General features: G+C 68.4%; 60 protein-coding genes and 1 tRNA gene (2 of these 61 running past the window's edge). 42 read left to right on the forward strand and 19 right to left on the reverse strand.

Translation table 11 applies throughout. From position 1 onward, the window contains the following. From BLW83_RS06560 to sciP, 3 genes are all read right to left on the reverse strand, one after another. Positions 1–275, reverse strand: partial view of a nucleoside hydrolase gene (locus BLW83_RS06560; protein ID WP_090846809.1) — the 5' portion only. Its footprint begins 676 nt before the window's first position; 275 of the gene's 951 nt are visible here — the first part of the coding sequence; it begins with the start codon at positions 273–275; its stop codon lies off the left edge, out of view. A 172-nt stretch (positions 276–447) separates the two neighbouring features. After that, positions 448–1,161 (reverse strand): response regulator transcription factor CtrA, encoded by a 714-nt coding sequence (gene ctrA / locus BLW83_RS06565; RefSeq protein ID WP_090846811.1) that lies wholly within the window; start codon positions 1,159–1,161, stop codon positions 448–450. Positions 1,162–1,231: 70 nt separating this feature from the next. After that, positions 1,232–1,531, reverse strand: coding sequence for a CtrA inhibitor SciP (gene sciP / locus BLW83_RS06570; RefSeq protein ID WP_090846814.1), 300 nt, complete (start codon positions 1,529–1,531; stop codon positions 1,232–1,234). 136 nt (positions 1,532–1,667) lie between these two features. Between sciP and mnmA the strand changes: the two genes are divergently transcribed. Continuing rightward, the gene (gene mnmA, locus BLW83_RS06575) at positions 1,668–2,828 is read left to right on the forward strand and encodes a tRNA 2-thiouridine(34) synthase MnmA (RefSeq protein ID WP_090846816.1); all 1,161 of its coding nucleotides are present in this window, start codon (positions 1,668–1,670) and stop codon (positions 2,826–2,828) included. After that, entirely contained in the window at positions 2,825–3,364 is a 540-nt protein-coding gene (locus BLW83_RS06580; protein ID WP_090846818.1) for a glutathione peroxidase, read from the forward strand. The genes mnmA and BLW83_RS06580 overlap by 4 nt, the downstream gene beginning before the upstream one ends. Positions 3,365–3,466: 102 nt before the next feature. On the opposite strand, the gene BLW83_RS06585 is transcribed toward BLW83_RS06580, so the two are convergent. Continuing rightward, positions 3,467–3,874: a SufE family protein gene (locus BLW83_RS06585; protein ID WP_090846820.1), complete on the reverse strand. Its 408-nt coding sequence runs from the start codon at positions 3,872–3,874 to the stop codon at positions 3,467–3,469. A 147-nt stretch (positions 3,875–4,021) separates the two neighbouring features. Here BLW83_RS06585 and BLW83_RS06590 point away from each other — a divergent pair, with 147 nt between their 5' ends. Then, complete coding sequence (locus BLW83_RS06590) at positions 4,022–4,528, forward strand: hypothetical protein (protein WP_090846822.1); 507 nt, start codon at positions 4,022–4,024, stop codon at positions 4,526–4,528. A 19-nt stretch (positions 4,529–4,547) separates the two neighbouring features. Here BLW83_RS06590 and BLW83_RS06595 read toward each other — a convergent pair whose 3' ends face one another. From BLW83_RS06595 to BLW83_RS06610, 4 genes are all read right to left on the reverse strand, one after another. Beyond that, positions 4,548–5,147, reverse strand: a complete 600-nt coding sequence (locus tag BLW83_RS06595) for a GNAT family N-acetyltransferase (RefSeq protein WP_090846824.1) — start codon at positions 5,145–5,147, stop codon at positions 4,548–4,550. A gap of 108 nt (positions 5,148–5,255) precedes the next feature. Next, entirely contained in the window at positions 5,256–5,525 is a 270-nt protein-coding gene (gene rpmA / locus BLW83_RS06600) for a 50S ribosomal protein L27 (protein ID WP_090846826.1), read from the reverse strand. Between the two features lie 12 nt (positions 5,526–5,537). After that, positions 5,538–5,927, reverse strand: coding sequence for a 50S ribosomal protein L21 (rplU, locus tag BLW83_RS06605; protein WP_090846828.1), 390 nt, complete (start codon positions 5,925–5,927; stop codon positions 5,538–5,540). Positions 5,928–6,198: 271 nt separating this feature from the next. Continuing rightward, on the reverse strand, positions 6,199–8,010 hold the full coding sequence (locus BLW83_RS06610; protein ID WP_090846830.1) for an ABC-F family ATP-binding cassette domain-containing protein: 1,812 nt from the start codon (positions 8,008–8,010) through the stop codon (positions 6,199–6,201). 159 nt (positions 8,011–8,169) lie between these two features. On the opposite strand from BLW83_RS06610, the gene ligA reads away from it, so the two are divergent. Together ligA and recG are read left to right on the forward strand one after the other, a co-directional pair. Then, positions 8,170–10,368, forward strand: a complete 2,199-nt coding sequence (gene ligA, locus BLW83_RS06615; protein ID WP_090846832.1) for an NAD-dependent DNA ligase LigA — start codon at positions 8,170–8,172, stop codon at positions 10,366–10,368. Next, complete coding sequence (gene recG / locus BLW83_RS06620) at positions 10,344–12,581, forward strand: ATP-dependent DNA helicase RecG (protein WP_090846834.1); 2,238 nt, start codon at positions 10,344–10,346, stop codon at positions 12,579–12,581. The genes ligA and recG overlap by 25 nt, the downstream gene beginning before the upstream one ends. Positions 12,582–12,706: 125 nt before the next feature. Here recG and trpE read toward each other — a convergent pair whose 3' ends face one another. From trpE to BLW83_RS06640, 4 genes are all read right to left on the reverse strand, one after another. Further along, positions 12,707–14,209 (reverse strand): anthranilate synthase component I, encoded by a 1,503-nt coding sequence (gene trpE / locus BLW83_RS06625; protein ID WP_090846837.1) that lies wholly within the window; start codon positions 14,207–14,209, stop codon positions 12,707–12,709. Next, positions 14,209–16,122 carry a peptidylprolyl isomerase gene (locus BLW83_RS06630; protein WP_245728661.1) on the reverse strand — a complete coding sequence of 638 codons (1,914 nt, stop codon included), beginning with the start codon at positions 16,120–16,122 and terminating at the stop codon, positions 14,209–14,211. Before BLW83_RS06630 ends, trpE begins: the two co-directional genes overlap by 1 nt. 103 nt (positions 16,123–16,225) lie before the next feature. Beyond that, positions 16,226–17,404 carry an aminotransferase gene (locus BLW83_RS06635; RefSeq protein ID WP_177172527.1) on the reverse strand — a complete coding sequence of 393 codons (1,179 nt, stop codon included), beginning with the start codon at positions 17,402–17,404 and terminating at the stop codon, positions 16,226–16,228. Then, positions 17,401–18,813 carry a hypothetical protein gene (locus BLW83_RS06640; RefSeq protein ID WP_143042760.1) on the reverse strand — a complete coding sequence of 471 codons (1,413 nt, stop codon included), beginning with the start codon at positions 18,811–18,813 and terminating at the stop codon, positions 17,401–17,403. The genes BLW83_RS06635 and BLW83_RS06640 overlap by 4 nt, the downstream gene beginning before the upstream one ends. A 301-nt stretch (positions 18,814–19,114) precedes the next feature. On the opposite strand from BLW83_RS06640, the gene BLW83_RS06645 reads away from it, so the two are divergent. The 7 genes from BLW83_RS06645 (at position 19,115) to lexA (ending at position 24,884) form a co-directional block, all read left to right on the forward strand. After that, entirely contained in the window at positions 19,115–19,696 is a 582-nt protein-coding gene (locus BLW83_RS06645; RefSeq protein WP_245728707.1) for an anthranilate synthase component II, read from the forward strand. After that, the gene (gene trpD / locus BLW83_RS06650; protein ID WP_090846845.1) at positions 19,693–20,754 is read left to right on the forward strand and encodes an anthranilate phosphoribosyltransferase; all 1,062 of its coding nucleotides are present in this window, start codon (positions 19,693–19,695) and stop codon (positions 20,752–20,754) included. The genes BLW83_RS06645 and trpD overlap by 4 nt, the downstream gene beginning before the upstream one ends. A 63-nt stretch (positions 20,755–20,817) precedes the next feature. Continuing rightward, positions 20,818–21,462, forward strand: coding sequence for a uracil-DNA glycosylase (locus tag BLW83_RS06655; RefSeq protein ID WP_090846847.1), 645 nt, complete (start codon positions 20,818–20,820; stop codon positions 21,460–21,462). Positions 21,463–21,601: 139 nt separating this feature from the next. Continuing rightward, the gene (gene trpC, locus BLW83_RS06660) at positions 21,602–22,390 is read left to right on the forward strand and encodes an indole-3-glycerol phosphate synthase TrpC (protein ID WP_090846848.1); all 789 of its coding nucleotides are present in this window, start codon (positions 21,602–21,604) and stop codon (positions 22,388–22,390) included. Further along, positions 22,387–22,860: a cyclic pyranopterin monophosphate synthase MoaC gene (gene moaC, locus BLW83_RS06665; protein ID WP_090846850.1), complete on the forward strand. Its 474-nt coding sequence runs from the start codon at positions 22,387–22,389 to the stop codon at positions 22,858–22,860. The genes trpC and moaC overlap by 4 nt, the downstream gene beginning before the upstream one ends. After that, entirely contained in the window at positions 22,857–24,044 is a 1,188-nt protein-coding gene (locus BLW83_RS06670) for a molybdopterin molybdotransferase MoeA (RefSeq protein WP_090846852.1), read from the forward strand. The genes moaC and BLW83_RS06670 overlap by 4 nt, the downstream gene beginning before the upstream one ends. Positions 24,045–24,155: 111 nt before the next feature. After that, complete coding sequence (lexA, locus tag BLW83_RS06675) at positions 24,156–24,884, forward strand: transcriptional repressor LexA (protein WP_090846855.1); 729 nt, start codon at positions 24,156–24,158, stop codon at positions 24,882–24,884. 445 nt (positions 24,885–25,329) lie between these two features. Here the strand turns inward: lexA and BLW83_RS16005 are convergent, their stop codons facing one another. Beyond that, the gene (locus BLW83_RS16005) at positions 25,330–25,461 is read right to left on the reverse strand and encodes a hypothetical protein (RefSeq protein ID WP_281245530.1); all 132 of its coding nucleotides are present in this window, start codon (positions 25,459–25,461) and stop codon (positions 25,330–25,332) included. Positions 25,462–25,470: 9 nt separating this feature from the next. On the opposite strand from BLW83_RS16005, the gene BLW83_RS15420 reads away from it, so the two are divergent. Next, the gene (locus BLW83_RS15420; protein WP_143042762.1) at positions 25,471–25,920 is read left to right on the forward strand and encodes a hypothetical protein; all 450 of its coding nucleotides are present in this window, start codon (positions 25,471–25,473) and stop codon (positions 25,918–25,920) included. Between the two features lie 764 nt (positions 25,921–26,684). Here BLW83_RS15420 and gpt read toward each other — a convergent pair. From gpt to fabI, 3 genes are read right to left on the reverse strand one after another with little or no spacing between them, the layout of a single operon-like run. After that, positions 26,685–27,206, reverse strand: coding sequence for a xanthine phosphoribosyltransferase (gene gpt, locus BLW83_RS06685; protein ID WP_090846859.1), 522 nt, complete (start codon positions 27,204–27,206; stop codon positions 26,685–26,687). A 23-nt stretch (positions 27,207–27,229) separates the two neighbouring features. Continuing rightward, positions 27,230–27,841 (reverse strand): LysE family translocator, encoded by a 612-nt coding sequence (locus BLW83_RS06690; protein WP_090846860.1) that lies wholly within the window; start codon positions 27,839–27,841, stop codon positions 27,230–27,232. Between the two features lie 25 nt (positions 27,842–27,866). After that, positions 27,867–28,709, reverse strand: a complete 843-nt coding sequence (gene fabI, locus BLW83_RS06695; RefSeq protein ID WP_090846862.1) for an enoyl-ACP reductase FabI — start codon at positions 28,707–28,709, stop codon at positions 27,867–27,869. A 63-nt stretch (positions 28,710–28,772) separates the two neighbouring features. On the opposite strand from fabI, the gene pdxH reads away from it, so the two are divergent. The 4 genes from pdxH (at position 28,773) to BLW83_RS06715 (ending at position 31,133) form a co-directional block, all read left to right on the forward strand. Then, a complete protein-coding gene (pdxH, locus tag BLW83_RS06700) occupies positions 28,773–29,390 on the forward strand; it encodes a pyridoxamine 5'-phosphate oxidase (RefSeq protein WP_090846864.1) in 618 nt (205 codons plus the stop codon). A gap of 256 nt (positions 29,391–29,646) precedes the next feature. Beyond that, positions 29,647–30,396: a cold-shock protein gene (locus tag BLW83_RS06705; protein WP_090846865.1), complete on the forward strand. Its 750-nt coding sequence runs from the start codon at positions 29,647–29,649 to the stop codon at positions 30,394–30,396. Next, positions 30,396–30,899: a DUF192 domain-containing protein gene (locus BLW83_RS06710; protein WP_090846867.1), complete on the forward strand. Its 504-nt coding sequence runs from the start codon at positions 30,396–30,398 to the stop codon at positions 30,897–30,899. Before BLW83_RS06705 ends, BLW83_RS06710 begins: the two co-directional genes overlap by 1 nt. Before the next feature lie 157 nt (positions 30,900–31,056). After that, positions 31,057–31,133, forward strand: a tRNA-Pro gene (locus BLW83_RS06715). 98 nt (positions 31,134–31,231) lie between these two features. On the opposite strand, the gene BLW83_RS06720 is transcribed toward BLW83_RS06715, so the two are convergent. Next, a complete protein-coding gene (locus tag BLW83_RS06720) occupies positions 31,232–32,161 on the reverse strand; it encodes a dihydrodipicolinate synthase family protein (RefSeq protein WP_090846869.1) in 930 nt (309 codons plus the stop codon). 144 nt (positions 32,162–32,305) lie between these two features. Here BLW83_RS06720 and aroQ point away from each other — a divergent pair, with 144 nt between their 5' ends. The 6 genes from aroQ to BLW83_RS06750 all read left to right on the forward strand — a co-directional run bounded on the left by aroQ (position 32,306) and on the right by BLW83_RS06750 (position 36,634). Then, positions 32,306–32,746, forward strand: coding sequence for a type II 3-dehydroquinate dehydratase (gene aroQ, locus BLW83_RS06725; protein WP_090846871.1), 441 nt, complete (start codon positions 32,306–32,308; stop codon positions 32,744–32,746). 64 nt (positions 32,747–32,810) lie between these two features. Beyond that, on the forward strand, positions 32,811–34,103 hold the full coding sequence (locus tag BLW83_RS06730; protein WP_090846873.1) for an adenylosuccinate synthase: 1,293 nt from the start codon (positions 32,811–32,813) through the stop codon (positions 34,101–34,103). Next, a complete protein-coding gene (locus BLW83_RS06735) occupies positions 34,084–34,368 on the forward strand; it encodes a DUF2842 domain-containing protein (RefSeq protein WP_342707505.1) in 285 nt (94 codons plus the stop codon). Before BLW83_RS06730 ends, BLW83_RS06735 begins: the two co-directional genes overlap by 20 nt. Beyond that, positions 34,365–35,027 (forward strand): thiamine diphosphokinase, encoded by a 663-nt coding sequence (locus BLW83_RS06740; RefSeq protein WP_090846878.1) that lies wholly within the window; start codon positions 34,365–34,367, stop codon positions 35,025–35,027. The genes BLW83_RS06735 and BLW83_RS06740 overlap by 4 nt, the downstream gene beginning before the upstream one ends. Positions 35,028–35,094: 67 nt before the next feature. Then, positions 35,095–36,261: a M20 aminoacylase family protein gene (locus BLW83_RS06745; RefSeq protein ID WP_090847534.1), complete on the forward strand. Its 1,167-nt coding sequence runs from the start codon at positions 35,095–35,097 to the stop codon at positions 36,259–36,261. A 7-nt stretch (positions 36,262–36,268) separates the two neighbouring features. After that, a complete protein-coding gene (locus BLW83_RS06750) occupies positions 36,269–36,634 on the forward strand; it encodes a hypothetical protein (protein WP_218139086.1) in 366 nt (121 codons plus the stop codon). Positions 36,635–36,656: 22 nt separating this feature from the next. Here BLW83_RS06750 and BLW83_RS06755 read toward each other — a convergent pair whose 3' ends face one another. Beyond that, entirely contained in the window at positions 36,657–37,148 is a 492-nt protein-coding gene (locus BLW83_RS06755; protein ID WP_177172505.1) for a hypothetical protein, read from the reverse strand. A 156-nt stretch (positions 37,149–37,304) separates the two neighbouring features. Between BLW83_RS06755 and moaA the strand changes: the two genes are divergently transcribed. Together moaA and uvrA are read left to right on the forward strand one after the other, a co-directional pair. After that, on the forward strand, positions 37,305–38,306 hold the full coding sequence (gene moaA, locus BLW83_RS06760; protein ID WP_090846880.1) for a GTP 3',8-cyclase MoaA: 1,002 nt from the start codon (positions 37,305–37,307) through the stop codon (positions 38,304–38,306). 134 nt (positions 38,307–38,440) lie between these two features. Then, positions 38,441–41,362, forward strand: a complete 2,922-nt coding sequence (uvrA, locus tag BLW83_RS06765) for an excinuclease ABC subunit UvrA (protein ID WP_090846882.1) — start codon at positions 38,441–38,443, stop codon at positions 41,360–41,362. Between the two features lie 28 nt (positions 41,363–41,390). On the opposite strand, the gene BLW83_RS06770 is transcribed toward uvrA, so the two are convergent. Next, positions 41,391–42,377: a Kelch repeat-containing protein gene (locus BLW83_RS06770; protein WP_177172506.1), complete on the reverse strand. Its 987-nt coding sequence runs from the start codon at positions 42,375–42,377 to the stop codon at positions 41,391–41,393. Positions 42,378–42,631: 254 nt separating this feature from the next. Between BLW83_RS06770 and BLW83_RS06775 the strand changes: the two genes are divergently transcribed. The 17 genes from BLW83_RS06775 to BLW83_RS06855 all read left to right on the forward strand — a co-directional run. After that, complete coding sequence (locus BLW83_RS06775; RefSeq protein WP_090846886.1) at positions 42,632–42,997, forward strand: NADH-quinone oxidoreductase subunit A; 366 nt, start codon at positions 42,632–42,634, stop codon at positions 42,995–42,997. Further along, positions 42,988–43,521 carry a NuoB/complex I 20 kDa subunit family protein gene (locus BLW83_RS06780; protein ID WP_177172507.1) on the forward strand — a complete coding sequence of 178 codons (534 nt, stop codon included), beginning with the start codon at positions 42,988–42,990 and terminating at the stop codon, positions 43,519–43,521. The genes BLW83_RS06775 and BLW83_RS06780 overlap by 10 nt, the downstream gene beginning before the upstream one ends. A 3-nt stretch (positions 43,522–43,524) precedes the next feature. Continuing rightward, positions 43,525–44,172, forward strand: a complete 648-nt coding sequence (locus BLW83_RS06785; protein WP_090846888.1) for an NADH-quinone oxidoreductase subunit C — start codon at positions 43,525–43,527, stop codon at positions 44,170–44,172. Then, on the forward strand, positions 44,172–45,410 hold the full coding sequence (locus BLW83_RS06790) for an NADH-quinone oxidoreductase subunit D (protein ID WP_090846890.1): 1,239 nt from the start codon (positions 44,172–44,174) through the stop codon (positions 45,408–45,410). Before BLW83_RS06785 ends, BLW83_RS06790 begins: the two co-directional genes overlap by 1 nt. A 64-nt stretch (positions 45,411–45,474) precedes the next feature. Then, positions 45,475–46,344, forward strand: a complete 870-nt coding sequence (nuoE, locus tag BLW83_RS06795; RefSeq protein WP_090846892.1) for an NADH-quinone oxidoreductase subunit NuoE — start codon at positions 45,475–45,477, stop codon at positions 46,342–46,344. A gap of 30 nt (positions 46,345–46,374) precedes the next feature. After that, on the forward strand, positions 46,375–46,827 hold the full coding sequence (locus BLW83_RS06800) for a hypothetical protein (RefSeq protein ID WP_090846894.1): 453 nt from the start codon (positions 46,375–46,377) through the stop codon (positions 46,825–46,827). Further along, positions 46,824–47,060: a DUF5337 domain-containing protein gene (locus tag BLW83_RS06805; protein WP_090846897.1), complete on the forward strand. Its 237-nt coding sequence runs from the start codon at positions 46,824–46,826 to the stop codon at positions 47,058–47,060. The genes BLW83_RS06800 and BLW83_RS06805 overlap by 4 nt, the downstream gene beginning before the upstream one ends. A gap of 12 nt (positions 47,061–47,072) precedes the next feature. Continuing rightward, on the forward strand, positions 47,073–48,368 hold the full coding sequence (gene nuoF, locus BLW83_RS06810) for an NADH-quinone oxidoreductase subunit NuoF (RefSeq protein WP_090846899.1): 1,296 nt from the start codon (positions 47,073–47,075) through the stop codon (positions 48,366–48,368). A gap of 97 nt (positions 48,369–48,465) precedes the next feature. Beyond that, on the forward strand, positions 48,466–48,927 hold the full coding sequence (locus BLW83_RS06815) for a TM2 domain-containing protein (RefSeq protein WP_090846901.1): 462 nt from the start codon (positions 48,466–48,468) through the stop codon (positions 48,925–48,927). Positions 48,928–49,049: 122 nt separating this feature from the next. Then, positions 49,050–49,475 (forward strand): DUF5333 domain-containing protein, encoded by a 426-nt coding sequence (locus BLW83_RS06820; protein WP_245728662.1) that lies wholly within the window; start codon positions 49,050–49,052, stop codon positions 49,473–49,475. A gap of 8 nt (positions 49,476–49,483) precedes the next feature. After that, positions 49,484–49,702, forward strand: a complete 219-nt coding sequence (locus BLW83_RS06825) for a hypothetical protein (RefSeq protein ID WP_143042763.1) — start codon at positions 49,484–49,486, stop codon at positions 49,700–49,702. Continuing rightward, positions 49,699–51,732 carry an NADH-quinone oxidoreductase subunit NuoG gene (nuoG, locus tag BLW83_RS06830; protein ID WP_090846905.1) on the forward strand — a complete coding sequence of 678 codons (2,034 nt, stop codon included), beginning with the start codon at positions 49,699–49,701 and terminating at the stop codon, positions 51,730–51,732. The genes BLW83_RS06825 and nuoG overlap by 4 nt, the downstream gene beginning before the upstream one ends. A gap of 4 nt (positions 51,733–51,736) precedes the next feature. Further along, complete coding sequence (locus BLW83_RS06835) at positions 51,737–52,543, forward strand: hypothetical protein (protein ID WP_090846907.1); 807 nt, start codon at positions 51,737–51,739, stop codon at positions 52,541–52,543. A gap of 18 nt (positions 52,544–52,561) precedes the next feature. Further along, a complete protein-coding gene (nuoH, locus tag BLW83_RS06840) occupies positions 52,562–53,593 on the forward strand; it encodes an NADH-quinone oxidoreductase subunit NuoH (RefSeq protein WP_090846909.1) in 1,032 nt (343 codons plus the stop codon). 21 nt (positions 53,594–53,614) lie between these two features. After that, positions 53,615–53,926: a TM2 domain-containing protein gene (locus BLW83_RS06845; protein ID WP_245728663.1), complete on the forward strand. Its 312-nt coding sequence runs from the start codon at positions 53,615–53,617 to the stop codon at positions 53,924–53,926. A gap of 2 nt (positions 53,927–53,928) precedes the next feature. Further along, a complete protein-coding gene (gene nuoI / locus BLW83_RS06850) occupies positions 53,929–54,420 on the forward strand; it encodes an NADH-quinone oxidoreductase subunit NuoI (RefSeq protein WP_090846911.1) in 492 nt (163 codons plus the stop codon). Further along, positions 54,417–54,663, forward strand: partial view of a carboxymuconolactone decarboxylase family protein gene (locus BLW83_RS06855; RefSeq protein ID WP_090846913.1) — the 5' portion only. It continues 161 nt past the right edge of the window; 247 of the gene's 408 nt are visible here — the first part of the coding sequence; it begins with the start codon at positions 54,417–54,419; its stop codon lies off the right edge, out of view. The genes nuoI and BLW83_RS06855 overlap by 4 nt, the downstream gene beginning before the upstream one ends.

Below are 54,663 nucleotides of genomic sequence, written 5' to 3' on the forward strand. Positions count from 1 at the left end.
AGTTCGATCCCGTCAAGCCCCGAGGCGCCATGCACATGTTCGGCGGTGACCAGCGCGCCCTCAAGCGGCCGATCGCAGCCGGCATGGACAGGCAGCTCCGGCCGGCCGGCAAGCTCGCAAATCGTCAGCGCGTTCCGCAACGTCCGCTCGAGCGCCACATTACCGGCGACGATCGTCAGCCCCAGCAGCTCGAGTTCGGGCGAGGCGAGCGCAAGCAGGATCGCCACGGCGTCATCCTGGCCGGGGTCGGTGTCGATGATGATCTTTTGCGCCATGGCTGCCCCCTGTTGCGCCGGCTTTGCCCGTCGCCGGGAAGGCGGCGCATTCCGGCACGCAGCCTAGCGGCCGGGCGGCGGCGCCAAAAGGGGTTGCAGCCCGAAAGACCCTGCGAGATTTCTTTCTGGCCCAAATACCCCTGCGGCAACGTAACCAGCAGCGGCGTTGCGATTACAGCCCCACCGCCATCCGCTCGGCCAGCGCCGTTTCCTGCGGGTCGCGCAGCACATAGCCGCGCCCCCAGACCGTCTCGATGTGATTTTCGCCCCCTAGTGCCTCGGACAGTTTCTTGCGCAGCTTGCAGATGAACACGTCGATGATCTTGAGCTCGGGCTCGTCCATGCCGCCGTAGAGGTGGTTCAGGAACATCTCTTTCGTCAGCGTCGTGCCCTTGCGCAGGCTGAGCAGTTCCAGAATCTGGTATTCCTTGCCGGTCAGGTTCACTGGCCGCCCGTCCACCTCGACCGAGCGCGCGTCGATGTTGACCACCATGCGGCCGGTGCGGATCACCGCCTGGGCATGGCCCTTGGAGCGCCGGATGATCGCCTGGATGCGGGCCACCAGCTCTTCGCGGTGAAAGGGCTTGGTCATGTAGTCGTCCGCCCCGAAGCCAAAGCCGCGCAGCTTGATTTCGGTGTCGTCGGCGCCGGTTAGGATCAGGATCGGCGTGTCGATCCGGGACATGCGGATCTGGCGCAGCACCTCCATCCCGTTCATGTCTGGCAGGTCGAGATCCAGCAGGATCAGGTCATAGTCATAGAGCTTGGCAAGATCGATTCCCTCCTCGCCCATGTCGGTCAGATAGACATTGAAACTGGCGTGGTTGAGCATCAGTTCGATGCTTCGCGCCGTGGTGGGGTCGTCCTCGACCAGCAGGATCCGCATGAAGTGGTCTCCGTCCTTTCGCCTCGATACCCCCATGATTTGTCCAATAGGTTAATATCTGGTTACCAGGTCAAGGATTGTTCGTCGCGATTCCGCGTGTGACACGGTTTTTCGGGATCGATTTGATTTTTAAAGCAGACGGTCCCAATTCCGCAACAGTTTCGATCCACATGTCCAGCTCTTCCTCGGTCAGGCCGTAACGCTCGATCGCCTCGTCGCGGGCCAGCAGACCGTGGGTGACCGCCTCGACGACGACGGCTTTGCGCCGCGCGACCCAGCGTTCCTGTCCGCTGGGCAGGTCGGCCATGGTCAGGATGCGACCGTCGCCCAGGGTGACGGTGCGCGGTCGGGTGGTTTTTCGGACAAACATGGATGCCCCCTGAAGTTTCTCTTGGGACCATCTGCCACGTGGGGTCTTAAGCCGGGGTGAACGGCTCGGGTTGTAAAGAACGGCATTTTTCCTATATTTCGCGCAAAGCCCCATCCGATGGACCGTTTCCGTGACAATGCACGACCCGCGCGGCGCGACGCGTCCGCTCAACAGCCTTGGTTTTGCGCGCCCGCCGGCCGAAACGCGGGTGGTCGTCGCCATGTCGGGCGGCGTCGACAGCTCGGTCGTGGCCGCCCAGTTGAAAGGCGAGGGGTATGACGTGATCGGCGTCACCTTGCAGCTTTACGACCACGGCGCGGCGCTCAAGAAAAAAGGCGCCTGCTGCGCGGGGCAGGACATCCACGACGCGCGCCGGGTGGCCGAACGCATCGGCATCCCGCATTACGTGCTGGACTATGAAAACCGGTTCCGCGAATCGGTGATCGAGGAATTTGCCGACGCCTATCTGGCCGGCGCGACGCCGGTGCCCTGTATCCGTTGCAACGAACGGGTGAAATTCCGCGACCTGCTGCAAACCGCGCGTGAACTTGACGCCGACTGCATGGCGACCGGCCATTACATCCGCCGCTTCGACGGACCCGAGGGCGCCGAGCTGCACATGGCCGCCGACCAGGACCGCGACCAAAGCTATTTCCTGTTCTCGACCACGCAGGAACAGCTTGATTTCCTGCGCTTTCCCTTGGGCGGGCTGGCCAGCAAGGCGCAGACCCGCGCGCTGGCCGCCGAACACGGGCTGGTCGTCGCCGACAAGCCCGACAGCCAGGACATCTGCTTTGTCCCCGAGGGCAACTATGCCGCGGTGATCGAAAAGCTGCGCCCGGGCGCCGCCGAGCCGGGCGATATCGTCGATCTGGACGGCAATGTGCTGGGAAGCCACCGCGGCGTGATCCACTATACCATCGGCCAGCGCCGGGGTCTGGGCATCGGGGGCCTGGGCGATCCGCTGTATGTGGTGCGGCTGGACGCCGATTCGCGGCAGGTGATCGTGGGGCCACGGACCGCGCTCGCGACCCGCATCGTGCCGGTGGCCGAGGTCAACTGGCTGGGCGGCGGCGATTTCGCCCAGGCGGGCGAACGCGAGATCATGGTCCGCATCCGCTCGACCCGCCCGCCGGCGCCCGCAATCCTGCGCCCCACCGGCCCCACCACCGCCGAGATCGAGCTTGCCGCCGCCGAAGAGGGTGTCAGTCCCGGCCAGGCCTGCGTATTCTACGAATCCGGCTCGACCCGCGTCCTTGGCGGCGGCTGGATCACCATCAGGGAGACGCGTCGATGACCACACAGCTTGGCGACATTGCCATCACCATGAACGACGGCAGCAATGCCAGCCTGAACGAGTGGCGGGGCCAGGTGCTTCTGGTCGTCAATGTCGCCTCGCAATGCGGGCTGACCCCGCAGTATGAGGGGCTGGAATCGCTGTATCGCGCCAAAAAGGACCAGGGGCTGGTGGTGCTGGGCGTGCCGGCCAACGACTTCAAGCAGCAGGAACCCGGCACCGACGCGGAAATCTGCGAATTCGCGCGCTCGCGTTTCGACGTGACCTTTCCGCTGGCCGCCAAGACCGCGGTGACGGGGGCGCAAAAACATCCGCTTTACGCAAGCCTGACCGCCGCCGCCCCCGATGCGGTGGCCGAGGCCGAATGGCGCGAGCGCATCGGCGCCGCGGTCAACCCCAACCCCGAGGTGATGTGGAATTTCGAGAAATTCCTGATCGCCCGCGACGGCAGCGTGGCGGGACGCTTTGCGCCCGGGGTCAAGCCCGACGACCCGCGGCTGGTGGCGGCGATTGATCGCGCGCTGGCGCAGGACTGACCGCGCATCCCCAGCCTCCGGGGCTTCTTTCTGGTCCAAATACCCATGCAACGGCGCCGCGGAACCCGCCCGCGACGCGCCGTTGCGCCCAAGTCGCCGCCCTCAGCCCGCCGCCGCCTGTTCGCGGATCCGCTGCACCATCGCCCGCAGCCCGTTCGAGCGCTGCGAGGACAGATGCGCATCCAGCCCCAGCCGGGCCAGCTCGGCCGCGGCATCCACCCGGTCCACCTGCTCGACCGGCAACCCGGAATACAGCGCGTGCAGCACGGCAATCAGCCCGCGCACGATCAGCGCATCGCTGTCGCCCTGGAAATCGAAACGCCCGTCCTCGATGCGAGGCAGGATCCAGACCTGGCTGGCGCAGCCCTCGACCTTGGTGGCGGGAACCTGCAACGCCGGGTCCATCGGCGGCATCGCCCGGCCCAGCTCGATCACGTGGCGGTAACGCTCTTCCCAGTCGTCCAGAAAGGCGAAAGTATCGGCGATGTCTTCAAAGGCGGGCGTGGCCATGGTGGTCCTCGCGTCTGGTCAGGGGGTCTCGATACCGCGTCAAGGCGGCAAGGTCAAAGCGGCGGGTCGGGGTTCCCACGCCACCCCTTCCGGGCGGGGAAGCGATGTCCTATCAAGGCGCAGACGCAGCTTGGGGAAGGGCAAACGATGAACCGCGTAATCTGGCCGCTTGCCGCCTGCCTGATGCTTGCCGGCTGTGGCAAGGGTGACAGCAGCCTCAATCCGATGCGCTGGTTCGGGGGCGGCAAGGCCGCACCGCGCGCGACCGATACGCTGGCACCCAGGGGCGGATATGAAAGCACGGGGGCCGACCGGCTGCCCGTCGCGCAGGTGCTGACCGCCCGGTGGGAGCCGATGGTCGAGGGCCGGCTGCTGGTCGTGACCGCCATGGCACCGACCAAGGGCTGGTGGAATGTCGAGCTGGTGACCGCGACGCCCATGCCCGAAGGGCGGGTGCGCCCCGATGCCGACGGGGTGCTGCGGCTGCAACTGGTGGGCGCCCCGCCCGCACCCGGCAGCGCCGCGGCGGCGATGCCGGCGCAGGTCCACGCCGATACACTGACCGTTGCCTTTCCGATCAGCAATGCGGCGCTGGAGCGGATCGATTCGGTGCTGGTGCAGGCGGGACAGAACGCGGTGACGCTGCGCCGCTAAGGGCGCAGCGCGGGGGGCCTCAGCCCATCCGCCGCAGATAGGTCCAGGTCGGCACCCGCGCCTCGCGCGCGACCGACCAGCTTTCCGCATCGCCAAGATAGGAAAACCCGGCGTTGGTCAGCACCTTGGCCGAGCCGGGGTTGTCCTGGAACGCCTCGGCAAACAGCGTGCGCGAGCCGTGGGGGTTGGCCGCGACCAGCGCCTGCACCGCCTCGGTGGCAAAGCCGGTGTTCCAGAACCCCGAGCCGATCCAGAACCCCAGCTCGGACTGCTCTGGCTCGATCCGGGTCAGCGAGACCACGCCCAGCAGCTCGCCCAGCTCCGATTCGCTGGCGTCGATGGCCCAGACATCCTCGTTGCGCTCGGGCGACATGGCGCGGGCGACATATTGCTCGGCCGCGCCGGGGGGCAGGGGGTGGGGGATGGCGCGGGTGCCCTCGGCCACGCGGCGGTCGGCGGTGTAAAGCTGGATCAGCCCCGCATCGGCTGCCCGCAGCGGTCGCAGCAGGAAACGCCCGGCGGCGATGACCTGCTGGTCGTCGGCGCGGGTGCTGTCGGTGGTCCGGTCGAAAACCTGCACATCCGGCGCGGATTTCGTCACGAGTCTGGTCTGGTTCATCCTGCTCCCCATCGGCGGCCCGTCCTCCTCCTCAAGGCAGGGCGACCCTGAAACGACAACGGGGACCGGCAGTGCCGATCCCCGTTGCAATGATCTGCTGCGATCGGCTTATTCGGCCGCGGTGGCCACGGGCTGGATCGAAATATAGGTTCGGCCTTTCAGCCCCTTGCGGAACGCAACGGTGCCTTCGGTCAGGGCGAACAGGGTGTGGTCGCGGCCCATGCCGACGTTTTCGCCCGGCCACCAGGTGGTGCCGCGCTGACGCACGATGATGTTGCCGGGAACGGCCAGCTGGCCACCGAACAGCTTGACGCCAAGGCGGCGCCCCGCGGAATCGCGGCCGTTACGGGACGAGCCGCCTGCTTTTTTATGTGCCATGGATCAGTCTCCTCAGCGGCTGGAGGCGGCTTCGGCCGCATAGGCGCGACGGGCCGCACGGGCACCGGTCGCAGCCTTGATGTCGGATTTGTCGGCGCCGTTTTCAAGGATGTCGGTCACGCGCAGCAGGGTCAGCTGCTGGCGATGGCCGCGGGTGCGCTTGGACGAGTGCTTGCGGCGGCGCTTGACAAAGGTGATCACCTTGTCGGCCTTGATGTTGTCGATGACCTCGGCCACGACGCCGGCACCCTCGACCAGGGGCGCGCCGACGGTGGCGCCGACCATCAGGATCTCGTTGAACTGGACCTTGTCGCCGGCGGCGGCGTCCAGTTTCTCGACGCGCAGCACGTCGCCGGGCTGGACCCGGTACTGCTTGCCGCCGGTCTTGAGGACTGCGAACATCTGTCGTCTTTCTCTTCTGCCGCGCCCTGTGGCCCCGGTTTCCCGGCGTTCGGCGGGCTTTCGCCCCTGCCTCGGACAGCGCATCCTTTGGGGGATGGTGTTGAAATCATCTGTGCCGGCAGCGGGCAGAACCCGGCCGGTGCGCGGGTGTATGGCGGATCGCCCGCCCCGAGTCAACGCGCAACCGCGCCGCAGGCTGCTTCTTCATCACGGAAATATCCCGGGGTTCGGGGCAGCGCCCCGATTGCGGCGGCACCGCGGGATCGGCGGCTCAGCCCTCGTCCCGCCCGGCCAGCTCCAGCCATTCCTCTTCGGCCGCGGCCAGCGCCGCCTGCCGCTCGGCCAAGCCCTCGCTGGCCTTGGCGAATCTGGCGGGGGCGGTCTGGAACAGGTCGGGCTGCGACAGGAACTCGGACAGCTTGGCGATCTCGGCTTCCAGCCGTTCCATGATCGCGGGCAGGGCCTCCAGCCGGTGTTTTTCCGTGAAGCTCAGCCCCGAGGGGCGCGAGGCCGCCGCGGCCGGGCGGGCGGGGGCAGGGGCCACCGCCACTGCCGCCGCCGCGGCAGGTGCATCCTCGCCCCGTTGCGCACGGTAATCGCTCCAGCCGCCGGCATAGATCACCGCGCGGCCGTCGCCCTCCATCGCCACGGTCGAGGTCGCCACGCGGTCGATGAAGTCGCGGTCGTGGCTGACCAGCAGCACGGTGCCGTCGTAATCGCCCAGAATATCCTGCAACAGGTCCAGCGTCTCGATGTCCAGATCGTTGGTCGGCTCGTCCAGCACCAGCAGGTTCGAGGGTTTCGCCATGATCTTCGCCAGCAGCAGCCGGGCCTTTTCCCCGCCCGACAGGCTGCCCACGGGGGCGCGGGCCTGCGCCTCGTCGAACAGGAAATCCTTGAGATAGCCGACCACGTGTTTGGGCTGACCGCGCACCATCACCTGATCGGCGCGCCCCGACACCCGCATGTCGGGATCGCCCGCCAGCGCGTCCCAGAGGGTCACGCTATCGTCGATGGCGGCGCGGGCCTGGTCGAACACGGCGATTTCAAGGTTGGTGCCGTGGGTCACGCTGCCGCTGTCGGGGGCGATTTCGCCGGTCAGCATCCTGATCAGCGTGGTCTTGCCGGCGCCGTTGGGGCCGACAAAGGCCACCCGGTCGCCGCGCAGCACCCGCAGGTCAAAGGGGCGCAGGATCACCCGCTCGCCGAAACTCTTGGAAATGCCGCGCGCCTCGATCACCCGCTTGCCGGTCTGCGGGCCGGCGTCCAGCGCCATCGCCGCTGTCCCCTGCCGGCGGAACTGGGCCGCGCGTTCCTCGCGCATCGCTTGCAGGGCGCGCACGCGGCCCATGTTGCGCTTGCGCCGCGCGCTGATCCCTTCGACCGCCCAGCGGGCCTCGGCCTTGATCTTGCGGTCGAGCTTGTGGCGGGCCTCGTCCTCGGCGGCCCAGACCGTCTCGCGCCATTCCTCGAAGGCGTCAAAACCGCGGTCCTGCCGGCGCACCTCGCCGCGGTCGATCCACAGCGTGGCGCGGGTCAGGCGGCGCAGAAAGGCGCGGTCGTGGGAAATCAGCACGAATGCGGCGCGGGTCTCGGACAGCTGTTCCTCGAGCCAGCCGATCGCCTGAATGTCCAGGTGGTTGGTCGGCTCGTCCAGCAGCATCAGCTCGGGCGCCTCGGCCAGCAGCCGCGCCAGCGCCGCGCGCCTGCGTTCCCCGCCCGAGGCGGTGGAGACAGGCCGCTCGGGGTCGAACTTCAGCCCCTCGGCGGCCATGGCGACGCGGTATTCCTCGCCCGCATCCAGCCCGGCGGCGGCGAAATCGCCCAGCGTGGCAAAGCCGGACAGGTCGGGGTCTTGCTCCATATAGCCGACGGTGGTCCCGGCCGAGGCCACGACCTCGCCCCGGTCGGGTTCGACCAGCCCGGCCATCACCTTCATCAGCGTGGATTTGCCAGAACCGTTGCGCCCGACCAGCGCCACCCGGTCGCCGGGTTGCACGGCCAGCGACAGCCCGTCGAACACGGGGTTGCCGCCGAAGGTCAGGGAAATACCGGAGAGTTGCAAAAGCGGAGCGCGCGCCATGCCCCGGCTGCTATCCGGGTGCCGCCACCGCGTCAACCGCCCCGCCCGCCGGCGGATGCTGGACAAGCGCGGGCGGGGCTGGCTAGACCGGACGCAAAGGGCAGGGATGGGCGGCAAGTGACAGCAGGGCAGGACCGGGACGACACCACAGCGGCGGACATGGCCGCCCGCATCGCCTCGCTGCGCGAACGCGTGGCCGAGGCCGATCTTGCCTATCACCGCGACGACGCGCCGGTGATGTCGGATGCCGATTACGACGCGCTGAAACGCGAACTGGCCGCGCTGGAATCGGCGCATCCCGATCTGGCCGCCCCCGACAGCCCCACCCAAAGCGTCGGCGCCGCCCCGTCCGAGCGTTTCGCCAAAATCCGCCATGCCCAGCGGATGATGTCGCTGGAAAACGCCTTTACCCCCGAGGATGTGGCGGATTTCGCCGCCCGGGTGCGCAGCTTTCTGGGGCTGGCCCCGGACGCACCCCTTGCGATGACGGCCGAGCCCAAGATCGACGGGCTGTCGCTGTCCTTGCGCTATGAACAGGGGCGGCTGGTGCAGGCGGCGACGCGGGGCGACGGCACCACCGGCGAAAATGTCACCGCCAACGCCCGCACCATCGCCGACATCCCGGCCGTGATCCCCGCCGCGCCCGATGTGCTTGAGGTGCGCGGCGAGGTCTACATGACCCACGAAGATTTCGCCGCGCTGAACGAATCCGGCGCCGACCGGGTGTTCGCCAACCCCCGCAACGCCGCCGCCGGCTCGCTGCGCCAGCTGGACCCGGGCATCACCGCGCGCCGGCCGCTGCGGTTTTTTGCCTATGGCTGGGGGCAGATCAGCGCGCCGCTGGCGGACACTCAGTCCGGCGCCATCGCGCGGCTGGCGGCGATGGGGTTTGCGACCACCTCGCCGCGGCTTTGCAGTTCGCTGGCCGATCTGCTGGCGGTCTGGGCCGATCTGGAACAGCGCCGCGCCACGCTGGGGTTCGACATCGACGGGGTGGTCTACAAGGTCGATGACCTGTCCTTGCAGGACCGGCTGGGGTTCCGCTCGACCACGCCGCGCTGGGCCCTGGCGCATAAGTTTCCCGCCGAGATCGCCTGGACCCGGCTGGAACGGATCGAAATTCAGGTCGGCCGCACCGGGGCGCTGTCGCCGGTGGCGCGACTGGCGCCGGTCACCGTGGGGGGCGTGGTGGTCTCGAACGCCACCCTGCACAACGAGGATTACATCGCCGGCCACGATTCCCGCGGCCAGAAGATCCGCGAGGGCCGCGACATCCGCGAAGGCGACTGGGTGCAGGTTTACCGCGCCGGCGACGTGATCCCCAAGGTCGCCGATGTGGATCTGTCGCGCCGGACCAACGCCGCGCCCTATGTCTTTCCCACCACCTGCCCCGAATGCGGCAGCGAGGCGATCCGCGAGCCGGGCGATTCTGTGCGCCGCTGCTCGGGGGGCTTGGGCTGCCCCGCGCAAGCCATTGAGCGGCTGCGCCATTTCGTCAGCCGCGCCGCCTTTGACATCGAGGGGCTGGGCGCAAAACAGGTCGAGGCGTTCCATGCCGACCCGACCCTGCCGATCCGCGAGCCCGCCGACATCTTCACCCTTGCCGCCCGCGATGCCGCCGGACTGGCGCGGCTGAAAAACCGCGACGGCTGGGGCGAGCGTTCGGCGGAAAACCTGTTCCGTTCGATCGAGGAACGCCGCTCTATCCCCTTGGCGCGGCTGATCTTTGCGCTGGGCATCCGCCATGTGGGCGAGGTCGCCTCGGCCACGCTTGCCCGCCATTATGGCACTTGGGACGCGCTGGTGGCCGCGCTGGACGCCGCCGCCCCCGCCGCCGCCCGCCACCGCGCCGCCGATGAGGCCGCAGCCGCCGAGCGCGCCGCCGCCGCGGCCGAGGGGCGCCGCGCCGCCATCGCCGCCGCCCGCGCCGCCGTCTGGGACGCCGACCCGCCCCTGCCCGCCGGCGCCCGCGCCGCGTGGGACGACCTGACCGGCATCGAGGGCATCGGCGCGGTGCTGGGCGAATCGATCACCGCCAGCTTTGCGCAGCCGGCCGAGCGCGGGGTGATCGACCGGCTGCTGGAACAGCTGACCGTGGAACCCGCGGCGCCACTCGCCGCCGCCGACAGCCCCATCGCCGGGCTGACCGTGGTGTTCACCGGCACGCTGGAACACATGACCCGCGCCGAGGCCAAGGCCCGGGCCGAGGCGCTGGGCGCCAAGGTCGCAGGCTCGGTCTCGGCCCGCACCGATCTGCTGGTGGCGGGGCCGGGCGCGGGGTCCAAGGCCGCCCGCGCCGCCGATCTGGGCGTCAAGGTGATCGACGAGGACGCATGGCTGGCGATCGCCCGAAGCTGACGGGGCAGGGGGCAAAGGGGCCGAACGTGGCGGGACCAGCGACAGGGGCGGACGGACGAAAACCCGAAGCGGCGGAACCCACGGGCACCGGGCTGCACGATCCTGCCCTCGCCAGCCCGCGCCCGCCGCCCAAGGGTCGGCCTCCGATCCTGTTTCCGCTGTTTGCGGGCGCCGACACGCTGCCCGGCATCGGTCCCAAAGCGGCCGAGGCGCTGGAATTGCTGGCCGTCACCCGCCCCCGCGACCTGCTGTTCCACCTGCCCGCCGCCGGTATCGCGCGCCGCCTCGTCGCGCAGCTTTCCGACCTGCGCCCGCCGGAAATCGCCACCGTCACCGTGCGGGTGGTGCGCCATCAGCCCCCTTCGGCCAGGGGGCGGCCGTGGTGGGTGCAGTGCAGCGACGATTCGGGCGACCTGACGCTGGTGTTCTTTCACGCCCGCCAGCAATGGATCGAATCGCAGCTGCCGGTGGGGGCGACCCGCGTGGTTTCCGGCAAGGCCGAGCTGTTCGACGGGCTGGCGCAGATGGTCCACCCCGACCATATCCTGCCGCCCTCGGACCCGCTTCCGCCGGGGTTCGAGCCGGTCTATCCGCTGGCCGGCAGCCTGACCCAGCGCACCATCTCTCGCGCCGTCGCAGTGGCGATCGAGCGCGCGCCGCCCCTGCCGGAATGGATCGAGCCGTCGCTGCTGGCAGAGCGGCGCTGGCCCGGCTGGCTCGACGCGATCAACGCGGCCCATGCGCCGACCGGGATGGACCAGCTGTCCGCCCGCGCCCCCGCCCGCGAACGCCTGGCCTATGACGAGCTGCTGGCCCATCAGATGACGCTGGCGCTGGTCCGCCGCGACCGCCGCCGCAGTGCCGGGCGGGTGACGCAGGGCGACGGGCGGCTGCGCGAACGGATGCTGGCGGCGCTGCCCTGGCCGCCGACCGGGGCGCAGACCCGCGCGGTCGCGGAAATCACCGCCGACATGGCCAGCCCCCAGCGGATGAACCGGCTGCTGCAAGGCGACGTGGGCTCGGGCAAGACGCTGGTCGCGGCGCTGGCCTTGGCGGCGGCGGCCGAGGCGGGCGGGCAGGGGGTGCTGATGGCGCCCACCGAAATCCTTGCCCGCCAGCACCTGTCCGCTTTGGCGCCGCTGGCGGATGCCGCGGGGCTGCGCATCGCCGTGCTGACCGGCCGCGACAAGGGCGAGGCCCGCGAAACCCTGCTGGCCGATCTTGCCGTGGGCCGCATCGACCTGCTGATCGGAACCCATGCGGTGTTCCAGCCCGGAGTCGAGTTCGCCGACCTGCGGCTGGCGGTGATCGACGAACAGCATCGTTTCGGCGTGGCGCAGCGGCTTGAGCTGGCGCAGAAAGGACTGCGTCCCGATATGCTGGTGATGACTGCGACGCCCATTCCGCGCAGCCTCGCCTTGGCGCAGTTCGGCGACATGGATCTGTCGGTGCTGGACGAAAAGCCGCCGGGCCGCCAGCCGATCACCACCACCGCACTGCCCGACAGCCGCATGGAACAGGTGGTGGCGCGGCTGGACGCAGCACTGGCGCAGGGGGCGCGCGCCTATTGGGTCTGCCCGCTGGTCGAGGAAAGCGAATCCGTTGACCTCACCGCCGCCGAGGAACGTTTCCGCCAGCTGCGCGCCCGTTTTGGGGATCGGGTGCGGCTGGTCCACGGCCAGATGCCGCCCGACGCCCGCGACGCGGCGATGGCGGATTTTGCCCAGGGCCGCGCGCAGCTGCTGGTCGCCACCACGGTGATCGAGGTCGGCGTCAATGTCCCCGAGGCCACGATCATGGTGATCGAGCGCGCCGAAAGCTTCGGCCTTGCACAACTGCACCAGCTGCGTGGCCGGGTCGGGCGCGGCAGCGGCGCCTCAAGCTGCCTGCTGCTTTACCACGAACCTCTGTCCGAATCCGGCCGCCGCCGCCTTCAGATCCTGCGCGAGACCGAGGACGGGTTCCGCATCGCCGAAGAGGATCTGATGATGCGCGGCGCCGGCGACGTGATCGGCACCGCGCAATCCGGCCTGCCCCGGTTCCGCGTCGCCGATCTGGAACGCCAGTCCGAACTGCTGGCAATCGCCCGGCAGGACGCGCGGCTGCTGCTGGAACAGGATCCCGAACTCGCCTCAAGGCGCGGCCTCGCGATCCGCAACCTGATGTGGCTGATGGAACAGGACCGCGCCATCGCGCTGATGGCGGCCGGCTGAGGCCGCTGCCGCTGCCGTTCCGCGCTGCCCAGCGTCGCGCGCTCTTTCATCTTGCCGCAAATATCCCGGGGGCGCGGGGGCAGAGCCCCCGCTTTCGCCTGCGCCCCCGCCTTGCCCGAGCCGCGCTATCCGTTCCCGCGCAGGAACTGCGCCGCGCCCTCGGCCGCGCGCACCATGGCGCGGGATTTATGCACGCATTCCATGTATTCGCTGGCCGGGTCGCTGTCATAGACCACGCCGCCGCCGGCCTGCACGTAAAGCTTGCCGTCCTTGACCACGCCGGTGCGCAGGGCGATGCACATGTCCATCTCGCCATTCGCCGCGAAATAGCCGATGGCACCGCCGTAGATGCCGCGTTTTTCCGGCTCCAGCTCGTCGATGATCTCCATCGCGCGGACCTTGGGGGCGCCGCTGACGGTGCCTGCGGGCAGGCCGGCCAGCAGCGCCGACAGCGCGTCCTGATCCTCGCGCAGCTCGCCCACCACGTTCGAGACGATATGCATGACGTGGGAATAGCGCTCGATGATGAATTCCTCGGTCGGGCGCACGGTGCCGGGTTTTGCCACCCGGCCGACGTCGTTGCGGCCAAGGTCCAGCAGCATCAGATGCTCGGCCAGTTCCTTTTCGTCGGCCAGCAGGTCGGCCTCGTTGGCGCGGTCCTCGTCGGGGGTGGCGCCGCGGGGGCGGGTGCCGGCGATGGGGCGGATCGTCACCTCGCCGTCACGCAGCCGCACCAGGATTTCCGGCGAGGCGCCGACGATCTGGAACCCGCCCATGTTGAGAAAGAACATGAAAGGCGAGGGATTCGTCCGCCGCAGCGAGCGATACAGCGCAAAGGGCGGCAGCGGGAACTCGATGGTCCAGCGCTGCGCCGGCACCACCTGAAAGATGTCCCCGGCGCGGATCTGGTCGCGGGCCTTTTCGACGGCAGCCATATAGGCGTCGCGGGTGAAATTCGACTGCGGCTCGCCGATGGTGCGGTTCTCGCCAAGCGCGCGCGGCTCGGCCGGCTGGCGGTCCAGCGCGCGCAGCGCCTCCATCACCCGCTCGGCCGCCTGCGCATAGGCGGCGCGGGCGGGCACCGCGGGGTCGTGCCAGGCGGGGGCGCACAGCAAGACCTCGCCCTTGACCCCGTCCAGCACCGCCACGACCGAAGGCCGCAGCAGCATCGCGTCGGGCACCCCGATCGGGTCGGGGTTCACGTTCGGCAGGTGCTCGACCAGCCGGATCATGTCATAGCCCAGATAGCCGAACAGCCCGGCGCCGCTGGCCGGCACGCCCTCGGGCATGTCGATCCGGCTTTCGGCGATCAGCGCGCGCAAGCTGTCCAGCGGCGGGCGCGGATCGTCCTCAAAGGCGTCGGAATAGCGCGCCTGCCGGTTGATGCGGGCCTGCGTGCCGCGGCATTCCCAGATCAGGTCGGGCTTCATGCCGACGATGGAATAGCGGCCGCGGACCTCGCCGCCGGTCACGCTTTCCAGCATGAAGGACAGGGGCGCGGCCTCGGCCAGTTTCAGCATCAGGCTGACCGGCGTATCAAGGTCCGCGGCCAGCCGGATCATCACAAGCTGGTTGCGGCCCTCGGCCCAGCCACGCTCGAACGCGGGGAAATCGGGGGTAAGTTCCATCACTGGATCATCGCATTCGCAGCGTTCAGCGCGCTGTCGTTGATGGTGGCGCCGTGGCTGGCTTGCAGGGCGCGGACATAGGCGTCGAACAGGTCCGAGCGCACGGATTCGGTCAGTCTCGCCTCGACCCCGTTCAGCACCGGCTGCGATTCGGGCGCCGAGAGGTCCGAGGATCTGATGGCGTCCAGGCGGATCAGGAACACCCGGCCCTCGGCCTCGACGGCAGCGGCGTCGCCGATGTTTTCAAGCATGAAGCCCCGGGTGACGACCGCGGCCGGCACGCCCTCGATCCCGAAATCGCGCTCGACATCGGTGGCGGTCTGGAACGTCGGCGGCGCGGGCTGGGGTGCGGCATCGGATCCCGCCCCCGCATCGGTTTCGGCCGGCTCCGCGGGCAGGTCGCCGTTGGCCACGGATTCCAGCACCAGCTCGCGTTCCTCGGCGCGGATCTTCAGCTCGCGCCGGGTCTCGGCGGCGGTCCAGTCGGCCAGCACCAGCTCGCGCACCTCGTCAAACGGGATCAGCTCGGGCGCGATCAGCTGATCGAGCCGCAGCGCGAACAGCCCGCCGTCGTCCAGTTGGTGAAGCTGTAGGAACTCGCCCTCGGTCAGCGAAGGCGCAAGCTGGCGGAACGCCTCATAGGCGGCGATCCCCTGCGAGGGGGTGTCGGCCGAGAATTCGATCTCGCCCAGCTGCATGTCGGTATCCGCGGCCAGATCCTCGACCGAGGCGCCGCCTGCGACCAGATCCTCAAGATCATGGGCCTGTTCCTCGATCACCCGGCGGGCGCGGTCGGCCGCGGCCTCGCCGCGCAGCTCGGGCATTGCCTGCTCAAACGACACGTCCACCGGGTCGAGAATCGCATTCATCGAAAACAGGGCCGGGCCGAGGTCCGAGGGCAGCGGCCCCACCACGCCGGGCTGGTCCAGCGCGAACAGCGCGGCCCCGGCGGCGCCCAGTTCGGATTCGGCGCGCTCGCCCAGGTCGATGTCAGTCAGGGTCAGTCCGCGCTCGGCCGCCAGCTGTTCGAAACTGGCCTCGCCCGCGTCCAGCCTTGCCTTGGCGGCCTCGGCCTCGGCTTGCGAGGAATAGACCAGACGCTCGACCATGCGGCGCTCGGGCTGCTGGAATTCGTCGATGCGGGATTGGTAAAGATCGCGCAGCGCAGAATCGTCCAGCTGCACGGTGGATTCCAGCATTTCAGGCGTCAGCCAGGCATAGGTGATATGGCGGCGCTCGGGGCGGGTGAACTGCGCCGCATTGGCCTGATGCCAGGCGATCAGGGTTTCTTCGTCCGGAGGGTTGATCGGCGCGGCCAGATCCTCGGCCGTCAGCTCGTCCCAGGAAAAATCGCGCCGTTCAAGGATCCAGCGGGCGGTGGTGTCGCGCAGCGTCGCGGGCGCCTTGACCCCGCCCACCACCGCGTCCTGCAACAGCACCCGCGCGGCATCCATGCGCACGTCTTCCTCGAACCGGGCGGGGGTCAGCCCCTCGCGCCGCAGCACGTCCTGATACAGCGCGGCATCGAACTGCCCGCCCGCCGTCTGGAACGCGGGGGCCGAGGTCACGTCGCGCAGCACCACGTCGTCGCCCACCGACAGGCCGATGCGCCGGGCCTCGGCCTCAAGCGCGGCCGCGGCGAACAGCCGCGACTGGACCTGCTGGGGAATGCCGATGGCGCGGGCCTGCTCGGCGGTCAGGGATTGCCCGGTCTGCATCGCAAACCCCTGCATGTCGGACCGCACGCCGCGCACATAATCGCGGCTGTCGATCTCGGCGCTGCCCACGGCGCCGATCGCGCCCGAGCTGACGCCCGAGAAATTGGTGATGCCGAACCCGCCCAGCCCCAGAAGCAGCAGCCCCATCAGCAACCAGACCACCGTCGATTTGCCCTTGGTGCGCAAGCTGCTCATGGGTTCGTCCCTTCTTGTGGTTTCAGCCGGCTTCTTAGGCAAGGCCCCGCGGGCGGGCAAGGCAAAGAAGCCGCGAGAATTGCCCGGACCCCGCGCGCAACGCTCAGCCGGCCAGTGCCCGCAGCCTGTCGGCCAGCGCCGAAATCCCGGTCTCGTCGATATTGGCAAAGGCGATGCGCAGGTGGCGGGCGCCGTCGGGGTCGTCCTTGGGCATGAACATGGTGCCGGGCAGCAGCAGCACGCCGGCCTCGCGCACCAGCCGCTGCGCCAGCGTGGCGGAATCCTCGGCAAAGGGATGCTCGACCCAGGCGAAATACGCCCCGCACCCTTTCAGCCGCCAGCCGTCCAGCCCGGCCACCGCCCGTTCCATGGCGGCACGGCGGCGCAGGATTTCCTGCCGTTCCCCCGCCAGCCAGCCGCCCAGGTTCCGCATCCCCCACAGCGCGCCGATCTGGCCCAGCTGGGCGGTGCAGATCGACAGCGTGTCCAGCAGTTTTTCCACCTGCACCTGCCGCGCGCCGCTGGCGACCAGCGCGCCGACGCGGTGGCCGGTCAGCCGGTAAGCCTTGGAAAAGGAATACAGCTGGATCAGCACCTCGCCCCAGTCGGGGTCCGAAAACAGCCCATGCGGCGCCGAGTCGCGCGAATCGAAATCGCGATAGGTCTCGTCCACGATCAGCGCGAGGCCGCGGGCGCGCGCAAGATCGTAGAAACCGCGCAGCACCTCGGCCGGGTATTCCGCGCCCGAGGGGTTGTTGGGCGTGACCAGCAGGATGGCGCGGGTGCGCGGCGTGATCAGCGCCGCCGCCGCCTGCGGGTCGGGCACCATGCCGGGGCCGCATTTCAGCGGCACGGCCTCGATCCCCTGCATGTCCAGCCACATCTTGTGGTTGAAATACCAAGGCACCGGCACGATCACCTGGTCGCCCCGCTGCGCGACCGAGGCCGCCGCGATGCAGAACGCCTGATTGCAGCCGGGGGTGATCGCGACATTTTCGGCCCGCAGCGTGGCGCCGTAAGCGTCCGAGAACGTCCGGGCCACCGTTTCGCGCAGGTCGGGGTTGCCCAGCACCGGGCCATACAGATGTGCCTCGGCCCTTGTCACCGAGGCGTCGGCAATCGCGCGGCGCAGCCCTTCGGGGGGCGGATCGACGGGGGCGGCCTGGCTGACGTTGATCAGCGGCCGGTCGGGGGGAAAGCTGACGCCGTTCAGCCAGCGCCGCGCCTCCATCACCGGGGGGCGGAAGGTGGCGGCGAGATCGGGGTTCAGGGGCAGCATCAGCGGCGCTCCCCGGGGTCCGGGGCAGTCACGGCCGCACCCGGCGCGGCAAGCGGATCGGGCAGCGACAGGTCGGGCGCGGGCCGCGGCGCACGGCTGGCCGCAGGCGGGTTGCCGGCGGCGGGCAGGGCCGGGGGTGGTGCAAGCGCCGGCGTCGGGGCCGAGGGCGAGACGGCGATGCTCTCGGCAACGGCTGCGTCGCGGGATGCCGGGGCGGTTGCGGCCGGGGTTTTGCCCTGGGCAGCGGGGCTTGCCGCGGTTTCCTGCGCCGGGGCTGCTGCTTCGGCCGGCGTTGTGCCCGGCCGGGCGGGGCCATCGGTGTCGGATGCGGCCGCGTCGGGGTCGCCGGCGTCGGGGCGGGCCGTGGCCTCGGGGTCCGGTTCGACTGCAAAGCCGCCGTCGGTGATGTCGCTTGCGGTGTCGGCGGTGTCCGGCGATTGCGTCGGTTCCACCGCAGCAGCGCTTGCCGCGGCCTCGGCGGCCTCGGCGTCTTGGGCGGCGGCGATGCTGCGGTCGGGCAGATGGTCGGGGTCCGGTGCGACCAGCCGTCCCGGCACCGGCGCGGCAGTCCCGGCGCGCGGCGGCGCCGCAACCGGTGCGGGATGGGCCGGGTCCGCGCTCAGCACGGCGGGGCTGTGCGGAGCGGCGGTCTCGGCCGGGCGTTCACCGGGGGGCGCTGTGGGCGCGGGCAGCGGCTCGATTGCGCCGGCGTTCTCGCCGCTGCGGGGCAGGGGCGACGGCGTGGGCGCGGCAGAACCGGCCGGCGCGACCGGCGGCAGATCCACCCCGCGCAGAAACTCCGAGCCGACCGGATCAGGCAGGGCCGCAATCGGGGCCTGAGCGGCGGAATCAGGGGCCCGAGCGTGCGCCGCCGCGTCGGCGCTGTCCGTTGCCAGCAGATCGTCATCTGCCGCGGCGACGTCGTCGGGCACAGTGCCATCTGCCGAAACCGTGTCGGCAGCCGCTGCGGCATCACTGTCCGCCCCCGCGTCGCCGCCTGCCGCACCGCCCTTATCGGCCGCGGGGCCAGTGCCGTCATCCGCAGCCTCGTCATCCGCAGTGCCGTCATCCGCTGACCCGCCAGGGGCGGCCTCGGTTTCGCCGTCAGTCGGGCGCGGGCCGTCCGCAACAGGCCCGCCGTCCGGCGTGGCATCGCCGTCCGATGCGACCGGGCCGTCCGCGACGGCTTCAAGACCCGCCAGGCTGGCGTTGCCTGCGGACGGCGGCGCCCCTGCCGCGTTCTCGGGGGCGCCCGCCTCGGCAATAGCCGCTGCATCCGATCCGGCGGGCTGCATGTCGTGCAGGTCGTTGCCCGGCTCGGGGGCCGCGCGGGGAAAGGCCAGAGACAGCGCCGCCAGCGTCGCGCCGCACAGCAGCGTGCCGTGAACCAACCCGGTCCAGAAACCCGCCATCAGCCCGTTCCCCTGTCCGTTGCCCCGATGCCCGATACGCGCACCCCGCGCCGGCAGAAAAACCGCGGCCCGAGGCACCCGGCGGGGGTTGACCCCCCGCATGGCTTGGGACCATCTATATCCAACCGCCTGTGGCGGGCCACCCCTTTTCCTCGACCTGCCCTCCAGCCGCTCTTTCACCTTTGCGCCCCCCGGCGCCGCCCCGTTTCCGCGAATATCCAGCGAGTCGCCGATGTCCCTTCTGTCCTTTGTTCCGGCCATCACCACCGGCGCCGCCCCCGACACGGCGCCGCGGATCCTGATGATCGACAATTACGACAGCTTTACATGGAACCTCGTCCATTACCTGGCCGAGGCCGGCGCCTCGGTGGAAATCGCCCGCAACGACGCGCTGTCGGTGGACGAGGCGCTGGCGCGCCGCCCCGCCGGGCTGCTGGTCTCGCCGGGGCCCTGCACCCCGGGGCAGGCGGGCATGATCGTGCCGCTGATCCGGGCGGCGGCGGAAACCGGGCTGCCGGTGCTGGGCGTCTGCCTGGGCCATCAGGCGATCGCCGAGGCGTTCGGCGGCCGCGTCATCCGCGCGCCCCGCATCGTCCACGGCAAGACCGACATGATCGCCCATGACGGCAGCGGGGTGTTCGCCGGGCTGCCCTCGCCGCTGCGGGCGACGCGCTATCATTCGCTGTGCGTGGACCCCGACAGCCTGCCCGACTGCCTGCGCGTGACCGCCACCGCCACCGACGGCACCATCATGGGGCTGACGCACCGCAGCCTGCCGGTCGAGGGCGTGCAGTTCCACCCCGAAAGCATCCGCTCGGAACACGGGCACGAGATGATCGCCAGCTTCCTGCGCCGTTGCAGCAACTCGACCGAGGCCGCATGACCGCCCCCGATACCCAAGCCGCCACCGACCTCCGCCCCGTCACCGACATCCGCCCGCTGATCGGCATCGCCGCCACCCGCCCGCTGACCGCGCCCGAGGCCGAGGCCGCATTCGGCGCGCTGTTCGACGCCAAGGCCACGCCGGCGCAGATCGGCGGGCTGCTGATGGCGATGCGGGTGCGCGGCGAAACGGTCGAGGAAATGGCCGCCGCCGCCCGCGCCATGCGGGCGCGGATGCACCCCATCACCGCGCCCCAGGGCGCCATGGACATCGTGGGCACCGGCGGCGACGGCAAGGGCACGCTGAACATCTCGACCGCCGCGGCGCTGGTGGTGGCGGGGGCCGGGGTGCCGGTGGCCAAGCACGGCAACCGCAACCTGTCCTCGAAATCCGGCAGCGCCGATGCGCTGACCCATCTGGGGCTGGACGTGATGGGCGGCCCGGCGGTGGCGCAGCGGGCGCTGGACGACTGCGGCATCTGCTTCATGATGGCGCCGACACACCACCCGGCGATGCGCCATGTCGGGCCGGCGCGGGCAGAGCTGGGCACGCGCACCATCTTCAACCTGCTGGGACCGTTGACCAACCCGGCCGGGGTGCGCGCGCAGCTGACAGGGGCGTTTTCCACCGACTGGCTGCGGCCGATGGCGGAAACCCTGCGCGAACTCGGCTCGACCTCGGCCTGGCTGGTGCATGGCGGCGACGGCACGGACGAGCTGTCCATCGCCGCGCCCAGCCGGGTGGTGCAGCTCAAGAACGGCGAGATCACCGAGTTCGACATCTCGCCCGAGGACGCCGGCCTGCCCACCCACAGGTTCGAGGACATCATCGGCGGCGAGCCGGCCGAAAACGCCGCCGCCCTGCGCGCGCTGCTCTCCGGCGCCCCCGGCGCCTATCGCGATGCGGTGCTGCTGAACGCGGGTGCCGCGCTGCTGGTCGCGGGCCGCGCCGCCGACCTGCGCGAAGGGGTGGCGCTGGCCCGCGACTCGATCGATTCCGGCAGCGCGGCCGAGCGGCTGTCACGGCTGGCCGCGATCACCGGCGCACCGGAAGCCTGACGGCATGAGGTCGGGCGCGATCTTCTCTCTTGTCCCCAAATATCCCCGCCGGAGGCTCCGGCGGTGACGCAGCCGCTGCCGCCGCCGGCCTGGGCGCATCTGCCCTTCTTCACCCGCGACTGGCCGGCGATCCGCGAACGGCTGCGCGGTCTCGACTGGCTGCCGGGGCCGGGGCGGGTGTTTGCCGCGCTTGCTGCCGTGGCGCCGCAGGATGTGCGGGTGGTGATCCTGGGGCAGGATCCCTATCCGACGCCGGGCCATGCCAACGGGCTGGCATTCTCGGTCAACCCGGGGGTGAAGCTGCCGCGCTCGCTGGCCAATATCTTTGCCGAGCTTGCCGCCGACACCGGCACGGCTCCGTCCTCGGGCGACCTGAGCCACTGGGCGCGGCAGGGGGTGCTGCTGCTCAATACCTCGCTGTCGGTGTTGCCGGGGCAGGCGGGGGCACATGCGGGCTGGGGCTGGGACCGGCTGGCGCGCGAGTCCATTGCCGAGGCACAATCCCACGGGCCGCTGGGTTTCATCCTGTGGGGCGCCCATGCCGCCCGCGTGGCCCGCGGCCTGCCGCGCCCGCAGGATCTGGTGATCGAAAGCCCGCATCCCTCACCCCTGTCGGCGCGGCGCGGGTTTTTCGGGTCACGCCCGTTCAGCCGGGTGAACGCGTGGCTGCTGGCGCAAGGGCGTGCGCCGATCGACTGGTCGGGATAGCGGCGCGGCCGGACCGGGGCGCTGCCCCGGACCCCGGGATATTTATGTGATGAAGAAAAACCTCGCGTTGCCGTGTGGGCGCGGGCGGTGTCGGGTGGAGGCAGTTGCGTCCGGCCCTGCCGTGGCGCTATCTGTGTGCATGGATATTCTGGAACGCATCAAGAGCTACAAGCTCGAGGAAATCGCCGCCGCCAAGGCCGCGCGCCCACTGTCGGCGGTCGAGGCCGAGGCTCGCGCCGCCCCGCCTCTGCGCGGCTTTGCCCGCGCGCTGGCCGACAAGGCCGCAACCGGCCCGGCGCTGATCGCCGAGATCAAGAAGGCCAGCCCCTCGAAAGGGCTGATCCGCCCCGATTTCGACCCTCCGGCGCTGGCTCGCGCCTATCAGCAGGGCGGCGCCGCGTGCCTGTCGGTGCTGACCGATGCGCCCTCGTTCCAGGGCGCGCCCGAGTTCCTGACCGCCGCGCGCGCGGCCTGCGATCTGCCGGTGCTGCGCAAGGATTTCCTGCACGACCCCTATCAGGTCGCCGAGGCCCGCGCCTGGGGCGCCGACTGCATCCTGATCATCATGGCCTCGGTCGACGATGCGCTGGCGGCTGAGCTTGAGGACGCGGCGCGCCATTGGGGTATGGATGTCCTGATCGAGATCCATGACGAGCGGGAACTGGACCGCGCCATGCGGCTGCAATCCCCGCTGATCGGGGTGAACAACCGCAATCTCAAGACCTTCGAGGTGGATCTTGAGACGACGCTGCGGCTGGCCCCACGCATTCCCGATGACCGTCAGGTGGTCTGCGAAAGCGGGCTGTTCACTGCCGATGATCTGGCGCTTGTGATGCGGGGCGGCGTGCGCCGTTTTCTGATCGGCGAAAGCCTGATGCGCCAGCCAGACGTGGCCGCCGCCACCCAAGCCATCCTCAAGGTCGAATGATGCTGACCCATTTCGACGCCTCCGGCCAGGCGCATATGGTCGATGTCTCGGGCAAGCCCGCCACCGCGCGCGAGGCGGTGGCCCAGGCTGTGGTGATCATGTCCCCCGACACGCTGGCGCTGGCCCAGGGCGGCGCGGCCAAGGGCGACGTGCTGGGGGTCGCGCGGCTGGCCGGGATCATGGGCGCCAAGCGCACCGCCGATCTGATCCCGCTGTGCCATCCGCTGCCGCTGGACAAGGTCTCGGTCGATCTGGTGGCCGACCCGGCGCTGCCCGGCGTCCGGATCACCGCCACCGCCCGCACCACCGGCCGCACCGGCGTCGAGATGGAGGCGCTGACCGCGGCCTCGGTCGCGGCGCTGACCGTCTATGACATGCTCAAGGCCGCGCAAAAGGACATGCGGATCGAAGGGGTGCGCCTGTTGCGCAAGACCGGCGGCAAATCCGGCAGCTTTCAGGCCGCGCCATGACCGCGCTGAGCGTCGATCAGGCGCTGGCGCTGGTGCTGGGGCTGGCGCGCGCGCCGCAGCCGGAACTTGTGGGGCTGGCCGATGCGCTGGGTCGGGTGCTGCTGGCGGATGCGGTGTCGCAGATGACGCAGCCGCCCTTTGATGCCGCCGCGATGGACGGCTATGCGGTGCGCCGCGCCGATCTGCCCGGGCCGCTGCGCGTGGTGGCCGAGGCCGCTGCCGGCCGCGGCTGGGACGGCGCTTTGGGGCAGGGAGAGGCTGCGCGCATCTTTACCGGCGCGGCGGTGCCCGAGGGCGCCGACGTGGTGGTGATGCAAGAAGATACCGCCCGCGACGGCGATCTGGTCACCGTGACCGTTCCGCAGGGTCGCAGCAATATCCGCCCGCGCGGCAATGATTTTTCCGCCGGCGATGTGGTGGCCTCGGGGCGGGTGCTGTCGGCGGTCGACCTTGCGCTGCTGGCGGCGATGAACGTGCCGCAGGTGACGGTCGGCCGGCGTCCGCGCGTGGCCGTGCTGGCCGGCGGGGATGAGCTGGTGGCCCCCGGCGAGGTGCCGGGTCCGGGGCAGATCATCAGCTCGAACGACCTTGCCGTGGCGGCGCTGGCGCGCGAGGCGGGGGCCGAGGCCCGGATCCTGCCGCTGGCCCGCGACACCGAAACCAGCCTGCGCGAGGCATTTGCCGCCGCCGCCGGCGCCGATCTGGTGGTGACTATCGGCGGCGCCTCGGTCGGCGACCACGACCTGATCGCCCGCGTCGCCGCCGATCTGGGGATGGAGCGCGCCTTTCACCGCATCGCCATGCGCCCCGGCCGTCCGCTGATGGCGGGACGGCTGGGCGAGGGCGCGATGCTGGGCCTGCCGGGCAACCCGGTGTCGGCGATCGTGACCGCGATGCTGTTCATGCAGCCGCTGATCCGCGCGATGCAGGGCCATGCGGCGCCGCAGCCGGTGGTCCGCCACGCCGCGCTGGCCGCCGATCTGCCCCCCGAGGGCGGTCGGCAGCATTATCTGCGCGCGGCGCTGCGCGAGGACGGGCGCGGGACCGTAATCGCCCCCTTCGGCGATCAGGACTCGGCCCGGTTGGCGTTGCTGTCGCAGGCCCAGGCGCTGCTGGTGCGCCCCGCGGGCGACCCCGCGCGGCGCGCGGGGGAGCTTATGCCCTATATTCCTCTGCCGCGTTAACGATTAATTCAGACAATCCGGGTTATGCGTTGACCTGTAAGGTGAACGTGACTAGAACATTGGATGAACTTTGCCGCAGGGCGGCAGGCTGTCTTGCGGGGGAAATGCGCGATGCTGACCAGAAAGCAGATCGAATTGCTCGACTTCATCCAGAAACGGGTGGCGCGCGACGGGGTGCCGCCGTCCTTTGACGAGATGAAGCTGGCGCTGGATCTGCGGTCGAAATCGGGGATCCACAGGCTGGTCACGGCGCTTGAGGAACGCGGCTTTATCCGCCGTCTGCCGCATCGCGCGCGGGCGCTGGAAATCATCCGCCTGCCCGATGTGCTGGTTCGCGACGACGCCATGGCGGCGGGCGACGACGGGGCGGGCAGTTTTCAGCCCCGGGTGATCTCGAACGAGCGCCCGGCTCGGGCGCCGCGTCCCCGGGGGGCCATGCCGATCATGGACAGCCCGGCGGTCGAGTTGCCGGTGATGGGCCGCATCGCTGCGGGTGTCCCGATCGAGGCGATTTCCGAGGTGTCGCATCATATCGCGGTGCCCGGCTCGATGCTGACCGGGCGCGATCATCACTATGCGCTTGAGGTGCGCGGTGATTCGATGATCGAGGCGGGCATCAACGAAGGTGACGTGGTGGTGATCCGGGAACAGGACACCGCCGATAACGGCGACATCGTGGTGGCGCTGATCGAAGGCGCCGAGGCCACGCTGAAACGCTATCGGCGCCGCGGCGGCATGATCGCGCTCGAAGCCGCCAACCCGGCCTATGAAACAAGGGTGCTGCCCGAGGACAAGATCCGCATCCAGGGCCGTCTGGTGGGGCTGATCCGCAGCTACTGAGGCGCGCAAGTAAGGCGCGCAGGCGCAGCCTTGCCGGCGGGGTGATGTTCGGCGGGGGCGGCGGGACTTGCGGCGCTATCGCCGCAAGGGGTGTCGGCGCCTGCAACGAAAGCGGTCCTGACGACGGCTTGCAAAGTTGCGGCCCGGCGGAAAACATGCCGAAACCGGGTTAATTGAAACATGCGTCGGGGCGACGGGTTTTGCGTTGGCCACGCAAGCTGTCCGGCTGACCCTTGCAAGGGTTTGCACCCCTCCGCCGCGCGTCGAGACTGTCCCGCCCTTCGGCGGGCGTGCTCATTTCATTTGCCGGGCGATACATGACCGGCAGGTCCGGCAGCGGCTGACCCTGTGCTGTGCAGCCGCGATTTTGGCTGGATGCAGCGGCTTGGGCCTCAAGCTGTGCGCCGGGTTGCACGCCGTGGCGTAGGCGCCCGGCGGCTCTGTTTCAGCCCAGAACTGCCGGCAGCCACAGCACGGCAACAGTCGCCAAAGAGATGGCGGCGACGCCGAGCATGTCGGCAATGGCTTCGGGCAGTCTGGACAAGGGGGACATGATCGACTCCGTGCAGGTTTTCATTTTGTTCTCATGATTTTTACGCTTTGTAAAGAACAATCATGGAACAATGGTCGGGCCGGCAGCGAATCGGCCGTGGTTTTCGGGGGACAGGATGCAGATTTTCCAGCGATCCACGGGTGTTGTGGCCGGGCGGCTGTATTTTTCCCTGACGCGTCCGGCCCTGGAAAGCGGGACATGCAACCGCGCGTTGCTCGGGCACGTTATCTTGGGGCACCAGTGGGCGCGCGGCACAACGCCCGCGCGCAACGACAGGAGGAGATGATCATGGGCAACCTGCCCTTTGAACGCACCCGCTATAACCCGGTCCGCGACGTGACCCCCGACGAGGCGGAACAAGACAAGCGCCGCGAAGCCGAACAACACGCCGAGCAAGAGGCAGCCGGCAGCCAGACCAGAGCAGGGGAACAACAAATCCCCGCGGCCGACAGCAACGATGAAGCGGGACAGGAGCAGAAATAGCATCGGCGGCCGCGCCGCATGAGGTTGATCGGGCGCGGGGCTGGGGCTGGCAACCGCGGCGCTCGGGGGCAGTGCAGGCCGCTCTGCCAAGGCGGAAACGTCGAAGAAAGGGCGGATGCGGTGAGGGGGACGAAGCGGCGAAGGACAACAGCACGGCCTGTGCCGAATCGGGGTCGAAAGAGGAATTTGAACGGTAATAAAGGCTTGGGCCGGCTGGCGACCGACCTCGGCGCCGCCAGCATCGGCGTCGGCGCGGTTGGGTCCATGCATCGAAGCGGGCGGGACATGCTGCACGAGACTGTCCGAAACCGGCGGGACATGCTGCGCGAGACAGGCCCCCGGTGCCGATGCCGCCCGACAGGTATCGGGTGATCTTGGCCGCCATCCGGGCAGACGTGGAACGCCAGTGGTATCGCCGAGGATGGGTATCGCGATGGGTATCGCAACGGGCGGGCGCGCCGGTCCGGCAAACGCGGGGCGGCGCCATTCCCATAGGGGGTTTGGTCCCCGCTATAGGGGCAGCCTGTTCCCGTGTTTCGGGATCAGGCGATTGCTGCGATGAGGATCACGCCGCGGCCTTGCGATGCCGAGTCGGGATGCCGGGCGCGCCGCGGATGAGCGCCGCACCCTTCAGGCAGGGGCCAGACACGTCGGCGGCGGCCCGCAGTTGGCGCCGTGATCAGGCCGCGGATATTGCTGCTTGCCGCTATGCCGCTGGCCAGAGGTGGCGCACGGGCCGGGCTGCGGGCAGGTATCGCAGACGGTCAATCGGTGCCGCGATAGGGTTCGACGTATTGCAGCGCCATGTCCCAGGGAAAGAAGATCCAGGTGTCCTGGCTGACCTCGGTGATATAGGTCTGGGTCATCGGCTGGCCCTTGGGCTTGGCGTAGACGGTGGCCAGATGCGCGCGGGGATAGAGTTTGCGCACCAGTTCCAGCGTGCGGCCGCTGTCGACCAGATCATCGACGACCAGCACGCCCTCGCCGTCGCCCATCATCTCGGCGTCGGGGGCTTTCAGCACCTGCAACTCGCCCTGCGCGCCCTTGCGATAGGATTTCACGCTGATCGTGTCGATGGTGCGGATGTCCAGCTCGCGCGCGACGATCATCGCGGGGACCATGCCGCCGCGGGTGATGGCCACCACCGCCCGCCATTCGCCGCCGCGCTCGGGGGCTTTGTCCTGCAACCGCCAGGCCAGTGCCCGCGCGTCGCGGTGCAGCTGGTCCCAGCTGACGTGAAAGCCGCGTTCATGCGGCAGCCGGTCGGGGCGCGGGGGGGCGGACATGGGCGGGCTCCTTGTGTTGCGTGTCAGTTGCGAAGCATCAGCGTCAGGCCGAGCGCCCCGATCAATGTGCCGGCGATGCGGTCGATCGCGGTCTTGGCGGCGCGATAGGCGCGGCGCATCGGGTCGGTGGCCATCAGCGCGGTGACGGCGGCGTAAAATCCCAGCTCGACCGCCAGCGCCACCAGATAGACGACGGCGCCGCCAAGGGCGGACAGGCCGGGAAACAGGGTCAGGATGATGCTGCCGTAAAACAGCGCCGGCTTGGGGTTGGACAGGTTCAGCGCCAGCCCGTGCCGAAAGCCGGGGCCGGCGTCGGCCGTGCCGTGAAAGTCAAGCGGCGTGGCGGCGTGGCGCCACATCTGCACCGCGATCCAGATCAGATAGGCCCCGCCCAGCAGCCGCAGCAGCGTATAGGATTGCGGCACCACCCGGAACAGCACCGTCAGCCCGAACAGCGCAAACAGGCACCAGACCGAGGCGCCAAAGGCCAGCCCCATCGCATAGGGCATCGACGCCTGCCGCCCCCGCGCCGCGGCCGAGCGGCTGGCCGCGATGATCGCGGGTCCGGGCGACAGGATGGCAAAGCCCAGCGTGGTCACGAACAGCGCCAGCGCGGGCAGGGTGATCGCCTGCATCAGGGCCGCCCCGCCGTGTCGCGTGTCATTCGGCGGCCTTGCGGCCCGTCACGGCGTCGATGTCGGGCGCGTCCACCGCCTTCATGCCGACGACGTGATAGCCGGCGTCGACGTGGTGGGTTTCCCCGGTCACCCCCGAGCCGAGATCGGACAGCAGATACAGCGCCGACTTGCCCACATCCTCGATAGTGATGTTGCGGCGCAGGGGCGAATTCAGCTCGTTCCATTTCAGGATATAGCGGAAATCGCCGATGCCGCTGGCGGCCAGCGTCTTGACCGGCCCGGCCGAGATCGCGTTGACGCGGATGCCGTCCTTGCCCAGATCCTCGGCCATGTAGCGGACCGAGGCCTCAAGCGCGGCCTTGGCCACGCCCATGACGTTGTAATGCGGCATCACCCGCTCGGCCCCGTAATAGGTCAGGGTCAGCACCGAGCCGCCGTCGGGCATCATCGCTGCCGCCCGCTGCGCCACCGCGGTAAAGGAATAGACCGAGATGTCCATCGTCATCAGGAAATTGTCGCGGGTGGTGTCCACATAGCGGCCGCGCAATTCGTCCTTGTCGGAAAACCCGATGGCGTGGACGACGAAATCCAGCGTCCCCCAGCGGTCCTTGAGCGCGGCGAACAACGCATCGACCGTATCCATGTCGGCCACGTCGCAGGGCAGCACGATGTCGGACCCCAGCTGCGCCGCCAGCGGCTCGACCCGTTTTTTCAGCGCATCGCCCTGAAAGGAAAAGGCAAGTTCGGCGCCCTGCGCCGCCAGGGCGCGGGCGATTCCCCAGGCCATGGACTTGTCGTTCGCAAGGCCCATGATGAGCCCCCGCTTGCCGCTCATCAATCCCGCTGCCGGGGCATCGCTTGACATGGGTGGTCCCTCGCGCTTTCAAACTTGGTCCGAGGATTAGGCCAAAGGCCGGGAGGCATCAAGATGAGCGACCGCAGCGGGATATTCCAGGGCGACGATCCCTTTGCCATCGCCCGCGCCTGGCTGGACGAGGCCACCGCGACCGAGCCGAACGATCCCAACGCCATCGCGCTGGCCACGGTGGACGCGGACGGGCTGCCCGATGCCCGCATGGTGCTGCTGAAAGACATCGAGCCGGGGCCGGACGGCGGTTTCGTGTTCTATACGAATTACGACAGCGCCAAGGGCCGTCAGATCTCGGCGACCGGCAAGGCTGCATTCGTCATGCACTGGAAATCCCTGCGCCGGCAGATCCGCGTCCGCGGCACCGTCACCCGCGAGCAAGGCCCCGCAGCCGACGCCTATTATGCCAGCCGCGCCCTGCAATCGCGCATCGGCGCCTGGTCCAGCCGGCAAAGCCAGCCGCTGGACAGTCGCGCCACGCTGCTGGCCGAGGTGGCGCGCCAGGGGCTGCGTCACGGGCTGTCGCCCGCGCGGCCGCCGTTCTGGGGCGGGTTCCGCATCACGCCCTCGCAGATCGAGTTCTGGGCCGATGGCGCCTTTCGCCTGCACGACCGCTTTCGCTGGACCCGCAGCGGCGACGACGGGACGGGGTGGGAGGTTCAGCGGCTTCAGCCCTGATCGGGTCGCGGCGCGCGGCGCGCGGCACGGGGCGCGCGGTCCCGTTCCGGCCGTATGACGACCGCAGCCGCTGCCGGATGCGATTTCGGGTCAACATTGTTTGGCAACAAACTTGTCCCGGGACGCTTTGCCCTGCTTTTCCTGCGCCCGGGCCGATGTTAGCTTCCTGTTTGCGCCGGTTTGCGGCACAACTTTGCAACAAGTGTTCGGCGCGAGCAGAGGGACTCGCGCCGGGCTTCAGAGGTATGATCTTGTAATGAATGGCGAAGAGCCCGGGCTTGGCGAATACGTCAAAGGCCAGATCAAGTGGTTCGATCCGGTCAAGGGATTCGGTTTTCTGGCCGATGCCGAGGGCGGGCCTGATGTGCTCGTCCACGCCAATGTGCTGCGCAATTTCGGCCAGAGCTCGGTCGTCGAGGGTGCGCTGCTCGAGGTGCTTGCGATCCGCACGCCGCGGGGGCGGCAGGCCTCCGAGGTGGTGACGGTGGCACCGGCGCCCACGGAAACCGTCGCCCCGATCGCCGATCTTGAACCGCTGGAGGACGCCGATTTGCAGGCGCTGCCGCTGCTGCCGGCGCGCGTCAAATGGTTCGACCGCATCAAGGGCTTTGGTTTTGCCAATGTCTTCGGGCGCAAGGGGGATGTGTTTCTGCATGTCGAGGTGCTGCGCCGCTGGGGTTTTGCCGATCTGCAATCGGGCGAGGCGGTGGGGCTGCGCGTCGTCAGCGCCCCGCGCGGCCTGATGGCGGCGCAGGTGCTGGCGTGGGAACGCGCCGTGGTCGACGGCAACGGCCTGGACCAGTCGGCCATGGACGATTCGGCCGGCGGCGCCCCTGCATCCGCCCCCGTCTCTGCGCCCGTCTCTGCCTCTGCCTCTGGCGCCGACCCCGCGTCCGAACCCGGCCCCGCGTCCGAGCCGGAAACCTCTCGCGCACGCAGCGGCTGTCCGGGGCACAGGCTGCCAAGCGGCGCGGCGCTGCTGCCGATGTCCCGACAGGTGCTGTGATGCCCCTGCGTTCGGTGGTTGCGGGGGCGATGCTGCCGCTGGCGCTGTCAGCCGGGGCCGCCGCCGCGCAGGACAACTGCGCGCCCGGCCACGCGATCCTGACCACGCCCACGGGCGCGCAATCGGTGTTCACCGTCGAGATCGCGGCCGATCCCGCAGCGCGCGCGCAAGGTCTGATGGGGCGCCGGCAGCTGCTGCGCAGCCATGGGATGCTGTTCGTCTATGAGACGCCGCAGCCCGCGGGGTTCTGGATGAAAAATACGCTGATCCCGCTGGACATGCTGTTTTTCGACCAGCGCGGCGTGCTGCGCCATGTCCACCCGCAGGCGCAGCCGCATGACCTGACCATCGTTCCGGGCGCCGCCCCCGGCGACCCGGACCCCGACCGCCTGCTGGTGCTTGAGCTTGCGGGCGGCGAGGCCGCGCGCCGCGGGCTGGTCCCCGGCACCACGCTGCGCCATCCGTCCGTGCCTCGGGCCACCGCCGCCGCCCCCTGCGACTGAACCCGCGTCCGCCCCGCCGCCTGCCGTTCCTGCGGCAGCGGGGCCCAACCCTGCGACTTTTGCAACGCCGCTGCGGTCCGTCGGCTCGATGCCGGACCCCCGGCCATGGTTTAAGGCTTCCACCCGGCGCGACGCTCGGCTAGAAGCACTCTCGGTCCGGGGCGTGGCGCAGCCTGGTAGCGCGACGGTTTTGGGTACCGTAGGCCGGAGGTTCGAATCCTCTCGCCCCGACCAGTCCAGACGAGCGGCGTCTATCGCCCACAAGGTTTTTCGTCGCGGGTCCGATGCGTCAGTTCCGGCGTGGCACGACCGCAGCCCGGCAAGCGCGTGGTTCAGATTGAAATCGACGCTGGACGTCCAGAAGCAGGCTGGATGTCGGCCAGCTGTCCCAGCGCGGCCTCGACCTTTCTGCGGTCATCGCCCGCAAGCGGCAGCACCGGGCGCAGCGGCGCGATTCCATCGTTGTCGAGCAGTTCCGCCAGTGCATACATGACGCGGAAACTTCCAAACTGCCTGAACAGCGCCCACAGGGGGTGGAACGCGCGGTCGATGCGCTCTGAAAGGCCCGCGTTGCGAGAGCCGGCCGCGCGTGCAAGCTGAAGTGCCGGACCGGGCAGCAGGCCGGCCACGACGCTGAACCAGGCGTCCGCCCCCGCCAGCAGCGCATCCCTGGCCCCCCAGTCTCCGCTGTATCCGACGGAAAACCCTGCCGCCGTCACCGAGCGCAGCGCGGCCAACTCGGCGGCGAAATCCCCATCCGCCGGCAGCGGCATCTTGACCGCGGTGACGCGGGGCAGGCGCGACAGGCGGGCGATCATCTTGTGGCTGAAGGCGAAATTCGTGGTGCCGGGGTTGTTGTAAATGCACAGCGGCAGGTCGCCGGCAGCCGCGACCGCGGCGACGTGCTGGAAGACCTCTTCGTCGGTCAGCTTCTGATAGGACATGGGTGCCAGCAAAAGACCATCGGCACCGGCCATGGCGGCGTCACGGGCAAGCTGTTCGGCCTCGTCCGTCCGCAGAGCTCCGACGCCGACGATCAGAGGCAGCTTTCCCGCAACGGCTTCGGCTGCGACGCGGACGGTCCGCATTCGCTCGGCCGCGGTCAGATAGGCGTAGCTGCCCGTGCTGCCCAGCAGGCCGATCGAGTCGACCCCGGCCGCGCAAAGCCGTTCGATGTGCCGGGCCATCGAGTCGGGTTTCAGCCGCCCCGCCGGGTCGGTGGGGGTCAGGGGAAAAGCCGAAAGCCCGGAAAACAACGTCATTACACCATCCCCCACCATCCACTTATGCCCGGGGCCAGAACTACGCGCTTGCTTTGCAGTCGCGCAAGTGGCGCCCGCCGAACGGGGCTGGACGCGGGCGCGCAGATCGGGGAACGATGCGTCGATCTGCAAGAAAGCCCGCGCATGACCCGCAATATCCTGATCCTCAACGGCCCGAACCTGAATCTGCTGGGCCAGCGCCAGCCCGAGATTTACGGGCACGAGACGCTGGCCGACGTGGAATCGCGCTGCGCCGCACTGGCGGCCGAGCTGGGGCTGGTCACGCAATTCCGCCAGTCCAACCACGAAGGCCAGCTGGTCGACTGGATCCAGGATGCACGGGGCGCGGCCTCTGGCATCATCATCAACCCCGCTGCCTACAGCCATAGCTCGGTCGCGATCCTTGATGCGCTGAACGCCTATGACGGGCCGGTGATCGAGGTGCATATCTCGAACATCCACCGGCGCGAGTCGTTCCGGCACCATTCCTTTGTCAGCGCCCGCGCCGACGGGGTGATCGCGGGCTGCGGGACCGAGGGCTATCTGCTGGCGCTGCGCCGGCTGGGCTCGGTGCTGGGGCAATAGCGGCTTTCCGGGGCATTCTTTCGGGGCTATACCCCCTCCCGGCATGTGACCAAAGGGAAACGCGATGGCGAATGTGGTGGTGGTCGGCGCCCAGTGGGGCGACGAGGGCAAGGGCAAGATCGTCGACTGGCTGTCCGAACGCGCCGATGTGATCGCCCGGTTTCAGGGTGGCCATAACGCCGGGCATACGCTGGTCATCGGCAACCAGGTGTTCAAGCTGTCGCTGCTGCCCTCGGGGATCGTGCGCAAGAACAAGCTGGCGGTGATCGGCAACGGCGTGGTGCTGGACCCCTGGGCGCTGTTTTCGGAAATCGAGAAACTTTCCGGGCAGGGGGTCGCGATCTCGACCGAGAATCTGGTGATCGCGGAAAACACTCCGCTGATCCTGCCGCTGCATCAGGATCTGGACCGCCTGCGCGAAGAAGCCGCCGGCAAGGCCAAGATCGGCACCACCGGCCGCGGCATCGGCCCCGCGTATGAGGACAAGGTGGGCCGCCGTTCGATCCGCGTCGCCGATCTGGGTGATGAGCAGACGCTGGACGACCGGCTGGACCGGCTGCTCGCGCATCACGACCCGCTGCGTCAGGGGCTGGGCGCGGAACCCATCGACCGCGCCGCACTGCGCGCGCAGCTGGTCGAGATCGCGCCCAAGCTGCTGCAATATGCGCAGCCGGTGTGGAAAATCATGGCCGACGCCCGTAAATCCGGCAAGCGCATCCTGTTCGAGGGCGCGCAGGGCTCGCTGCTGGACATCGACTTCGGCACCTATCCCTATGTCACCTCGTCGACCACCATGTCGGGGGCGGCGGCCTCGGGGACGGGCATGGGGCCGGGGGCGATCGGCTATGTGCTGGGGATCGTCAAGGCCTATACCACCCGCGTGGGCTCGGGTCCGTTTCCGACCGAGCTGGACGACGCCGACGGACAGCGGCTGGGTGAACGCGGCCGCGAATTCGGCACGGTCACCGGGCGCAAGCGCCGCTGCGGCTGGTTCGACGCGGCGCTGGTGCGCCAGACCTGCGCGATTTCCGGCGTTCACGGCATCGCGCTGACCAAGCTTGACGTGCTGGACGGGTTCGAGACGCTGAAGATCTGCACCGGCTACACGGTGGACGGGCAGCATTACGATTATCTGCCCACCGCCGCCGCGCTGCAGGCCCGCGCCGTCCCGGTTTATGAGGAAATCGAGGGCTGGACGGAATCGACCGAGGGCGCGCGGTCGTGGGCCGACCTGCCGGCGGCCGCCGTCAAATACGTCCGCCGCATCGAGGAACTGATCCAGTGCCCCGTCGCGCTGCTGTCCACCAGCCCGGAACGTGACGACACCATCCTTGTCCATGACCCCTTCGCGGATTGATCCGATGGCGGGGCAGGGCAACAGGGGGCCGGGCAGCGGAAAACCCGACGAGATGTCGCTGAAGGCCCGCAAGCGCTGGTCGCTGGTGGTGCTGCTGCTCTGGCTGCCGATCTGGATCGTGATCGCGGTCAGCCTGATGAACTGGCTGGATGCGCGTTTCGGGCGGATGCCGATCTGGGCCGAGGTGCCGGTCTATATCCTGCTTGCCTTTGCCTGGGCGATCCCGTTCAGGGGCGTGTTCCGGGGCATCGGCCGCGGCGAATGACCGCGCCGCTGCTGGACAGCGCGCAAGGCGTCACGCTGATCGGCGGGGGCGAGGTCGCCGCCGCCGATCTGGCACAGGCCACCGTGCTGGCCCCTGCGATCATGGCCGCCGACAGCGGGGCCGGGCGGGCACTTGCGGCGGGGCTGGTGCCGCTGGCGGTGGCGGGGGATTTCGATTCGCTGTCCCCGCAGCTGCGGGCGCAGGTTCCGGCCGACCGGCTGCACCATATCGCCGAACAGGACACCACCGATTTCGAGAAATGCCTGTCGCGGGTCGCCGCGCCCTTTGTGGTGGCGGTGGGGTTTGCGGGGCCGCGCCATGACCATCTGCTGGCCAATCTCACCACGCTGATCCGGTTGCGCCGCCCGCCCTGCCTGCTGCTGGGGGGCACCGACGTGATCTTTGCGGCGCCCCCGCGGCTGGTGCTGGACCTGCCCGCGGACACGCGGGTCTCGATCTATCCGCTGGGGCCGGTGACGGGGGAAAGCCGCGGCCTGCGCTGGCCGCTTGCCGGGCTGGCGCTGGATCCGGCGGGGCGGGTCGGCACCTCGAACGCCGCGACCGGGGGCGTGGTCGATCTGGCGCTGGACGGCCCCTGCATCGTCATCCTGCCGCGCCGGCATCTGGGCGATGCGGTGGCCGCGCTGGCTGCCCGCTGACCCCGCGCCACAATCGCTTGCGTCCGCGCGGTCGCGCTGTAGCCTGCGCCGGGTGAAGGAGACCACCATGCCCGTCAAGAACCGCTTCGCCGAACTGCTGCCCGAGATCACCGCCTGGCGGCAGGATTTCCACCGCCACCCGGAGCTCGACTATGAGGTCCACCGTACCGCCGCCCGCGTGGCCGAGCTGCTGCGCAGCTTCGGCGTGGACGAGGTGACCGAGGGCGTCGGCCGCACCGGCGTGGTGGGCGTGATCCGCGGGCGCGCGGACACGCAGTCGCGGGTGGTGGCGCTGCGCGCCGACATGGACGCGCTGCCGCTGACCGAGATCACCGGCGCCGAATACGCCTCGACCACCCCCGGCGTCATGCACGCCTGCGGCCATGACGGCCATACCTCGATGCTGCTGGGCGCGGCGAAATACCTGGCCGAGACGCGGAATTTCGACGGCATCGCGGTGCTGGTGTTCCAGCCGGCCGAGGAAAGCGGCGGCGGCGGGCTGGCCATGGTTCAGGACGGTCTGGTCGAGCGCTGGGGCATCCAGGAATTCTATGCGCTGCACAACCAGCCCGGCCTGCCCGTGGGCCAGTTCGCGATCCGCACCGGCGCGATCATGGCCGCCGCCGACCAGTTCGACGTGGTGCTGACCGGCAAGGGCGGCCATGCGGCGCGGCCTCAGGATTGCGTCGATCCGGTGCTGGCCGGGGCGCAGATGGTGGTGGCGCTGCAATCGCTGGTCTCGCGCAATGTCGATCCGCTGCAGGCGGGGGTGGTCTCGGTCTGCTCGGTCAAGACCGGCACCGACGCCTATAACATCATCCCCCAGACGGTGACGCTGCGGGGCACGGTGCGTTCGCTCGACGCGGATGTGCGCGACCTGCTGGAACAGCGTTTCCACCGGGTGGTCGCCGCCACGGCCGAGGCGATGGGCGTCAGCGCCGACATCACCTATCAGCGCGGCTATCCGGTGACGGTGAACCACACTGATGCCACCGCCCACGCGGCCGAGGTCGCCCGCGCCATCGCCGGCTCGGTCGAGACCGACACCGCGCCGCTGCTGGCGGGCGAGGATTTCAGCTACATGCTCGAATCGCGGCCGGGCGCCTATATCTTCGTGGGCAACGGTGACACTGCAAACCTGCACAATCCGGCCTATGATTTCGACGATGACGCCATCCCCTTTGGCGCCAGCTGGCTGGCCGGAATGGCCGAGGCGCGGATGCCCGTCGGGTGACCCGCGCATGAACGGGCGCCTGCCGCCGGCGCTTGCCGCCGATCTGGATGCGCTCGGGCTGGGGCCGCCGGGGTTCACGCCTCCGCCCGAGGTGGCGCAGGCCGCGCAGCAGGGGCTGGCGCTGCGTGCCCGCCACGGCCGAGGTGGCACCGAGGTCGGGCTGGCCCGCGCGCAGGCGCTGGCCGCGGGGCAGCCGCAATCCTCGCGCGAGATGCGGGTGATCGCCGGCTGGTTCGCCCGCTTTGCCGGGCTGCGGGCACGCGAGGGCTGGGGGGACGCCGCCGCCCCCTCGACCGGCTATATCGCCTGGCAGCTCTGGGGTGGGGACGCCGGCCGCGCCTGGGTGGAACGCCACCGCCCCGACTGGGGCTAGGCGGTGCGGGCCGGCGGGCGGATCAACTGCGGAACACCTCGACCTCGGGCAGGTCGGTCAGCCCGACGCCCAGCGTGGTCATCACCGGCAGCGACAGCTGGCTGCCGGCCGAATCCGGGCCGGGCAGGGGCAGCAGATCGACATTCACCGATTTCCCCGTGGCGCGGTCCACGACGCGGCCCTTGCCGGGTTCCTTCACCAGCGGCGTGCGGATCCAGAACCCGCCCTTGGTCGCATCACCCAGCGACGCGATGGTGCGGCCAAGGCTGGCCCCGGCCGCCGCGGGCCGGCTTGCCGCCGCCTTTTCCGCCGCCGATGCATCAAGCGAGGCCACCGTGCGCGCACTGGCCGGGCGCTGCAACGCGGCCTCGGTCACCCCCGAGGGCGCGGCGGGGGCGCGGCTGGCGGCGGGGGGCGGCGCCTGCGTGGCGGGGCTGCGCACGAGATCGCAGGCCGCCAGTGCCAGCAGCGGCAGAACCAGCGCCAGCCGGTTGAACGCAGTTGCGGTGGTCATGGATCAATCCCCCGGGGGTCTGTTGCCGTCCACCCCAGACTGCCGCGCCCGGCCGCCGCTGTCCACGGCCCCGCGGCGTTTCGGCGCGGCCGCGCCATCACGTCATCGCGTCCGCCGGGCCTTGAGCCGCCCCGCCGCGCCGCCTATGTTGCGCTCATGTCCTGCGCCCCGCTGATCGACCCCTTTGCCCGCCCCATCACCTATCTGCGGGTCTCGGTCACCGACCGCTGCGATTTCCGCTGCACCTATTGCATGGTCGAACATATGCAGTTCCTGCCCAAGGCCGAGCTGCTGACGCTCGAGGAACTGGAACGGCTTTCGGGCGCCTTTGTCGATCTGGGGGTGCGCAAGCTGCGCATCACCGGGGGCGAGCCGCTGGTGCGGCGCAATATCATGTCCTTCTTTCAAGCCATGTCGCGCCGGCTGGGCGAGGGGCTGGACGAGTTGACCCTGACCACCAACGGCAGCCAGTTGTCGCGCTTTGCCGACGAGCTGGCCGATTGCGGGGTGCGGCGGGTAAATGTCTCGCTCGACACGCTTGACCCCGACAGGTTTGCCGCCGTCACCCGCTGGGGGCGGCTGCCGCAGGTGCTGGGCGGGATCGCTGCCGCCAAGGCCGCCGGGATGCGGGTCAAGATCAACACCGTGGCGCTGAAGGGCTTTAACGAGGACGAGCTGTTCCCCCTGTTGGACTGGTGCGCGGGCGAGGGCCACGACCTGACCTTCATCGAGGTCATGCCGATGGGCGAGATGGGCGAGGAAGACCGGCTGGACCAGTACTGGCCGCTCAGCGACCTGCGCGCGCGGCTGGCCGAACGCTTTACCCTGACGCCGCTGGCGGAACGCAGCGGCGGCCCGGCCCGCTATGTGCGGATCGAGGAAACCGGGCAGAAGATCGGCTTCATCACCCCCTTGACGCATAATTTCTGCGAAAGCTGCAATCGGGTGCGCGTCACCTGCACGGGCGAGCTCTACATGTGCCTGGGCCAGGAGGACCGCGCCGACCTGCGCGCGCCCTTGCGCGCCAGCCCCCAGGACGACCTGCTGCGCGAGGCGATCCGCGCCGCCATCGCCCGCAAGCCCAAGGGCCACGACTTTGACTATTCGCGCGGCGTCTCGGGCAAGGTCTCGCGCCACATGAGCCATACCGGCGGCTGAGCCTTCGCCTTGCTCCTCTGGCGACAGGTATCCCCCTCCGGCCGCGCAATCGTTCGCCAAACGTTCCATTCCCGCTTGCCGATTTCCCGCCACAAGCCTATCTGATGCACCTGCCCCCCCGAAAAGGCCCCCGCATGGAACAGAAGTTCATCGAGGTGCGCGGCGCGCGCGAACACAACCTCAAGAATGTCGATATGGACATCCCCCGCGACCGGCTGGTGGTGATCACCGGGCTGTCGGGGTCGGGGAAATCCAGCCTCGCATTCGACACCATCTATGCCGAGGGGCAGCGGCGCTATGTCGAAAGCCTGTCGGCCTATGCGCGGCAGTTCCTCGACATGATGGGCAAGCCGGATGTGGACCACATCACCGGCCTGTCGCCGGCGATCTCGATCGAGCAGAAGACCACCAGCAAGAACCCGCGCTCGACCGTCGGCACGGTCACGGAAATCTACGACTATCTGCGGCTGCTGTTTGCCCGCGCGGGGACGCCCTATTCGCCAGCCACCGGCCTGCCAATCGAGGCGCAGCAGGTGCAGGACATGGTGGACCGGATCATGGCTCTGCCCGAGGGCACCCGCGCCTATCTGCTGGCCCCGATGGTGCGCGACCGCAAGGGCGCCTATGAAAAGGAACTGCTGGAGCTGCGCAAAAAGGGCTTCCAGCGGGTCAAGATCGACGGCGCGTTCCATGAACTCGACACGCCGCCCGTGCTGGACAAGAAATTCCGCCACGACATCGACGTGGTGGTGGACCGCATCGTCGTGCGCGAGGGGCTGGAAACAAGGCTGGCCGATTCCCTGCGCACCGCGCTGGACCTTGCCGCCGGCATCGCGGTGCTGGAAACCGCACCGGCCGAGGGCGAATCCGAACGCATCACCTTCAGCGAAAACTTCGCCTGCCCGGTGTCCGGCTTCACCATCCCGGAAATCGAGCCGCGGCTGTTTTCCTTCAATGCGCCGCTGGGGGCCTGTCCGGCCTGCGACGGGCTGGGGGCGGAACTGGTGTTCGACGAAAGGCTGATCGTGCCCGATGGCGGCCTGTCGCTGGCGCAGGGCGCCATCGCGCCATGGGCGAAAACGAAATCCGCCTATCTGACCCAGACCATCAACGCGCTGGCGAAACACTACGGCTTCGACCGCAAGACCCCGTGGCGCGACCTGCCCGACGAGATCCGGCAGCTGTTCATGCACGGCTCGGGCGCCGAGGAGATCCGCTTCCGCTTTGACGACGCCGGCCGGGTGTATGAGGTCAGCCGCACCTTCGAGGGGGTGATCCCCAACATGGAACGCCGCTACCGCGAGACCGATTCGGCCTGGTCGCGCGAAGAGATGGAGCGTTACCAGAACTCGCGCCCCTGCCATGTCTGCAACGGCTGGCGGCTCAAGCCCGAGGCGCTGGCGGTCAAGATCGGCGGAACCCATATCGGCCAGGTCACCGACCTGTCGATCCGCGAGGCGCTGGCCTGGGTCGAGGACGCCCCGAACCATTTGTCGAAGCAGAAGAACGAGATCGCCCGCGCCATTCTCAAGGAAATCCGCGAACGGCTGGGGTTCCTGGTCAATGTCGGGCTGGACTACCTGACGCTGTCCCGCGCCGCCGGCACGTTGTCGGGCGGGGAAAGCCAACGTATCCGGCTGGCCAGCCAGATCGGCTCGGGCCTGACCGGGGTGCTTTACGTGCTGGACGAGCCGTCAATCGGGCTGCACCAGCGCGACAACGACCGGCTGCTGGGCGCGCTGAAGGGGCTGCGCGATCAGGGCAACTCGGTGATCGTGGTCGAACACGACGAGGATGCGATCCGCCACGCCGATTACGTTTTCGACATGGGGCCGGGGGCCGGGGTCCACGGCGGGCAGGTGGTGGCCAAGGGCACGCCGGCCGAGATCGAGGCCAACCCCGACAGCCTGACCGGGCAGTATCTGTCCGGCGCCCGCGAAATCCCGGTGCCCTCCGACCGCCGCAAAGGTAACGGCAAGGCAGTGGTCGTCGAGGGCGCCACCGGCAACAACCTGCGCGACGTGACCGTCGATTTCCCGCTGGGGCGGTTTGTCTGCGTGACCGGCGTCTCGGGCGGCGGCAAGTCCACGCTGACCATCGAGACGCTGTTCAAGACCGCATCCATGCGGCTGAACGGCGCCCGCCAGACCCCCGCGCCCGCGCGCGCGGTCAAGGGGCTGGAACATCTGGACAAGGTGATCGACATCGACCAGCGGCCCATCGGGCGCACTCCGCGCTCGAACCCGGCCACCTATACCGGCGCCTATACCCATATCCGCGACTGGTTCGCCCGGCTGCCGGAATCCAGGGCCCGCGGCTATGGCCCCGGCCGCTTCAGCTTCAACGTCAAGGGCGGGCGCTGCGAGGCGTGTCAGGGCGACGGCGTCATCAAGATCGAGATGCATTTCCTGCCCGACGTTTACGTCACCTGCGAGACCTGCAAGGGCAAGCGCTACAACCGCGAGACGCTCGAGGTCGAGTTCAAGGGCCGCTCGATCGCCGATGTGCTGGACATGACCATCGAGGACGCGCAGGAATTTTTCCGCGCGGTGCCCTCGATCCGCTCGAAAATGGATGCGCTGGTTGAGGTCGGGCTGGGCTATGTCAAGGTCGGCCAGCAGGCCACCACCCTGTCGGGGGGCGAGGCGCAGCGGGTGAAACTGGCCAAGGAGCTGTCGCGCGCCTCGACCGGGCGCACGCTTTATATCCTGGACGAGCCGACCACCGGGCTGCATTTCGACGACACCCGCAAGCTGCTTGAGGTGCTGCACCGGCTGGTGGAACAGGGCAACACCGTGGTGGTGATCGAACACAACCTTGACGTGATCAAGACCGCCGACTGGATCATCGACATCGGCCCCGAGGGCGGCGACGGCGGCGGGCTGATCGTGGCCACCGGCACGCCCGAGGATATCGCCGCGGTGCCGGACAGCCACACCGGCCGCTATCTGGCGCCGATGCTGGACGTGGCCGCACGGCGGCGCGGGGCAGCGGCCGGCGCCGATACGCCCGCGCCGCGCCGCAAGCCTGCCCGCAAGGCCGCAGGGGTCGCCTGAGCGCCGTCCCGCCGACGGGCAGGCGCGTTCAGGTGATCTTTTCCTTGCTGATGATGGCCGTTGGCAGGAAAGTCCGTTCCGAGTCGCAGCAGGGCTTGCATTGCCCGCCAATCATCATGATGCGGCCGTCCGCGGTCACGGCAGAGGCATGATACATCCTTGGACAATGACACGATGGCAGGGTTTTCCAGCTGTTCGTCGCAGGGGTGTAGGCTTCGACCGTGTCGAGGGTGAAGCCGCATTTTCCCATGCCGCCCATCGCGATGATGCGGCCGTCCGCCGCGGCGGCAAGCGTCGCGTTGCTGCGCGCGGTGGGCATCGGGGCCAGAACCTTCCAGCTTTTGGTCTTGGGATCGTAAGCCTCGACCACGTCCGAACGAGTCCCCGGATCCACCACGCCCCCGACGGCATAGATGCGCCCGTCCGCACCCTCGATCGCGGCCAGGTCCACGCGCGCTGTCGGCATCGGCGCGATCACTCGCGGAAAGCTGGCGCTGGAGCCGATGATCTCGATCTGCGACACATCGGCCGATCTGACGTAGCTTCCGTCCGAACTGAACCCGCCCAGCATATATATCTTGCCGTCGCGGGTTCCGGCCGCGGCGCCAAGCATGTGCAGCGGCGCAAACCCGTGGTTGATCCATTTCCCGGTTGAGGGCACATAGGTTTCGATCACCGTGCTGTTGACCCATTCATACGGCTTGCGTTCCAGCCCGCCGATGACGTGGATCCGGCCGTCGGGCGCGGTGATGGCATGGCAGAACTTTCGCGGAGTGGGCATCTGCGTGACCACCGACCAGCTGTCGGCGTCATGGTCATAGGCCAGCACATCCTTGTGGGGCAGGGTGAATTCGTGCCCCTCCATGACCTCGTTCAGGTATTCGCCGCCAAACACATACACCCGCCCGCCGGACGTCGCCGCCGCGCATTGATTGCGGGGCGCGGGCATGAGCGCGCAAGCGGTCCAGTCCAGCTTGCGCCGGAACTGGTCGATTGCCCATGGTTTGTGAACCATTCCCGTTCGGCGAATCCTGCTTGCCATGGGGTGCAACTTTGCCATGTGCGTGTCCTCCTGTCCTGTTGCGGATATCGGAACCGATCCGCGCAGGAGAAGTGCGGCATTTTGCGCCGCCACCGCAGCGGCAGAAAGCCGATCCCGGCGCGCTGCGGCGGCGCGTCCGGTTGACCGCGGCGGGGGGCAGGGATAAACGACGAGGACAAGACAAGCCACCGCGGCCCACCGGCTGCGCGCGTCAGGGAGCCCGTCTCGTGGACTATCTTCTGTCCGAATATCTGCCCGTCCTCGTGTTCATCGGCATGGCGGCGGCACTGGCGATCATCCTGGTTCTTGCCGCTGCCGTGCTGGCGGTGCGCAACCCGGACCCGGAAAAGGTCAGCGCCTATGAATGCGGCTTCAACGCGTTTGACGATGCGCGGATGAAATTCGACGTGCGGTTCTATCTCGTGTCGATCCTGTTCATCATCTTCGACCTGGAAATCGCGTTCCTGTTCCCATGGGCGCTGAACCTGTCGTCGCTCAGCGATGTGGCGTTCTGGTCGATGATGGTGTTTCTGGCCGTCCTGACCATCGGATTTGCCTATGAATGGCGGAAAGGGGCGCTGGAATGGGCGTGATGACCGGGGCCAATACCGCGGGCGCCGACCGTGAGGTCGCAACGGCGCAGCTGAACCGCGAGTTGCAGGACAAGGGCTTTCTGCTGACCACGACCGAAGACATCATCAACTGGGCGCGCAACGGCTCGCTGCACTGGATGACCTTTGGCCTGGCCTGCTGTGCGGTCGAGATGATCCACGCCGCGATGCCGCGCTATGACATGGAACGTTTCGGGACGGCGCCGCGGGCCTCGCCCCGGCAGTCGGACCTGATGATCGTCGCGGGCACGCTGACCAACAAGATGGCGCCGGCGCTGCGCAAGGTCTATGACCAGATGCCCGAGCCGCGCTATGTGATTTCCATGGGCAGCTGCGCGAATGGCGGCGGCTATTACCATTATTCCTATTCCGTCGTGCGCGGCTGCGACCGGATCGTGCCCGTGGACATCTATGTCCCCGGCTGCCCGCCCACGGCCGAGGCGCTGCTGTATGGCATCCTGCAATTGCAGCGGAAGATCCGCCGCACCGGAACCTTGGTGAGGTAAGCGATGGCCGTCTATCCCGACCCTCAGGCGCTGGCCGAACTGGGCGAAATGATCGCCGCCCGCCACCCCAACGAGGTGCTGAAATCCCGGGTCGCGTTCGGCGACCTGACGCTGACCGTCCATGCGCAGTCCATCGTGGCGCTGGTGCAGGCGCTGCGCGACGACCCGGCCTGCCGGTTTTCGACCCTGGTCGACATCACCGCGGTCGATTACCCGGACCGCCCGGCGCGTTTCGACGTGGTCTGGCATTTCCTGTCCATGTACAGCAACCAGCGCATCCGGCTGAAAGCGGCGGTGCGCGAGGATGAGCTGGTGCCCTCGATCACCGGGCTGATGCCCTGCGCCAACTGGTTCGAGCGCGAGGTCTTCGACATGTTCGGGATCCTGTTCTCGGGGCACCCGGACCTGCGCCGGATCCTGTCGGACTATGGGTTCCGCGGCCATCCGCTGCGCAAGGATTTCCCGACCTCGGGCTATCTTGAGGTTCGCTGGGACGACGCTGAAAAGCGCGTGGTCTACGAGCCGGTCAACCTGGTGCAGGAATACCGGCAGTTCGATTTCCTCTCGCCGTGGGAGGGGGCGAAATACGTGCTGCCCGGCGACGAGAAGGCCCCCGCCACCACCGGCGTCACCGCAGAGGGCAAGAAGTGATGGACGGCGACATTCGCAACAACCAGTATGACGACGGCAGCGTGGACGTGCTGACCGACGAACAGCGCATCCGCAACTTCAACATCAACTTTGGCCCGCAACACCCCGCGGCGCATGGTGTTTTGCGGATGGTGCTCGAACTTGACGGCGAGATCGTCGAGCGCGCCGACCCCCATATCGGGCTTTTGCACCGCGGCACCGAAAAGCTGATGGAAAGCCGCACCTATCTTCAGAACCTGCCCTATCTGGACCGGCTCGACTATGTGGCGCCGATGAACCAGGAACATGCCTGGTGCCTGGCGATCGAACGGCTGACCGGCACCGAGGTGCCCCGCCGCGGCCAGCTGATCCGGGTGCTTTACAGCGAAATCGGGCGGGTGCTGAACCATCTGCTGAACCTCACGTCGCAGGCGATGGACGTGGGCGCGCTGACCCCGCCGCTGTGGGGCTATGAAGAGCGCGAAAAGCTGATGATCTTTTACGAGCGCGCCTGCGGGGCGCGGCTGCACGCCAATTATTTCCGTCCCGGCGGCGTGCATCAGGATCTGCCGCCGCAGCTGATCCGGGACATCGACGACTGGGCCGTGGCTTTCCCCAAGGTGGTCGACGACCTGCATGTGCTGCTGACCGAAAACCGCATCTTCAAGCAGCGCAACGTCGATATCGGGATCGTCAAGGAACAGGATATCCTCGACTGGGGCTATTCCGGGGTGATGGCGCGCGGTTCGGGTCTCGCGTGGGATCTGCGGCGCAGCCAGCCCTATGAATGCTATGACGAGTTCGAATTCCAGGTGCCCGTCGGCACCAACGGCGACTGCTACGACCGCTATCTGGTCCGCATGGAAGAGATGATCCAGTCCACCTCGATCATCCGACAGGCCTGCGCCAAGCTGCTGGCGGAACCTGCCGGCGACGTGCTGGCGCATGGCAAGCTGGCCCCGCCGAAACGCGCCGAGATGAAGCGCGACATGGAGGCGCTGATCCACCACTTCAAGCTGTATACCGAGGGGTTCAAGGTTCCCGCCGGCGAGGTTTATGCCGCCGTCGAGGCCCCCAAGGGTGAATTCGGCGTGTATATGGTCGCGGACGGCACCAACCGCCCTTACCGCGCCAAGCTGCGGGCGCCGGGCTATCTGCACCTGCAATCCATGGACTGGATGTCGCGCGGGCACATGCTGGCCGATGTCGCGGCGCTGCTGGGTTCGATCGACATCGTGTTCGGAGAGATCGACCGGTGAGCATGTCCCCCCTCGGCCCGTCCCCGGCGCCAGCCGCCGCCCCCCGCACCGGAGAATTCGCCTGATGCTGCGTCGTCTGTCCCCCGTCCAGCCCGAATCATTCGAGTTCACCCCCGCGAATCTTGAATGGGCGCGGGCACAACTGACCAAATATCCGCAGGACCGCCGGCAGTCCGGGGTGATCTCGCTGCTGTGGCGCGCGCAGGAACAAGAGGGTTGGCTGTCGCGGCCGGCCATCGAATATGTCGCCGATTTTCTGGGGATGCCCTATATCAGGGTGCTGGAGGTTGCTACATTCTACTTTATGTATCAGCTGCAACCAGTTGGTAAGATTGCACATATCCAGATTTGCGGCACCACCACCTGCATGATCTGCGGTGCCGAGGAACTGATCGCGCTCTGCCGTGAAAAGATCGCGCCGACCCCCCATACGGTGTCGGCCGACGGCAATTTTTCCTGGGAAGAGGTCGAGTGTCCGGGCGCCTGCTCGAACGCGCCGATGGCGCAAATCGGCAAGGATTACTACGAGGATCTGACCGCCGAAAAACTCTCGGCGCTGATCGACGCCATGGCTGCGGGGCAGGTGCCGGTGCCGGGGCCGCAGAACGGCCGGTTCTCGTCGGAACCGCTGGGCGGGCCGGTGGCGCTGACCGCGACCGAACGGGCGGAACAGGCGAATGCCTCGGTCGCGCGCGCGGCGCAGCTTGGCGACACGCTCAGGCGCATCGACGGGACCGAGGTTCCGATCCTGACCCCCTGGGTTCGCCCCGAGACCGCCGAGGGCGATTCGGGGGCTGAGCCAAAGCCCAGCCTGCACCGCCCTGCCGACAAGACCGGCGTGACCGTGCAAGAGGCGGCGGCGACCTCTCCGGGGATGCCCGTTTCCAAGATCGAACCGGCCGGCCAGCCGGCTGACGCGAAAGATACCGACTGAGCCTCGACAGCTTCCAAAAGGACACCCCTCATGACCCATTGCGCACGGAACTGCTGGATCTTCGCCGCGGTGATGGGGCTGGTCGTGCTGCTGTTTTCGCTGGGCGGCGTCGGGTTCATGGGCGGGCTGTTTCTTGGGTTCGTGACGGCGTGGCTGCTGGGCGGGCTGGGGGTGTTCCTGCTGTGTCAGGGGGCCGAGGCCGACGAGCCGTGGGAATTCGTCGAAAGCGCCCGCGACCCTGACGAGCCGACGCATGGCGCGATTCGCAGCGACGGCGGGCCGGTGGCGCGCGCAGCGATCGCCCGGCCGCAGCGCCCTGCCGGAATGGCGGGCGCACCGGCCGCGGCTTCGGTCGGCGGACCGGGGCAGGCGGTGACGTTCGAGGCGGGCGCGCTTGCAGCCCGCGAGGATTCGGCGCATTCCGCCGCAGCGGACGGGGTCCGGGCAAGCGGGGACGGGGCAAGCGGGGGCGGGGCAAGATGACGCGCCGTCCGGCCCCGGCTGCCGGCGACAGCGCCCAGATGCGGCTGGTGGCGCTGGTGATCGCGGGGGCGATGCTGGCCTGGCTGGCCGCGAATTGGGCGGGGCGGCGTTACGGCTGGCCCGCGGAATATGCCTTTCTCGCCGATCTTGCGGCGATCGGGGCGCTGGTCTGGTCGCTGATGGTGACCTGGCGGATCTGGCGGCGGCGCGCTGATGCGTCGCACGAACGATAGGACGACGACGCGATGCTGAGCGATCAGGACCGGATTTTCACGAATCTCTACGGCATGGGGGACCGCAGCCTGCGCGGCGCCCGCGCCCGCGGCCACTGGGACGGCACCGCCGGGATCATCGCCCGCGGCCGCGATGCCATCATCGACGAGATGAAGAAATCCGGCCTGCGGGGCCGGGGCGGCGCGGGCTTTCCCACCGGGATGAAATGGTCCTTCATGCCCAAGGAAAGCGACGGGCGCCCGTCCTATCTGGTCATCAACGGCGACGAATCGGAACCCGCGACCTGCAAGGACCGCGAGATCATGCGCCACGATCCGCACACGCTGATCGAGGGCGCGCTGATCGCCGGCTTCGCCATGGGCGCGCACACCGCCTATATCTATATCCGCGGCGAGTTCGTCCGCGAACGCGAGGCGCTGCAATCGGCCATCGACGAATGCTATGACGCGGGGCTGCTGGGGCGGAACGCGGCCGGCTCGGGCTGGGATTTCGACCTGTTCGTGGCCCATGGCGCCGGCGCCTATATCTGCGGCGAGGAAACCGCGCTGCTGGAAAGCCTCGAAGGCAAAAAGGGGATGCCGCGGATGAAGCCGCCGTTCCCGGCCGGGGCGGGGCTTTACGGCTGCCCGACCACCGTGAACAACGTCGAATCCATCGCGGTGGTGCCGACGATCCTGCGCCGCGGGGCGGAATGGTTCGCGGGTTTCGGCCGCCCCAACAACGCCGGCGTCAAGCTGTTCGGCCTGACCGGCCACGTCAACACCCCCTGCGTGGTCGAGGAAGCGATGTCGATCCCGCTGCGCGAGCTGATCGAGCGTCACGGCGGCGGCATCCGCGGCGGGTGGAAGAACCTCAAGGCGATCATCCCCGGCGGGGCAAGCTGCCCGGTGATCCCTGCGCATCTGTGCGAAGACGCGATCATGGATTTCGACGGGATGCGCGAGCTGAAATCCAGCTTTGGCACCGCCTGCATGATCGTGATGGATCAGCAGACCGACATCATCAAGGCGATCTGGCGGCTGTCGGCGTTCTTCAAACATGAAAGCTGCGGCCAGTGCACGCCTTGCCGCGAAGGCACCGGCTGGATGATGCGGGTGATGGAACGGCTGGTGCGCGGCGATGCCGAGGTCGAGGAAATCGACATGCTGCTGGACGTGACCAAGCAGGTCGAGGGGCACACGATCTGCGCGCTGGGTGACGCCTCGGCCTGGCCGATCCAGGGGCTGATCCGCCATTTCCGCGAGGAAATCGAGGACCGGATCAAGGCCAAGCGCACCGGCCGCATGGGCGCCATGGCCGCCGAGTGACCGCGTCGTCCGCATATCCCGCCGCTGCGGCGGCTGCGGCCGGCGCCGCTTGCGTCCCCGCCGGGGCGCCGGTCGGCGCGTGGTCGGGGGTTGCGTGATGAAGGGGCAGATCCTGCATATCGACCCCCGCACGGGTGAGGGTCTGATTACCGGATCGGACGGCCGACGCTATGCGTTCGACGCCGACGACCTGTTGGGCAGCGGCCAGATCGCGCGGCCCGGCGTGGCGGTGGACTTCGAGCCGCGGGGCGAGCGTGCGGCCGAGATCTATCCCGACCCCGGCGGCCCGCTGCTGGCCCGCCGGTCGGGCAACCGCAGCCGGGTGGTCGCCGGGCTGCTGGCGGTGTTTTTCGGCTATCTGGGCGTCCACAAGTTCTATCTGGGCTACAACCGCGCCGGGCTGATCATGCTGGCCGGCTCGATGCTGGGCTGGATCATGCTGTTCATCCCCAGCATCCTGGTCTGGATCGTCGCCATGGCCGAGGCGGTGATCTATCTGACCCGCAGCGACGAACAGTTCCACGACACCTACGAGCTTGGCGAAAGAGAGTGGTTCTGATGCGCGCCCTTTCCCCTTGTCGCGGCCCCCGGCGCGCTGCTCACGGCGCATTGACCCATTCGTGCGGACGGATCCCGGCGCGGCGGACCTATGTTGCAGCCATGTGCAACAAGGAAACCGCCATGTTCAGGAAACTTTCCGCCCCGCTGAAATCCCTTGCCGCCGCCGCGCTGACCATGGGCGCGCTCGGCGGCCCCGCGCTTGCGCTCGAACCGCTGTCGCAGGAACGCTATATCAACGACCGGCTGATCGCGGCGCGAATCGCCGACCGCATCCGGCGCGAATGTCCGACGATCAGCGGGCGACTGATCTATGCCTATAGCCAGGCGCGCGCGCTGGAACGCTATGCGCTGAACAAGGGCTATTCGCGCGCCCAGGTCGACGCCTTTCTGGACAGCAAGCAAGACCGCAAGCGCATCTATGCCGTGGCCGACGACTACATGGCCCGCAACGGCGTCACCAAGGACGACCCGCAAAGCTATTGCCGGCTGGGGATGCAGGAAATCGCCAACCGGACGGTGACCGGCTCGCTGCTGGTGGCGAAATGAAGCGGGCGGTGCGCTGGATCGGGCTGGGGATCACCGCGGCGGCGGCAGCGACGATGCTGCTGGCCGATCTCGTGCTGGCCTCGCCCGCCCAGGGCGCCGCGGCGTTCATTTCCGCGCAAACCCGCGGCGCGGTGACATTTATCATTGCCGGACCCGGCGACGGGGCCGAATATCCGCACAAGACCATGGCCCATCCGGGCCCAGGCACAGGCAAGGCAGTCAGATGAGCAACCTTCGCACCATCAAGATCGACGACCGGCTGGTTGATGTCGACCCGAACCTGACGCTGCTTCAGGCTTGCGAACAGGCGGGAATCGAAATCCCGCGGTTCTGCTACCACGAGCGGCTGTCGATCGCGGGCAACTGCCGGATGTGCCTGGTCGAGGTGGTGGGCGGGCCGCCCAAGCCCGCGGCCTCTTGCGCGATGCAGGTCAAGGATCTGCGCCCCGGCCCCGAGGGCGCGCCCTCGGAAATCCGCACCAACAGCCCCATGGTCCGCAAGGCCCGCGAGGGCGTGATGGAGTTCCTGCTGATCAACCATCCGCTCGATTGCCCGATCTGCGACCAGGGGGGCGAATGCGACCTTCAGGATCAGGCGATGGCTTACGGCGTCGATTTCTCGCGCTTTCGCGAGCCCAAGCGCGCGCTTGAGGATCTGGACCTTGGCCCTCTGGTCGAAACCCACATGACCCGCTGCATCCACTGCACCCGCTGCGTGCGCTTTATCGACGAGGTGGCGGGGGTGCCGCAGATGGGCCAGACCGGCCGCGGCGAGGACGAGGAAATCACCACCTATCTGGGTGTGTCGCTGGATACCAACCTGCAAGGCAACATCATCGACCTGTGCCCGGTGGGCGCGCTGGTCAGCAAGCCCTATGCGTTCACCGCCCGCCCGTGGGAACTGCGCAAGACCGAATCCATCGACGTGATGGACGCGCTGGGGTCGGCGATCCGCATCGACACCAAGGGGCGCGAGGTCATGCGCATCCTGCCGCGCAACAACGACGATGTGAACGAGGAATGGATTTCCGACAAGACCCGTTTCGTCTGGGACGGGCTGCGCCGGCAGCGGCTGGACAAGCCCTATATCCGTGAAAACGGCCGGCTGCGCCCGGCAAGCTGGCCCGAGGCGCTGGCCGCAGCGGCCGCCGCGCTCAAGGGTCGCAAGGTCGCGGGGCTGATCGGCGATCTGGCCCCGGTCGAGGCCGTGTTCGCGCTGAAACTGCTGGTCGAGGGGCTGGGCGGCGCGGTCGAATGCCGCACCGACGGCGCGCGCCTGCCGGCGGGCAACCGCTCGGCCTATGTGGGCAACGCCGCGATTGCCGACATCGACGGCGCGCGGATGATCCAGCTGATCGGCACGGATCCCCGCAACGAGGCTCCGGTGCTGAATGCCCGCATCCGCAAGGCGTGGATCAACGGCGCGGAAATCGGGCTGGTCGGCCAGCCGGTCGATCTGACCTATGATTACGCGCATGTCGGCGATGACCGCGCCGCGCTGGAAAGCCTGTCGGGGCGCGAGATTTCGGATGAGACCCGCGACAAGCCCTCGCTGGTGATCGTGGGGCAGGGCGCGCTGCGCGAGGCCGACGGCGCCGCCGTTCTTGGCCATGCGATGAAGTTGGCCGAGAATTCGAACTCGAAACTGCTGGTGCTGCACACCGCCGCCGGTCGCGTCGGCGCGATGGACGTGGGCGCGGTGACCGAGGGCGGGCTGGACGCCGCCATCGAGGGGGCCGAGGTGATCTATAGTCTTGGCGCCGACGAGGTGGAAATCACCCCCCGCGATCAGGGCGGGCCTTTCGTTATCTATCAGGGCAGCCACGGCGACCGCGGCGCCCACCGTGCCGACCTGATCCTGCCCGCCGCCTGTTACACCGAGGAAACCGGCATCTTCGTCAACACCGAGGGCCGGCCGCAGCTGGCCCTGCGCGCCAATTTCGCACCGGGCGAGGCCAAGGAAAACTGGGCGATCCTGCGGGCGCTGTCGGCGGAACTGGGCGCGACCCAGCCGTGGGACAGCCTGACCGAGCTGCGCCGCGCCCTGTTCGAGGCGGTGCCGCATCTGGCCGCGATCGACGAGCTTCCTGAAAACGACTGGCAGCCGGTCGAGGCCGGCCCGCTGGGCCGCGCCAGTTTCCGCAATGCGATCGCGGATTTCTATCTGACCAACCCGGTGGCGCGCTCGTCCCCGCTGATGGCGGAACTGTCGGCGATGGCCGCGGCGCGTCGCGCCCCGGCGCTGGCGGCGGAGTAGGCGGATGCGTGCCGCGATCACCGGGCTGATCGCCGCCGCCGGGCTGAGCCTGGGGCTGGCCGGCTGCGCGCCCGCGACCTCCAAGGGTTCGATGGGGCTGGCCACGCCGCCGGCGCCCAAGCCGGCCGAGGTCGGCGTCAACATCGTGGACCGCAGCGCCGCGGGCACAAGGCTGACGCGGGCGCGGGTCTCGACCAAATCGGGCGATATCCTGATTCTGGAACCCGACGGCTCGACCTCGCAGGTGGCGCTGGACAGCGAACATGGGCGCGGCGCCTTTGACGTGACCGAAAGCGAACTGGCGGAACTTTCTGCCAATCTCGGGCTGAACCTGTCGCCCGCCGCCATCGCCAATTTCCGGCTTGTGGCGCCGCAACAGCGCCGGATGGCCACCGCACAGGAACGCGCGCTCGAGGAATTTGCCGCCCGCACCCGCCCGGCGCTGCCCGAATTCGCGCCCGGATTCGTCGCCGACCCCGAAGATTTCATTGCCGTGCGCGTGGACCGGCTGGACGGCGAGGCAAAACAGCGCAGCAACGCGTCGGATCTGGTCGAGGTTACCGCGAATCTCAAGGCGGGGGTGGACGCCGATGTGGCCTTCGCCTATGCAACCTGCGCGCTGGCGGGCTGGGCAAACGGCAATGGCAAGGGCTATGGACGGCATATCCGCACCGTGCAGAACAAGCGCAACGGCAAGCTGTTGCTGGGCGCGGTATTCACATTGTCCGACACGCAGCCGATGGGGCTGCGGGTCATGGAAACCGATGATACCTTGCGCAGGTGCAAGGACCGCGGCATTCCCGCGGCGTGACTAGGGGAAACCGAAAGCATGGCTGATTTCCTGGCATCCCCCATCGGGCATTTCCTGATCCTGCTGCTGCAAGGGCTGGCGATCATCGCGTTCGTGATGCTGTCGCTGGTGTATCTGGTCTATGGCGACCGCAAGATCTGGGCCGCCGTGCAGATGCGGCGCGGCCCGAACGTGGTCGGCCCCTGGGGGCTGTTGCAGACCTTTGCCGATGCGCTGAAATATCTGGTCAAGGAAATCGTGGTGCCCGCGGGCGCCGACAAATTCGTGTTTTTTCTGGCGCCGTTCCTGTCGATGACGCTGGCGCTGGTCGGGTTCGTGGTGATCCCGTTCGCGCCGGGCTGGGTGATGTCGAACCTCAACATCGGCATCCTGTTCGTGCTCGCCGTCTCCTCGCTTGAGGTTTACGGGGTGATCATGGGCGGCTGGGCCTCGAACTCGAAATACCCGTTCCTCGCCTCGTTGCGGTCGGCCGCGCAGATGGTGTCCTATGAGGTGTCGCTGGGGCTGGTGGTCATCGCGGTCATCATCTCGGCCGGCACGATGAACCTGTCGGGCATCGTCCATAGCCAGCAGGGCATGGGGATGCTCAGCTGGTATTGGCTGCCGCATCTGCCGATGCTGGTGCTGTTCTTCGTCAGCGCGCTGGCCGAAACCAACCGCCCGCCCTTTGACCTGTCCGAGGCGGAATCGGAACTGGTCGCGGGCCATATGGTCGAATATTCCTCGACCCCCTATCTGCTGTATATGGCCGGCGAATATATCGCGATCTGGCTGATGTGCGCGCTGATTTCGCTGCTGTTCTTTGGCGGCTGGCTGTCGCCCATCCCCGGGTTGCCCGATGGCGCGCTGTGGATGTTCGTCAAGATGGTGTTCTGGTTCTGGATGTTCGCGATGGTCAAGGCGATCGTGCCGCGTTACCGCTACGACCAGCTGATGCGCGTGGGCTGGAAGGTGTTCCTGCCGCTGTCGCTGTTCTGGGTGGTGCTGGTGTCGTTCCTGGCGCGCTATGAAGTTCTGGGCGGGTTTTGGGCGCGCTGGGCAGGAGTGTAAAAAATGAGCGAAATACCTAACATGAGCAGCCCGCAGGCCATAGTGTCGAATGACGCTATTGCTATGATGAAGTTTCAAAGCCGCGCTAAGTCCACGGGAATGGCATATTTGCTGTGGTTTTTTCTTGGCGGTCTTGGCGCTCAACGTTTTTATGTAGGAAGTGCGTGGGTTGGGGCTTTGGTCGCCTTATGCACAATCTCGGGCTTTGTGTTGCTATTCCCATTCATCATAACCGCAGCGGTTTCAATATTTGACTTGTTTACCCTTCCATCACAGGTGCGAAAGCGTAATGCGGCCTTGATGGCAGAAATCTCGCAAGGTGGAGGTCTCTAGTTATGGCCTTTGACCTCGTCCGCGCGACGAAATATTTCCTGATGTGGGACTTCATCAAGGGTTTCGGCCTTGGGGTCCGCTATTTCTTCGCCCCCAAGGCGACGATCAACTATCCGCATGAAAAGGGGCCGCTATCGCCCCGGTTCCGCGGCGAACACGCGCTGCGCCGCTATCCCAACGGCGAGGAACGCTGCATCGCTTGCAAGCTGTGCGAGGCGATCTGCCCCGCGCAGGCGATCACCATCGACGCCGAGCCGCGCGAGGATGGCTCGCGCCGCACCACGCGCTATGACATCGACATGACCAAATGCATCTATTGCGGCTTTTGTCAGGAAGCCTGCCCGGTGGATGCCATCGTCGAGGGCCCGAATTTCGAATTCGCCACCGAAACGCGCGAGGAACTGTTCTACGACAAGGCCCGGCTGCTTGCGAACGGCGAGCGGTGGGAGGCCGAGATCGCCCGCAACATCCAGCTGGACGCGCCCTACAGATGAGCGACGGTTTCACCAGATTGTTCCAGCAGATGCTCCAGTCCGGGCAGGAAATGGCGCGCGCCTTCAACCCGGCGCTGGAAAGCATCGACACGCAGGCGATGGAAAAGCTGATCCCCACCATGTCGGCCGACATGATGGAGATGTGGTTCGGCAAGACCTTCAACCGCGAGGGGCTGGACGCCAAGACCCGGCTGCTGCTGACCATCGCCGCGCTGACCGTGCAGGGCGCGCTGGCCGAACCGC

Source organism: Paracoccus alkenifer (assembly GCF_900108405.1).
Lineage (GTDB): Bacteria > Pseudomonadota > Alphaproteobacteria > Rhodobacterales > Rhodobacteraceae > Paracoccus > Paracoccus alkenifer.

Coding starts and splice junctions, on each gene's coding strand:
- BLW83_RS06590 (WP_090846822.1), top strand. CDS start 4,022: ATGAACCGCGTAATCTGGCCGCTTGCCGCCTGCCTGATGCTTGCCGGC.
- ligA (WP_090846832.1), top strand. CDS start 8,170: ATGGCCGCCCGCATCGCCTCGCTGCGCGAACGCGTGGCCGAGGCCGAT.
- gpt (WP_090846859.1), bottom strand. CDS start 27,206: ATGTCCGCCCCCCCGCGCCCCGACCGGCTGCCGCATGAACGCGGCTTT.
- moaA (WP_090846880.1), top strand. CDS start 37,305: ATGTCCTGCGCCCCGCTGATCGACCCCTTTGCCCGCCCCATCACCTAT.
- BLW83_RS06745 (WP_090847534.1), top strand. CDS start 35,095: ATGCCCGTCAAGAACCGCTTCGCCGAACTGCTGCCCGAGATCACCGCC.
- BLW83_RS06670 (WP_090846852.1), top strand. CDS start 22,857: ATGACCGCGCTGAGCGTCGATCAGGCGCTGGCGCTGGTGCTGGGGCTG.
- BLW83_RS06730 (WP_090846873.1), top strand. CDS start 32,811: ATGGCGAATGTGGTGGTGGTCGGCGCCCAGTGGGGCGACGAGGGCAAG.
- trpC (WP_090846848.1), top strand. CDS start 21,602: ATGGATATTCTGGAACGCATCAAGAGCTACAAGCTCGAGGAAATCGCC.
- BLW83_RS06755 (WP_177172505.1), bottom strand. CDS start 37,148: ATGACCACCGCAACTGCGTTCAACCGGCTGGCGCTGGTTCTGCCGCTG.
- BLW83_RS06705 (WP_090846865.1), top strand. CDS start 29,647: ATGAATGGCGAAGAGCCCGGGCTTGGCGAATACGTCAAAGGCCAGATC.
- BLW83_RS06845 (WP_245728663.1), top strand. CDS start 53,615: ATGAGCAGCCCGCAGGCCATAGTGTCGAATGACGCTATTGCTATGATG.
- BLW83_RS06630 (WP_245728661.1), bottom strand. CDS start 16,122: ATGAGCAGCTTGCGCACCAAGGGCAAATCGACGGTGGTCTGGTTGCTG.
- BLW83_RS06835 (WP_090846907.1), top strand. CDS start 51,737: ATGCGTGCCGCGATCACCGGGCTGATCGCCGCCGCCGGGCTGAGCCTG.
- BLW83_RS06740 (WP_090846878.1), top strand. CDS start 34,365: ATGACCGCGCCGCTGCTGGACAGCGCGCAAGGCGTCACGCTGATCGGC.
- BLW83_RS06790 (WP_090846890.1), top strand. CDS start 44,172: ATGGACGGCGACATTCGCAACAACCAGTATGACGACGGCAGCGTGGAC.
- aroQ (WP_090846871.1), top strand. CDS start 32,306: ATGACCCGCAATATCCTGATCCTCAACGGCCCGAACCTGAATCTGCTG.
- rpmA (WP_090846826.1), bottom strand. CDS start 5,525: ATGGCACATAAAAAAGCAGGCGGCTCGTCCCGTAACGGCCGCGATTCC.
- BLW83_RS16005 (WP_281245530.1), bottom strand. CDS start 25,461: ATGAAAACCTGCACGGAGTCGATCATGTCCCCCTTGTCCAGACTGCCC.
- BLW83_RS06690 (WP_090846860.1), bottom strand. CDS start 27,841: ATGCAGGCGATCACCCTGCCCGCGCTGGCGCTGTTCGTGACCACGCTG.
- BLW83_RS06610 (WP_090846830.1), bottom strand. CDS start 8,010: ATGGCGCGCGCTCCGCTTTTGCAACTCTCCGGTATTTCCCTGACCTTC.
- BLW83_RS06820 (WP_245728662.1), top strand. CDS start 49,050: ATGTTCAGGAAACTTTCCGCCCCGCTGAAATCCCTTGCCGCCGCCGCG.
- mnmA (WP_090846816.1), top strand. CDS start 1,668: ATGCACGACCCGCGCGGCGCGACGCGTCCGCTCAACAGCCTTGGTTTT.
- fabI (WP_090846862.1), bottom strand. CDS start 28,709: ATGTCAAGCGATGCCCCGGCAGCGGGATTGATGAGCGGCAAGCGGGGG.
- BLW83_RS06780 (WP_177172507.1), top strand. CDS start 42,988: ATGGGCGTGATGACCGGGGCCAATACCGCGGGCGCCGACCGTGAGGTC.
- uvrA (WP_090846882.1), top strand. CDS start 38,441: ATGGAACAGAAGTTCATCGAGGTGCGCGGCGCGCGCGAACACAACCTC.
- nuoG (WP_090846905.1), top strand. CDS start 49,699: ATGAGCAACCTTCGCACCATCAAGATCGACGACCGGCTGGTTGATGTC.
- BLW83_RS06720 (WP_090846869.1), bottom strand. CDS start 32,161: ATGACGTTGTTTTCCGGGCTTTCGGCTTTTCCCCTGACCCCCACCGAC.
- ctrA (WP_090846811.1), bottom strand. CDS start 1,161: ATGCGGATCCTGCTGGTCGAGGACGACCCCACCACGGCGCGAAGCATC.
- BLW83_RS06640 (WP_143042760.1), bottom strand. CDS start 18,813: ATGGCGGGTTTCTGGACCGGGTTGGTTCACGGCACGCTGCTGTGCGGC.
- BLW83_RS06595 (WP_090846824.1), bottom strand. CDS start 5,147: ATGAACCAGACCAGACTCGTGACGAAATCCGCGCCGGATGTGCAGGTT.
- nuoE (WP_090846892.1), top strand. CDS start 45,475: ATGCTGCGTCGTCTGTCCCCCGTCCAGCCCGAATCATTCGAGTTCACC.
- pdxH (WP_090846864.1), top strand. CDS start 28,773: ATGAGCGACCGCAGCGGGATATTCCAGGGCGACGATCCCTTTGCCATC.
- rplU (WP_090846828.1), bottom strand. CDS start 5,927: ATGTTCGCAGTCCTCAAGACCGGCGGCAAGCAGTACCGGGTCCAGCCC.
- BLW83_RS06735 (WP_342707505.1), top strand. CDS start 34,084: ATGACCCCTTCGCGGATTGATCCGATGGCGGGGCAGGGCAACAGGGGG.
- BLW83_RS06710 (WP_090846867.1), top strand. CDS start 30,396: ATGCCCCTGCGTTCGGTGGTTGCGGGGGCGATGCTGCCGCTGGCGCTG.
- BLW83_RS06815 (WP_090846901.1), top strand. CDS start 48,466: ATGAAGGGGCAGATCCTGCATATCGACCCCCGCACGGGTGAGGGTCTG.
- BLW83_RS06580 (WP_090846818.1), top strand. CDS start 2,825: ATGACCACACAGCTTGGCGACATTGCCATCACCATGAACGACGGCAGC.
- moaC (WP_090846850.1), top strand. CDS start 22,387: ATGATGCTGACCCATTTCGACGCCTCCGGCCAGGCGCATATGGTCGAT.
- BLW83_RS06770 (WP_177172506.1), bottom strand. CDS start 42,377: ATGGTTCACAAACCATGGGCAATCGACCAGTTCCGGCGCAAGCTGGAC.
- nuoI (WP_090846911.1), top strand. CDS start 53,929: ATGGCCTTTGACCTCGTCCGCGCGACGAAATATTTCCTGATGTGGGAC.
- trpE (WP_090846837.1), bottom strand. CDS start 14,209: ATGGAACTTACCCCCGATTTCCCCGCGTTCGAGCGTGGCTGGGCCGAG.
- BLW83_RS06800 (WP_090846894.1), top strand. CDS start 46,375: ATGACCCATTGCGCACGGAACTGCTGGATCTTCGCCGCGGTGATGGGG.
- nuoH (WP_090846909.1), top strand. CDS start 52,562: ATGGCTGATTTCCTGGCATCCCCCATCGGGCATTTCCTGATCCTGCTG.
- trpD (WP_090846845.1), top strand. CDS start 19,693: ATGACCGCCCCCGATACCCAAGCCGCCACCGACCTCCGCCCCGTCACC.
- BLW83_RS15420 (WP_143042762.1), top strand. CDS start 25,471: ATGATTTTTACGCTTTGTAAAGAACAATCATGGAACAATGGTCGGGCC.
- nuoF (WP_090846899.1), top strand. CDS start 47,073: ATGCTGAGCGATCAGGACCGGATTTTCACGAATCTCTACGGCATGGGG.
- sciP (WP_090846814.1), bottom strand. CDS start 1,531: ATGTTTGTCCGAAAAACCACCCGACCGCGCACCGTCACCCTGGGCGAC.
- BLW83_RS06750 (WP_218139086.1), top strand. CDS start 36,269: ATGAACGGGCGCCTGCCGCCGGCGCTTGCCGCCGATCTGGATGCGCTC.
- BLW83_RS06785 (WP_090846888.1), top strand. CDS start 43,525: ATGGCCGTCTATCCCGACCCTCAGGCGCTGGCCGAACTGGGCGAAATG.
- BLW83_RS06645 (WP_245728707.1), top strand. CDS start 19,115: ATGATCGACAATTACGACAGCTTTACATGGAACCTCGTCCATTACCTG.
- BLW83_RS06585 (WP_090846820.1), bottom strand. CDS start 3,874: ATGGCCACGCCCGCCTTTGAAGACATCGCCGATACTTTCGCCTTTCTG.
- lexA (WP_090846855.1), top strand. CDS start 24,156: ATGCTGACCAGAAAGCAGATCGAATTGCTCGACTTCATCCAGAAACGG.
- recG (WP_090846834.1), top strand. CDS start 10,344: ATGGCTGGCGATCGCCCGAAGCTGACGGGGCAGGGGGCAAAGGGGCCG.
- BLW83_RS06805 (WP_090846897.1), top strand. CDS start 46,824: ATGACGCGCCGTCCGGCCCCGGCTGCCGGCGACAGCGCCCAGATGCGG.